This is a genomic window from Cellvibrio sp. UBA7671 (assembly GCA_002483145.1).
Lineage (GTDB): Bacteria > Pseudomonadota > Gammaproteobacteria > Pseudomonadales > Cellvibrionaceae > Cellvibrio > Cellvibrio fibrivorans.
The window spans coordinates 691,746-749,416 of sequence record DLHJ01000014.1; the positions used below are offsets into that span (position 1 = coordinate 691,746).

54 protein-coding genes and 2 tRNA genes (1 of these 56 only partly in view) are annotated in these 57,671 nt (G+C 46.8%); 19 read left to right on the top strand and 37 right to left on the bottom strand.

Annotation, left to right across the window (positions count from 1 at the left end; all coding sequences use genetic code 11):
• Window positions 1-164: 164 nt before the first annotated feature.
• The 10 genes from B4E62_RS14910 to B4E62_RS14955 form a co-directional block, all read right to left on the bottom strand.
• Complete coding sequence (locus B4E62_RS14910; RefSeq protein ID WP_331352595.1) at window positions 165-392, bottom strand: hypothetical protein; 228 nt, start codon at window positions 390-392, stop codon at window positions 165-167.
• A 13-nt stretch (window positions 393-405) separates the two neighbouring features.
• A complete protein-coding gene (locus B4E62_RS14915; protein WP_331352596.1) occupies window positions 406-606 on the bottom strand; it encodes a hypothetical protein in 201 nt (66 codons plus the stop codon).
• Entirely contained in the window at window positions 606-851 is a 246-nt protein-coding gene (locus B4E62_RS14920; RefSeq protein WP_331352597.1) for a hypothetical protein, read from the bottom strand. Before B4E62_RS14920 ends, B4E62_RS14915 begins: the two co-directional genes overlap by 1 nt.
• Entirely contained in the window at window positions 848-1,138 is a 291-nt protein-coding gene (locus B4E62_RS14925) for a hypothetical protein (protein WP_331352598.1), read from the bottom strand. The genes B4E62_RS14920 and B4E62_RS14925 overlap by 4 nt, the downstream gene beginning before the upstream one ends.
• Window positions 1,122-1,346 carry a hypothetical protein gene (locus B4E62_RS14930; protein ID WP_331352599.1) on the bottom strand — a complete coding sequence of 75 codons (225 nt, stop codon included), beginning with the start codon at window positions 1,344-1,346 and terminating at the stop codon, window positions 1,122-1,124. The genes B4E62_RS14925 and B4E62_RS14930 overlap by 17 nt, the downstream gene beginning before the upstream one ends.
• A 13-nt stretch (window positions 1,347-1,359) precedes the next feature.
• Window positions 1,360-2,334: a hypothetical protein gene (locus tag B4E62_RS14935; protein WP_331352600.1), complete on the bottom strand. Its 975-nt coding sequence runs from the start codon at window positions 2,332-2,334 to the stop codon at window positions 1,360-1,362.
• A gap of 10 nt (window positions 2,335-2,344) precedes the next feature.
• Complete coding sequence (locus B4E62_RS14940; RefSeq protein ID WP_331352601.1) at window positions 2,345-2,821, bottom strand: hypothetical protein; 477 nt, start codon at window positions 2,819-2,821, stop codon at window positions 2,345-2,347.
• Window positions 2,814-3,167 carry a hypothetical protein gene (locus B4E62_RS14945; RefSeq protein ID WP_331352602.1) on the bottom strand — a complete coding sequence of 118 codons (354 nt, stop codon included), beginning with the start codon at window positions 3,165-3,167 and terminating at the stop codon, window positions 2,814-2,816. Before B4E62_RS14945 ends, B4E62_RS14940 begins: the two co-directional genes overlap by 8 nt.
• A gap of 304 nt (window positions 3,168-3,471) precedes the next feature.
• Window positions 3,472-6,156 (bottom strand): toprim domain-containing protein, encoded by a 2,685-nt coding sequence (locus B4E62_RS14950; RefSeq protein ID WP_331352603.1) that lies wholly within the window; start codon window positions 6,154-6,156, stop codon window positions 3,472-3,474.
• 22 nt (window positions 6,157-6,178) lie between these two features.
• Window positions 6,179-6,385: a hypothetical protein gene (locus B4E62_RS14955; protein WP_331352604.1), complete on the bottom strand. Its 207-nt coding sequence runs from the start codon at window positions 6,383-6,385 to the stop codon at window positions 6,179-6,181.
• A 179-nt stretch (window positions 6,386-6,564) separates the two neighbouring features.
• Here B4E62_RS14955 and B4E62_RS14960 point away from each other — a divergent pair, with 179 nt between their 5' ends.
• Entirely contained in the window at window positions 6,565-6,864 is a 300-nt protein-coding gene (locus B4E62_RS14960; protein ID WP_331352605.1) for a hypothetical protein, read from the top strand.
• Window positions 6,864-7,934 (top strand): phage integrase, encoded by a 1,071-nt coding sequence (locus B4E62_RS14965; RefSeq protein WP_331352606.1) that lies wholly within the window; start codon window positions 6,864-6,866, stop codon window positions 7,932-7,934. The genes B4E62_RS14960 and B4E62_RS14965 overlap by 1 nt, the downstream gene beginning before the upstream one ends.
• Before the next feature lie 368 nt (window positions 7,935-8,302).
• Here B4E62_RS14965 and B4E62_RS14970 read toward each other — a convergent pair whose 3' ends face one another.
• Complete coding sequence (locus tag B4E62_RS14970; protein WP_310069749.1) at window positions 8,303-9,328, bottom strand: acetylating acetaldehyde dehydrogenase; 1,026 nt, start codon at window positions 9,326-9,328, stop codon at window positions 8,303-8,305.
• Window positions 9,329-9,925: 597 nt separating this feature from the next.
• Here B4E62_RS14970 and B4E62_RS14975 point away from each other — a divergent pair.
• Complete coding sequence (locus B4E62_RS14975; protein WP_310069747.1) at window positions 9,926-11,176, top strand: hypothetical protein; 1,251 nt, start codon at window positions 9,926-9,928, stop codon at window positions 11,174-11,176.
• Between the two features lie 30 nt (window positions 11,177-11,206).
• Window positions 11,207-12,235, top strand: coding sequence for a DUF6976 family protein (locus B4E62_RS14980; RefSeq protein ID WP_310069744.1), 1,029 nt, complete (start codon window positions 11,207-11,209; stop codon window positions 12,233-12,235).
• Between the two features lie 115 nt (window positions 12,236-12,350).
• On the opposite strand, the gene B4E62_RS14985 is transcribed toward B4E62_RS14980, so the two are convergent.
• Window positions 12,351-12,875, bottom strand: coding sequence for a hypothetical protein (locus tag B4E62_RS14985; protein ID WP_310069741.1), 525 nt, complete (start codon window positions 12,873-12,875; stop codon window positions 12,351-12,353).
• 16 nt (window positions 12,876-12,891) lie between these two features.
• The gene (locus B4E62_RS14990) at window positions 12,892-13,281 is read right to left on the bottom strand and encodes a hypothetical protein (RefSeq protein WP_310069738.1); all 390 of its coding nucleotides are present in this window, start codon (window positions 13,279-13,281) and stop codon (window positions 12,892-12,894) included.
• Window positions 13,282-13,459: 178 nt separating this feature from the next.
• On the opposite strand from B4E62_RS14990, the gene B4E62_RS14995 reads away from it, so the two are divergent.
• The gene (locus tag B4E62_RS14995) at window positions 13,460-15,289 is read left to right on the top strand and encodes an ABC transporter ATP-binding protein (RefSeq protein WP_331352607.1); all 1,830 of its coding nucleotides are present in this window, start codon (window positions 13,460-13,462) and stop codon (window positions 15,287-15,289) included.
• Window positions 15,290-15,345: 56 nt separating this feature from the next.
• Here the strand turns inward: B4E62_RS14995 and B4E62_RS15000 are convergent, their stop codons facing one another.
• The 5 genes from B4E62_RS15000 to B4E62_RS15020 all read right to left on the bottom strand — a co-directional run bounded on the left by B4E62_RS15000 (window position 15,346) and on the right by B4E62_RS15020 (window position 18,462).
• Window positions 15,346-15,813: a helix-turn-helix transcriptional regulator gene (locus B4E62_RS15000; RefSeq protein WP_310069732.1), complete on the bottom strand. Its 468-nt coding sequence runs from the start codon at window positions 15,811-15,813 to the stop codon at window positions 15,346-15,348.
• Between the two features lie 137 nt (window positions 15,814-15,950).
• Window positions 15,951-16,196, bottom strand: coding sequence for a hypothetical protein (locus B4E62_RS15005; RefSeq protein ID WP_310069729.1), 246 nt, complete (start codon window positions 16,194-16,196; stop codon window positions 15,951-15,953).
• 5 nt (window positions 16,197-16,201) lie between these two features.
• Window positions 16,202-16,747: a DUF2058 domain-containing protein gene (locus B4E62_RS15010; RefSeq protein ID WP_310069725.1), complete on the bottom strand. Its 546-nt coding sequence runs from the start codon at window positions 16,745-16,747 to the stop codon at window positions 16,202-16,204.
• A 12-nt stretch (window positions 16,748-16,759) separates the two neighbouring features.
• Window positions 16,760-18,310 (bottom strand): cryptochrome/photolyase family protein, encoded by a 1,551-nt coding sequence (locus B4E62_RS15015; RefSeq protein WP_331352608.1) that lies wholly within the window; start codon window positions 18,308-18,310, stop codon window positions 16,760-16,762.
• Window positions 18,307-18,462 (bottom strand): DUF2256 domain-containing protein, encoded by a 156-nt coding sequence (locus tag B4E62_RS15020; RefSeq protein WP_331352609.1) that lies wholly within the window; start codon window positions 18,460-18,462, stop codon window positions 18,307-18,309. Before B4E62_RS15020 ends, B4E62_RS15015 begins: the two co-directional genes overlap by 4 nt.
• A gap of 105 nt (window positions 18,463-18,567) precedes the next feature.
• Here B4E62_RS15020 and earP point away from each other — a divergent pair, with 105 nt between their 5' ends.
• From earP to B4E62_RS15045, 5 genes are all read left to right on the top strand, one after another.
• Window positions 18,568-19,710 (top strand): elongation factor P maturation arginine rhamnosyltransferase EarP, encoded by a 1,143-nt coding sequence (gene earP, locus B4E62_RS15025; protein WP_331352610.1) that lies wholly within the window; start codon window positions 18,568-18,570, stop codon window positions 19,708-19,710.
• Window positions 19,711-19,855: 145 nt separating this feature from the next.
• Window positions 19,856-20,416 carry an elongation factor P gene (efp, locus tag B4E62_RS15030; protein ID WP_310069714.1) on the top strand — a complete coding sequence of 187 codons (561 nt, stop codon included), beginning with the start codon at window positions 19,856-19,858 and terminating at the stop codon, window positions 20,414-20,416.
• 179 nt (window positions 20,417-20,595) lie between these two features.
• Window positions 20,596-22,461 carry a serine hydrolase domain-containing protein gene (locus B4E62_RS15035; protein WP_310069711.1) on the top strand — a complete coding sequence of 622 codons (1,866 nt, stop codon included), beginning with the start codon at window positions 20,596-20,598 and terminating at the stop codon, window positions 22,459-22,461.
• A 69-nt stretch (window positions 22,462-22,530) separates the two neighbouring features.
• Window positions 22,531-23,550 (top strand): sensor histidine kinase, encoded by a 1,020-nt coding sequence (locus tag B4E62_RS15040; RefSeq protein ID WP_331352685.1) that lies wholly within the window; start codon window positions 22,531-22,533, stop codon window positions 23,548-23,550.
• Window positions 23,550-24,263, top strand: coding sequence for a LytR/AlgR family response regulator transcription factor (locus B4E62_RS15045; protein WP_331352611.1), 714 nt, complete (start codon window positions 23,550-23,552; stop codon window positions 24,261-24,263). Before B4E62_RS15040 ends, B4E62_RS15045 begins: the two co-directional genes overlap by 1 nt.
• Window positions 24,264-24,278: 15 nt before the next feature.
• On the opposite strand, the gene B4E62_RS15050 is transcribed toward B4E62_RS15045, so the two are convergent.
• The 4 genes from B4E62_RS15050 to rlmKL are packed head-to-tail and all read right to left on the bottom strand — an operon-like array spanning window position 24,279 to window position 29,047.
• On the bottom strand, window positions 24,279-24,869 hold the full coding sequence (locus tag B4E62_RS15050; protein WP_331352612.1) for a protein-methionine-sulfoxide reductase heme-binding subunit MsrQ: 591 nt from the start codon (window positions 24,867-24,869) through the stop codon (window positions 24,279-24,281).
• Between the two features lie 11 nt (window positions 24,870-24,880).
• Window positions 24,881-25,885: a protein-methionine-sulfoxide reductase catalytic subunit MsrP gene (gene msrP, locus B4E62_RS15055; RefSeq protein ID WP_331352613.1), complete on the bottom strand. Its 1,005-nt coding sequence runs from the start codon at window positions 25,883-25,885 to the stop codon at window positions 24,881-24,883.
• Window positions 25,886-25,938: 53 nt separating this feature from the next.
• Window positions 25,939-26,772 (bottom strand): hypothetical protein, encoded by an 834-nt coding sequence (locus tag B4E62_RS15060; RefSeq protein WP_331352614.1) that lies wholly within the window; start codon window positions 26,770-26,772, stop codon window positions 25,939-25,941.
• A 19-nt stretch (window positions 26,773-26,791) separates the two neighbouring features.
• Complete coding sequence (rlmKL, locus tag B4E62_RS15065; protein ID WP_331352615.1) at window positions 26,792-29,047, bottom strand: bifunctional 23S rRNA (guanine(2069)-N(7))-methyltransferase RlmK/23S rRNA (guanine(2445)-N(2))-methyltransferase RlmL; 2,256 nt, start codon at window positions 29,045-29,047, stop codon at window positions 26,792-26,794.
• A gap of 311 nt (window positions 29,048-29,358) precedes the next feature.
• Between rlmKL and rmf the strand changes: the two genes are divergently transcribed.
• Complete coding sequence (gene rmf / locus B4E62_RS15070; RefSeq protein WP_007641871.1) at window positions 29,359-29,583, top strand: ribosome modulation factor; 225 nt, start codon at window positions 29,359-29,361, stop codon at window positions 29,581-29,583.
• Window positions 29,584-29,685: 102 nt separating this feature from the next.
• On the opposite strand, the gene B4E62_RS15075 is transcribed toward rmf, so the two are convergent.
• The 3 genes from B4E62_RS15075 to B4E62_RS15085 all read right to left on the bottom strand — a co-directional run bounded on the left by B4E62_RS15075 (window position 29,686) and on the right by B4E62_RS15085 (window position 36,027).
• Window positions 29,686-30,714 carry a quinone-dependent dihydroorotate dehydrogenase gene (locus tag B4E62_RS15075; protein ID WP_331352616.1) on the bottom strand — a complete coding sequence of 343 codons (1,029 nt, stop codon included), beginning with the start codon at window positions 30,712-30,714 and terminating at the stop codon, window positions 29,686-29,688.
• A 120-nt stretch (window positions 30,715-30,834) separates the two neighbouring features.
• Window positions 30,835-31,056 carry a DUF2835 domain-containing protein gene (locus tag B4E62_RS15080; RefSeq protein ID WP_310069690.1) on the bottom strand — a complete coding sequence of 74 codons (222 nt, stop codon included), beginning with the start codon at window positions 31,054-31,056 and terminating at the stop codon, window positions 30,835-30,837.
• Between the two features lie 33 nt (window positions 31,057-31,089).
• Entirely contained in the window at window positions 31,090-36,027 is a 4,938-nt protein-coding gene (locus B4E62_RS15085; protein ID WP_331352617.1) for an NAD-glutamate dehydrogenase, read from the bottom strand.
• Between the two features lie 203 nt (window positions 36,028-36,230).
• Between B4E62_RS15085 and B4E62_RS15090 the strand changes: the two genes are divergently transcribed.
• The 6 genes from B4E62_RS15090 to B4E62_RS15115 all read left to right on the top strand — a co-directional run bounded on the left by B4E62_RS15090 (window position 36,231) and on the right by B4E62_RS15115 (window position 43,605).
• Complete coding sequence (locus tag B4E62_RS15090) at window positions 36,231-37,190, top strand: MoxR family ATPase (protein ID WP_310069684.1); 960 nt, start codon at window positions 36,231-36,233, stop codon at window positions 37,188-37,190.
• A 15-nt stretch (window positions 37,191-37,205) separates the two neighbouring features.
• Window positions 37,206-38,174, top strand: coding sequence for a DUF58 domain-containing protein (locus B4E62_RS15095; RefSeq protein WP_331352618.1), 969 nt, complete (start codon window positions 37,206-37,208; stop codon window positions 38,172-38,174).
• Window positions 38,175-38,223: 49 nt separating this feature from the next.
• Complete coding sequence (locus B4E62_RS15100; protein ID WP_331352619.1) at window positions 38,224-38,766, top strand: DUF4381 domain-containing protein; 543 nt, start codon at window positions 38,224-38,226, stop codon at window positions 38,764-38,766.
• Window positions 38,759-39,778: a VWA domain-containing protein gene (locus B4E62_RS15105; protein WP_331352620.1), complete on the top strand. Its 1,020-nt coding sequence runs from the start codon at window positions 38,759-38,761 to the stop codon at window positions 39,776-39,778. The genes B4E62_RS15100 and B4E62_RS15105 overlap by 8 nt, the downstream gene beginning before the upstream one ends.
• Complete coding sequence (locus B4E62_RS15110) at window positions 39,778-41,751, top strand: vWA domain-containing protein (protein WP_331352621.1); 1,974 nt, start codon at window positions 39,778-39,780, stop codon at window positions 41,749-41,751. The genes B4E62_RS15105 and B4E62_RS15110 overlap by 1 nt, the downstream gene beginning before the upstream one ends.
• Before the next feature lie 117 nt (window positions 41,752-41,868).
• Window positions 41,869-43,605, top strand: coding sequence for a BatD family protein (locus tag B4E62_RS15115; protein ID WP_331352622.1), 1,737 nt, complete (start codon window positions 41,869-41,871; stop codon window positions 43,603-43,605).
• Window positions 43,606-43,672: 67 nt separating this feature from the next.
• On the opposite strand, the gene B4E62_RS15120 is transcribed toward B4E62_RS15115, so the two are convergent.
• The 7 genes from B4E62_RS15120 to B4E62_RS15150 form a co-directional block, all read right to left on the bottom strand.
• Entirely contained in the window at window positions 43,673-44,476 is an 804-nt protein-coding gene (locus B4E62_RS15120; protein ID WP_310069670.1) for a nitrate- and nitrite sensing domain-containing protein, read from the bottom strand.
• A gap of 4 nt (window positions 44,477-44,480) precedes the next feature.
• Window positions 44,481-45,614, bottom strand: a complete 1,134-nt coding sequence (locus B4E62_RS15125) for a methyl-accepting chemotaxis protein (RefSeq protein WP_331352686.1) — start codon at window positions 45,612-45,614, stop codon at window positions 44,481-44,483.
• Window positions 45,615-45,849: 235 nt separating this feature from the next.
• A complete protein-coding gene (pepN, locus tag B4E62_RS15130) occupies window positions 45,850-48,549 on the bottom strand; it encodes an aminopeptidase N (protein WP_310069664.1) in 2,700 nt (899 codons plus the stop codon).
• A 17-nt stretch (window positions 48,550-48,566) separates the two neighbouring features.
• Entirely contained in the window at window positions 48,567-48,839 is a 273-nt protein-coding gene (locus tag B4E62_RS15135; RefSeq protein WP_310069661.1) for a YeaC family protein, read from the bottom strand.
• A 34-nt stretch (window positions 48,840-48,873) separates the two neighbouring features.
• Entirely contained in the window at window positions 48,874-49,728 is an 855-nt protein-coding gene (locus B4E62_RS15140) for a rhomboid family intramembrane serine protease (RefSeq protein ID WP_331352623.1), read from the bottom strand.
• An 83-nt stretch (window positions 49,729-49,811) separates the two neighbouring features.
• Window positions 49,812-50,822 (bottom strand): metallophosphoesterase, encoded by a 1,011-nt coding sequence (locus tag B4E62_RS15145; RefSeq protein ID WP_310069656.1) that lies wholly within the window; start codon window positions 50,820-50,822, stop codon window positions 49,812-49,814.
• Between the two features lies 1 nt (window position 50,823).
• Window positions 50,824-51,723: an NAD(+) kinase gene (locus tag B4E62_RS15150; RefSeq protein WP_310069652.1), complete on the bottom strand. Its 900-nt coding sequence runs from the start codon at window positions 51,721-51,723 to the stop codon at window positions 50,824-50,826.
• Between the two features lie 93 nt (window positions 51,724-51,816).
• Between B4E62_RS15150 and B4E62_RS15155 the strand changes: the two genes are divergently transcribed.
• Complete coding sequence (locus B4E62_RS15155) at window positions 51,817-52,779, top strand: DUF1853 family protein (RefSeq protein ID WP_331352624.1); 963 nt, start codon at window positions 51,817-51,819, stop codon at window positions 52,777-52,779.
• Window positions 52,780-52,781: 2 nt separating this feature from the next.
• Here the strand turns inward: B4E62_RS15155 and B4E62_RS15160 are convergent, their stop codons facing one another.
• From B4E62_RS15160 to B4E62_RS15180, 5 genes are all read right to left on the bottom strand, one after another.
• The gene (locus tag B4E62_RS15160) at window positions 52,782-53,936 is read right to left on the bottom strand and encodes a cyclic nucleotide-binding domain-containing protein (protein ID WP_331352625.1); all 1,155 of its coding nucleotides are present in this window, start codon (window positions 53,934-53,936) and stop codon (window positions 52,782-52,784) included.
• A gap of 108 nt (window positions 53,937-54,044) precedes the next feature.
• Window positions 54,045-54,986: a 1-aminocyclopropane-1-carboxylate deaminase/D-cysteine desulfhydrase gene (locus B4E62_RS15165; protein ID WP_331352626.1), complete on the bottom strand. Its 942-nt coding sequence runs from the start codon at window positions 54,984-54,986 to the stop codon at window positions 54,045-54,047.
• Between the two features lie 12 nt (window positions 54,987-54,998).
• Complete coding sequence (locus tag B4E62_RS15170) at window positions 54,999-56,369, bottom strand: hypothetical protein (protein WP_331352627.1); 1,371 nt, start codon at window positions 56,367-56,369, stop codon at window positions 54,999-55,001.
• A 634-nt stretch (window positions 56,370-57,003) separates the two neighbouring features.
• Window positions 57,004-57,080, bottom strand: a tRNA-Asp gene (locus B4E62_RS15175).
• 61 nt (window positions 57,081-57,141) lie between these two features.
• Window positions 57,142-57,217 (bottom strand) — tRNA-Val (locus B4E62_RS15180).
• 230 nt (window positions 57,218-57,447) lie between these two features.
• On the opposite strand from B4E62_RS15180, the gene B4E62_RS15185 reads away from it, so the two are divergent.
• Window positions 57,448-57,671 carry the 5' portion of a two-component system sensor histidine kinase NtrB gene (locus B4E62_RS15185; RefSeq protein WP_331352628.1) on the top strand. 1,183 nt of this gene lie beyond the right edge of the window, so 224 of the gene's 1,407 nt are visible here — the first part of the coding sequence; the start codon lies at window positions 57,448-57,450; the stop codon falls past the right edge of the window.

Consider the following 57,671-nt stretch of genomic DNA (forward strand, 5'->3'; position numbering starts at 1 on the left):
CTTTCTTGCCTTCAATTTCACACGTAACCTTTGAATCTTTTGTAGCAATTTGTGTTACGCATTTAGTTTCGTTGGCAAGATTGATGATTGGCATAGTGTTGCAGCCGGATAAAAAAACGCATACCAATGCAAAATAGATTTTCGGTTTCATTGAAAGAACCTCATTAATTGAATATTTTGTATTTACTAATTCCGTTAAGATTTTCTTCCAATGTGTGAAGATTTACTTGATCGGGAGGAACACATAGAACACTTGCGGCCAACCGACGAGCAGCAATAATTGGAGCAGCTGTACTACTCATCCGCTCGCCATCGATACGAGCCGCATAGGTAGAACCGTTCCAGCGAACCGTGATTACATTACTATCTTGCTTTGCTTTGTGATGTGCCATTGTTAATTACCTTTTAGTTCTGACTTAGCCGGTAACGCGCGCCGGATTCCGGCAGGTAGCGAACGCGATCATTTACTATTTTTCGCTCTACCAATTTTGCACGCACTAACTTGTTCATTGTTTGGCGGGAGGTTTGCAACTGGTGTTGCGAAATCCACCCTACCCCTGTTAATTTTTCCAATACAATTTTGTCATGCTGGCTTAGCTGCATCATTACTCCTTGGGTAGTGGCACTACTGGAATAACCCAATAGTTTTTAAAACCAATCAACCAAACGCCTGTGTAAATAATTGAAAGAAAAACTATTCCCCACTGGTTTGATTCAATCGCAGAATAGAACCAAAATGGCTGGCTGATTAATCCAAAAATACAAGCGTACTTTTTACGGTTTTCATTTGCTTGTTGAGTTAACCACGCGGCCAGCACACCAAAAAATACAATTCCTATTTGTGAAATCACTTCGCCACCGCCTTTGATTTACGCTCACGCTTTGGCGCCGCTTGTTTTTTGGTTACCGAAGGTTGCACCCCTTCAACACGTTTTTTTAATTCACCGATAAATATTTTGCCTTTGGTGACGGCTTCCGCTTCAGTACCTACACACGCACTTCCAAGGTAATGACCGCGGCACACAGGCCGCCACCCTTCCCCCTTTTCACTTTTGCCGCGTATGGCACGCACCTCACCGGTTTTAATTTTTTCGTAAAAGGCCTTCTCACCAGCGCTTACATTAGGTATTGGGTTCATCGCGTCTGTCCTCTAATTGAAAATTATGTTTCTTGCAAAAATCGGCAAGGTGTTCAGGTGATGGGAATCGCAAGCCAACGCAGTTGCCGTCATCGAACGTAAAACACAGCAGTGGTGTGGATAGCCCTTGGCGCTGTTGCTCGGCGCATTGCTCTATTACCGCGCTCACAAGAAAATCGTTAAATCTGAATTGAGAAAAAGCACTCATCCCCCTTACCCCCTTATGCAATTACTGCTTGAACTAGTTGATATTGTTTGCCTTCACGCCGAACCTTGTTTTGCTCTACCAAATATTCCAGAACCTTTTTGGCGGTTTGGTGCCGCACATTTCCTTCGTTAATTATTCGCCTCACTGCGGGTGGTTGACCGAACTCACCACCTAATATTTTTTGCGCTAATTCGTTTTCATTTGGCGTTAACTCTGCGCACACTAACGGCGGCTCTTTTGGTTTTTGATTTACAACGGGCACACGTGAAGGCTCTTTTTTTGTTTCTGTGTTTATGGTTAGCTCGCCCCAAATTCGATTTGATTCCGGCTTGGATTTTTTACCCATGCCGCCCAGGGCGAGAAGGCCAGCGATTGCGCAAATATCGACAATTACCGCTAGGCCTATAAATGTGCTTTGGCGAATGGCTTCTGGCGATACACCCAAAGGTATTGCCAGTACAGAGAAAAGCGATTGTGCGTTGCCCTGTGCGGTTTCGCGGTAGCCTTTAATTTCTGCTAGTGCCGCATCGCGTTGTTGTTCGAGGATTTTTACATCCTTCGCGGTTTGTATTGCGCGGGTGCGGTAGCTGCCTTGTGCGTCTGCTGCAACCAAATTGTTTAACGAATCAATCTGCTGTTGCAGGCTGTTTAGTTGTTGTTTTTTGGTTTGATACTCAAGGCTGTTTTGTTGCGCTGATTGTGTTTGCTGGTTGTAGGCGTTTTCTAAAAAACCTGTGGTAGCAGCAACGGATATTGCAACTAACACCACTCCGATAATTAACAACAATGCGCCCCCGGCGTTACGCTTTTTGAGGTAGTAAACACCTGCTGGAAAAAATGAATACTTGCAGGCTTCTAATGCAGTGGCGGTAACAGCGGCCAGCAGTTTTCCGGTTTGGTCAGTCGGCATTGAAGACCAGAACAAAACGGTGCTGGCCAGTGTGACCATGCAAAGTAAAAGTGTTGATAATGCGATTGTGAATTTCATCCCTAACACCTCACACACGCGGTTCATAAAAGGATTGAAGAATTTTTTGTGCTTCAGCCAAATCTGATAGCGCCTCACTGCGCAACAAGTCGTTTACGTGTCCAGAACGTAAACAATTGCGACCGAGAATTACAGCATTGCGGATTTTTTCGATTTGCTTTTCATGCAAAGTGATAGTGCTGCGGCGAGTAATTTTTTTTGATTCCGGTGCAGTCGAGATCACGGTTGCGTCCCGATTAGTTGCCGCATCTAAGCCAATAAATGCTGGTGGTGTATCTCCATTATCGATGGCGAGAAATATGCCGTTGTTGGTTGGCATTTTTTGCATGGTTTGATCCTCTTCGTGTGCAATGATTTGGTTGATTAACAGGGTTTTAAAAACATGGTTGGCCTGCACTTCTGCCCAGGGCACGTATTGGTTTACGGCTGGGGTTTCGTCGTAGGCTTTTTTCAATTCCGCTTCGGTCACATCACTTGATTTACGCATGGGCTTTACTCCCCTTCACGGTTTTAAATTTGCGTTGGCGGACTGCTTTCATTTCCAAGCGCATTGCTTCGATGTGCTGGCGCACTTCGCGCATCTCTTCGGGCTGCATTTGCGCAATGGTTTCTTCAATCTGAAAGTGCGTGCAGTAGGTCAATAACCACCACGCCTCACAGCGGCGCAGGCGGCTGTGAAAATCTTCTGTTTGCAGTTCTGGCTGACCGGCAATGAACGCCTCGCGCTCGGCCTTGGGCTTTTTGGTGAATAGCTCCCATGCCATGCAATCAGCGCGGAACCACTGCCCTCTCGGGTCAACTGGATCGGTTAAAAAGTGGGGCAAATTGCTCATGAGATTTCCTCTTTTTAAAACCCTGTTAGGGGGGGTAACCCTAAAACCGTTAATTTCGTTAATTTCGTTAATCGCCAGTAACCACGCGGGTTTCAGGAGAACCACTTTCAAAAGCAGCGTTAATTTGGTGTTAATTTCAGTACATCGATTTGTTAACAGTGATTAACAGACGATTAACACTTGAAAAACTTGTAAACCATTGATACAGAAGACAAATAAAACAAATTAACGTAATTAACGGTTTACACTGGATACCACCTATGTTTTTAATGCCCTTTATACAAAGACAAAAAAAACAGTAAAATCAAAGGCTTGGAAGATTTGCGGGTTTTTCAAATACCCAGCACCGCTTTTGGCTCTTGGTGATGCGTGATGAAACGTGTTTGTCGGCCACGAACTTATAAAAACTGCTCGTTTTGAGAACTTCCTTAAGGTCAGCGATTGAGGCAGTTTCTTGCCCACGCTTGCGACAGTGTTCGTAGTACTCATTCAGGTTGATGGCGATCAGCTGTTTGTTGAGAGAGTGATTTAGCTTCTCGTTGGGGACTTCAGTTTCGTTTTTGGCTTCATCGATCAGCGTCATTACCTGATCATTCAGGTGGTGATAGTTTTCCCAGAATTGGAGAACTAGCGGATGATCTTCGGTCAGTCGGCGTTGACGCTCTTTGGCGCGGCCTACAACGTGTGCTAATGCCTGGTCCAACACTGACTTATGTAAGTTGTCGAACAGTACCGTCAACGCTTCAACAGCGGCCATCAGTTGAGCGTGGCAATCAATTACACGTTGGTTTTTAATGCCAGTGGTTTTAGTGAGGATCTGCCGGTGGTAATCAAACGCTGAAAAAAACTTGGCCAAGAATTCTTTTTCATGGGTTAGCGCTAAGTGCAGGTAACCAGCCAGCTCACGCACAGGCATTGTTTTTAACCGATCTGCTATTTCACGGTTTTCAATTTTTTTATGGGCGGTGGTGCAATGCAGGTGGGTTATGCGAGTCATGATTGGCTCGCTGCCTTGAACGCTGGCATTCTGGGTAATGACTAACGCACCACGAAAAATACTGTCATTGGTTTGGTTGTCATTGGTTTTAACGCCACGGCTCATTAATATGCCGTCGAGGTCAAAGATGTTTTTAAAATCATCCCAATCAACTGACTTTGATGGGCGCCCACCTTTACCCGGCATTGACTCCCTGTCGCTCTCTACCAGCACTACAGGTAAGTTGCTTAACTGCGACAAGGCGCGACCGCGTGATGACTCAGACGTTTTTAATATGTCGATACCTTCGTAATTTTCACGGCCTAACAATCTCCAGATAAAGCGAATCAGCGTTGATTTACCGGATTGCGCTTGCCCTGTTAATTCAAGGAATGGGAATTGCTGGTGCACTTCCTTAATTTGACGAACAAACAATGCAGCTGTTACATAGCCAAGCGCACACAAACCATTAAGATCAAAAATTTTAATGAAGTCGGGCAATATGTTTTTGTCGAATTTTTCGCTATGAATAAAGTTGACGCCGACGAGCGATGTTTTTAATTGGCAATCTTTAAAATCCACATAGCCGTGCTTGTTTACTTTTACGCATTTGCCATCTTTATATCCTGCCTCGGGGAATACATAAGCGCGGCTGGTTTCGTCATAGCCAATAAATTGAACTGTTTCTACCGTTACAGAATTTTTACTGCGCCACATTTTTCTGAGCATGGTGAGATCCCCTTTATTGCCCGTAAATTCGAGCCAAGTCATTTGGTTTAACAGAGTTAGGGTGAATCGTTCCGGGTTGCTCAGCCCATTGGCTGAAAATTCCAGATGGTTTCCTTTTGGAAATTCTTTTGTATAGGCAGTGAAAATATACTTGCGCTCTTTTGTATATTTATCTGCTTCGGCGTGGTTGTATTGCAGTTCGCCGTTAAGAATTTGATCGATTGACACATTGTTGATAAACGTGTCTTTATCGTCGTAGAAGTTTATTTTTCCATCCCCTATCAGCTCATCAATTTTTGATTTGTGAACTTCACAGGCATAGGTATTTTTATTGAAGTAAATAATTTTGTACTGAAATTCCTTCCAGCAATATGCCGCAAACGCTTTCTCTTTTGCGCTTGTAGCTGCCAACATTCTTCCGCGCCACTTACAGTCTGCGAGATATTTATCATCGAGCATTCCAGCGCGGTATAAATCATCCCAATCCATATCGGGCGAATGAGGGGCACAAATACGCGCCGCTTCGCCAAGCTCGTTGATTAACTTTAAATATTTTAAGGATGCACTTTCACCCGCAAGGCCAGCGTCATACGACACGCACCAGGTGATGCGCTTGTTTAGATTGGCCTTGATTAAATCACTTGGGTAACTGCTGGTGGAGAATGCTGCTACTGCTTTGTAGCCAGCCAAATAAAATGCGATAGCGTGGAAAATACCTTCAACAATATGAATGTAATCGCCTTCGTTAATTTCCATTCCCGGAGGCGCCCAATGCTTTCCGGTGTAAGTAATTCCATATTTAAAGTCGGCCTTTATTGGCTTACCTTTTTTCTTGGTGTGTTTTACAAAATCTCTTTCGTTTATTAATCGATCCCACCAAAAACCATCCCACAACATGAATCGCACAGTTACACCAAGGCTTCCGTCATCCAACAACACGGAACCTTGTTCAAACCACTGTTCAGTTTTTATTAAGTCAAAGCCCCGCATGCTCATGTAAGCCTTAGCAGTTGCATTCGGGTCTTCTGGTGATGCTGGGAATTTGTCTTCGAGGTTTTCCCACAACTCGCTGTAGCGGCTGCGTGTGGTTTCGTAATAACCACAACTGCTACCGGTATGGCTGCAGGAAAGGCGGTAAGGCTTTTGAATTCCGATAAAAACAGTTGGGCGTTTGCAATCAGGGCACATCAGGCCGCTGATAAATTTATTATTTTCTTTGTTGCTTCTGTATTGCAGTTGGCTGTCCTTTCGGATTGCATCTAATACGTGGTCGTCAAAGTTCATGCGTGTAGCTCCAGCTGCTTTTTTATTCGCCAGTGTGGTTCGTCATGTTTTCAAGGCACTCAGCTGTAAGTGCCGCGATGTTGATTAAGCGATGCCGACCACGCTTAACAGTTGGAAGTGCCTTTGAATAAATCATTCCTCTGATGGTTTCTTCGGTAAGCCCAACCTTTTTTGCAAACATTTCTTTAGTCATAACGGGAGATTCAATTGCCACGTTTGTATTGATCATTTTTTGCCCCTATTAGGTAATTTGTATGGGTAATATCTACCTATACAAATAGCTTGTCAATAGTATGTGTGACAGATAGTGAAGTATTGTGATGCAATGTGAGCATGTAATATTTACTTGCACATAGTGCATAACATGCGTTCAAAGCCCCTTAACTTACCCCTGTAGAGGTGATTGGAATGGTTGATTCACCAGGTAAAAGACTTAAAGCAGCACGGATATTGATGGGGCTTACACGGGGGAAATTTGCCACCCTTACTGGGCTTGAATATTTGAGACTGACCAACGTGGAAAGGGGAAATGCTCGGATGTATGTTGATGATGTCATCACCATTGCAAACACTTTTCCCGAACTGACTGATTGGATTATTTTTTCTAAGCCTCTCGACTCAGAAGCGATAAAGAAAAGTGAAAACCAATACATGAAAATTCTGTTTGCAAACTATGAGGTTAGTGGTTTGCCTGAGGCTGACGAGTAATGGCAGTAACGGCAAAGGACAAGGTTAGGCAGGTTGAACCTGGTATTTGGAAGCTGACTGATGATCGGTTTTATGTGGAGATTCGCCCCGGTGGCAGGGATGGGAAAAAAGTAAAAAAGACCCTGGATAAACTTGATGATGCTCGCAAGTTCAAAACTAACGAATTTGCAAAAGCACACGCGGGGGATTCGCCATTAACACCCAGCGCCAACACCCTGCGGATGAGTGATTTAGTCGAGGAATGGTACAAGTTGCACGGTTATTCCTTGAAGGACGGCCTTGGGCGCAAGGGGGTTTTGTTATTTGACTGCGAGCTGATGGGTAATCCCATTGCAAGTAAATTTACAGCTGAAGATTTTGTTATTTTTCGCAAGAGCCGCCTTGAAACACCGACCGGACAAAACACTGGGAAAATGATTACAGCGAATACTGTTAATCACTCGCAAGCCTATTTTTGCGCGGTATTTAATACGTTGATCAAGTTGGGTAAGTGGAACCTCCCTAACCCGTTACACAAGCTGCAAAAACTGAAAATTGATGAGCCTGATTTGTGTTTTTTGGATAAGGCACAAATTAAATCTTTATTGAGTGAACTGAAGCTATCAAACACACCCGATATGTACATCATCGCTAAAATTTGCCTTTCCACTGGCGCACGCTGGGGTGAAGCCGCAAGTCTGAAAGCAACTCATGTGAAGGGCAATAAAATCCACTACAGCAAAACAAAGAGTGGTAAAGCGAGGTCAATACCCATCACCACGGAGCTGCAAGAAGAAATTCTGACAGGACGGCCTAAAAGCGGTCTACTTTTTAATCAAAAGAACCATCGGCACGGTTTTGAAGATGCAGTTGCCAGAGCTGGGATAAAGCTGCCTGATGGGCAAATGACGCATGTTTTAAGGCATACATTTGCCAGTCATTTCATGATTAACGATGGAAACATTTTGAAGCTGAAGGAGATACTGGGGCATAGCACTTTGGATATGACAATCCGGTACGCAAAATTGGCGCCTAGCCACCTTTCCCAAGCAGTTACTCACAACCCTATCGCCACGTTGTTGACCAGTTGAGGGGGCACACGGGGGGCGCACTTTCATGAAATACAGTGATTTACTGTGATTAAATCGCTCGCAAAGGCCGCCGAATATCACTGTATTGCACACCATTGCAGCCTGCACCGGATTCAAAATCCGGCGCCCTTAAAGCGTGTCGGTTCGAGTCCGACCACTGGCACCAAATCCGAAAGGGGCTTACAGCAATGTAAGCCCCTTTTTTTGCTTTATATCTACAACCTGTGGCAGTGGAAGTCGCCCGGCCCGCCGGGGAAAAATCTCGCAACGTCAGACTAGCGCTCAACCATGCACTAAAAAGTCCATTCACGGAGAGATGTAGAAAAACTCAGGTGCGATCGAGACAGCAATGATCGACAGCGTAAAATTTAATATTCCAATTGCAGATTGCGGTGATAGCGAACCAATGACTTCTTCGTTTGTCGGGATGCTAACGCCGCTTGTGCATAATGCTCAGCAACGGCAATCGCCGCACAGTTAATAATGTCTAGATTACCCGCATACTTAGGCAAATAATCACCCAGCCCCTCGACACTTAAATCAACCCGAATACCTCCTTCAATCACAACAGGCTCTCCCTCCAACTTGTAGCCAGGTACATACGCCTGAATCTTTTCCAACATTGCCAATAGTGGGGAGCGCAATGCATCTGTATCAACTGCATCACAATAGGCCGTCACACTGGTCAGCATACGCGTTTCAGGATTCACTTCATCTACAAACAACTCAACATCAAAATCTTTGACACCGGTATATTTTTTCAAACCCGCTTTAGTGTTGTGATAATACTCATCAAGGTTGGCCAGAGTTCCGGGGCCAATAGAGTTGGGAGAGACAATCGATCTAACCGCGATTTTTTGTACCCCGGGAATTGCGCTGGCCAATACTTGCGCAACAGGAATAGATGACTGGCCGCCGCAAGAAATCATACTGATATTTTTATTTTCGAGTACTTCCCTCATTCCGAATGCTGGCACACAGCACTCGCCTATTTGTGAAGGGGTCATATCTATCGCAAGAATACCCAAGCGATCAAATACTTGCGCATGCTCAATGTGATTGGCTGCGGATGTCGCATCAAACACAATATCACAGCGATAACGTGGCTCAAAAAACGCATTGATCCCTTGATCTGATACCGGAACACCCAATTCCGAGGCGAAAGACATTCCTGCCGATTGCAAATTTCTACCAGAAAAAATGACGCACTCCATCCAGGGGGAACGCCGTACTTTCACCAGTAGATCCACACCAATTTTTCCTGTCCCGATGATTCCCACCCGCAAACGGCCAGATGTAGATTCACTCGTACCCTTATTATTCTGTAAAAAGTTGTTCGTTAAAAAGCTACCCTGTAAAAAATCACCACTCAATAACGCTTTAATGAACTGCATAATTTGATCCTTGAAAATTATCTCATTAACCGATTTACATCTCGGGGGTCAGAACACAGCTCAAAGATTTCATAATCATTTTGTCAATGAAATACCAAATATTGATTTTCGCGAACCACATCTCAGATAAAAATATTAATTTGTAAAGAAAAAAATATAGGCTAGAAACAAAAATTTATTGACCAATTACCACGCTTCAATAGATTCGTTTAATACGATAAATATGCAACACAAATAAATCCAGATTAATTTTTAATCAAGGTTATGACTCAAAAAACTGTCTCACGAAACTTTAGGCGACACATTTTTTTTAAACGACTGAAAAAGCCTATTAAATAAATGATGAGGTCGTCATAATCGTCCGCCCGTTAACAATTATTAACCAAACATTTCACAAAAGAATTAATGCAGCAATGTGCATGGGCTGCCTTGTCGTTATGTTGCTGCTGTTAATACAACAAAAATCCTGACAGCTAACATAAATGTTTGTTAGCTAATCATTAGTAGCAACCAATAACAGTGAAGCGATACTTTGATCTGAGGTTTTGTCGAAGTAAAAGGTAAATTTTTGACAGTTGACAACCAAAGGAGCATCAAGTGGTTAAACAACCCAAGTATTATTTTGAGGCCATTTTGGGAATTAATGCGCCGTGGTCAGCACATGATGTGAATATCGACGAAAAGAATAAAATAATCCAAATTACACTTTCCCATCATGTGGAAAAATCGCGGTTTTCCTTTTTTTCAAAGGGAAACGATACTGATAATAATAAAATAGTGGATACCGGCTTAAACAAACGCTGGCTTCACAGCAGCATTGGCTATTACAGCTGTCATATAGTCTCATCGTTTTACGACCCCAGTATTTCGGGAGCAGGCATTAGTAGAGAAGCACTTTTGCAACCCAATTTTTTGGGTGACCCCAACCGCAACTATACTCATCAATTACGCCAGGAAGTCGCACTCGCGCACATTCGCGGCATTGCACCTGACGCTATCGCCAATATGTTGCGACTTGACCAGTCCCTGGTTGATGAAATTTTAAATGACATTGAAAAAACCCCGGAATCCTATCGTCTAGCAACCTGTCTGCCGTGCGAATCCGATCCCATCTGGGAAAGTATGATTTACGATAAATTTCATTTGAAAACCCAGCTGTTCCCATTAAAACTCATGCTGTCCAAACTAAAGCTCAGCATGATTGATCCTAAGGTTGAAGTGAAGCTATCGGACTCGGTCAACGAGTTGCGTAAATTTTTTATTTCGCATATCAATGCGCTGGATGCTGAAATTAGCCAAATATCGGCACTTTCAATGAAGAAACAATCTGTTGAAGAGCGTCGTAGCGTCACCACCAAATTGGTTTTACCTGCATTGAAGAATAGTATTTGGTTAAAGCTGGTTACCGGTAAAATTGACCTTGGCTCAACCAACATGCCGCTGAATCTGTTTTTGGTTCGCCTGCGTCATGCGTTCCAGAATACCGACGATAATAATGCGCGGGTCTTTGCACTTAACTCCTTGCGCGAGTTTTTCCGCAAAAACGCACGCAACCTCAAAAAAGAATTGGTGCAGATTAATCAATTAATGAATGCGCCAGAAGAAGCCCAATACTCACTGCCCGACGAGCGCAGCGAAATATGGAAGCGCATCTTAAAAGATGACAGTTTCATCCCGAGTTCACATATTGCCTATAAGCTCTTACTCTCCAATTTGCGGTCACAGATTCTCATGAACCCGGATCCGGTAGTCGAGCTTAATGCCGTAAGACGCGTAAGGGATTTTATCAAACACAACCAGCGATTTATGCAACAAGAGCTTCGCATGGTTTTAAGCAATAGCCGCTAAACATTCATTAGATCGTTCAGGAGATCTTGCATGGCACAAGACGCCGACATCAGCATTCGCAGTGCGCTCATCAACCGCGATCAGCTTATTGAAAAAATTAACAAAGGTGAATATCTGGTCATCGCTGCTGATGAATCAGTGTTGACTGATCTTCCTTCAGGCAATTGGATTGCAGGAACCATCCCCTACTTTATGACTGCTGAGGGCGGCAAAGTAGATCGCGAAAAGATTTTCGTAAATACCATTGAGGGCGTGCAACCGAATAATGCACCACGTATTACGTTATACGATGGCAACTCTATCGCACGTATTGCACAAGAAGCACCTGAGCACGGTTTCACCATCATCATTTTACCGGCTATGTCAGAAGTACATTTGTCCTATGCGCAAAATGCACCTGACTATCCCAATATGTATTTTTCACCCATTATTGGTTGGATTTCCGGCGTACACCTGGATGATATTGGTAGCCGCAGTGCCAAAGTGGGTTTTGGCCCCGCACGCGGTATGCTCTTCGACCAACAAGCGGTCGCGATGCATATTCCGCTCCCCACAAACCAACTGGCGAATATCAATATCGTCAACCTGTTTAGCCAGGGTGATGGGCCTGAAATCAAATTCAAAAGCACCGGCTTCAGCGTAAGCGATTGCACCATCAACGGTGAAGCAGCGAATCTGGCGGACTACATTAAATACGCAAAAGTCGATACCCGCCTGCCATTAGTGGCAAATTACTCGGGTGTGATGATTAACGTGAGCATCCAACAAGTAAATGAATCCAATAACAAGGTGGATCTCTACGCACCAGTATTTGCCGATATCAGCTATCGCTTCGCAAAACCGGTGGAGAATTATATTGAGAGTTTTAATAAAGAGCTTTCAGCATCAGCAAGTGAGGGAATTTCATTCTCGTGCAACTGCATACTGAATTATCTTTATTCAGAGCTGGAAGGTAAAAAGACCCGCGATTTAACCGGCCCCATTACCTTTGGGGAGGTGGCCTATCAGCTGCTCAACCAGACACTGGTTTATCTCAGTATTAGTGGCGGATCACGCTAACGACATGACGTAAGAAAGCTTGGTGTAATAAAGAAAGGCGGATGCTTATCACATCCGCCTTTTTTATCGCATCAACTTTTTTATTGAATAATTAATTGGAAGGAGCGGCAACATTCTATCGCCCTGCCCCATAGGCTTGAATATATTTCTGTAACGCCTTTTCATTGTTCTTAATAAAATCGATATCGCTTTTTGGCACAGCCAGGACAGCAGGGTCCGCTTTTTCTTTGAGTTGCTTTTCCTGTTCTTCGGTCACCTTACCCAAATCGCCAAACAAAAAATAAGCGGCTATCGCATTGCCCAGCTTGGTGCTCAAGCGCATATATTCGCCCACGGATTTCCAACCATGTTTTTGCGTAATCTGGTTAGCACTTTCCAGAAGATTGTTGGATTTCAGCAGCGCATTAATTTTCTGGTCTTGCTCTGCAGGCGGCAAGGCCTCAAAAGCCTTAAGCGCAGCATCTGTCGCATGCATTGCATCCACAACCTGCACAATCGGCGCTATATCGCGGTTGCTTTGCATCCAGCGCGCTACAGACTGTGCATTCAGATTTTTATTATCAGGCAATAATTGTGCACTTGCAGATGCACAACAGACACATAACACCCAGGTGATGTAGTTTAAAAATACTCTGCCCATTAGCATGTCCACACACTCAAGATAAACGCAGCGTAATCGCTGTCGTCAACGACCAGACCCAAAAGAAAAAGAATACCAAGAAGGGCGTTAATATGCCGAGCGATAAGCCCGCAACACCTTTGCCCTCATAAAATGGATAAAATACAAATAGCTGAATCAATGTAGGAATTAACGCGATCACAAAACTGCGCGCGAAAATGCTGCTGGCAAAAATGGGTAATAAAAATAAAAAGCCCCATAAGCCACCCCACACAATTCGCGGATACATCCAGTGCGGCGATACAGATCCGGCCAATTGAACATTAAGGGATTGGGTAATCCCATAGCGGGAAAACAGCCACATCACTACACACATCACCAAGCCACCGAGGCAACCAGCAGCAAACACAACCAAGCCATTTTTCATAGATTTATCCCGACTAAAAAATACTACTGCCAAGTGTTGGCAGCCGACTTCATTAATACTGACCGCCAGTTTATCACCGCGGCTTAACACTTGGTTACACGAATATTCATGATTGAGCTGCTACAATAACGGCCTAAAATTTAGCAAGCCCCTCTTATTTCTCACCGGCGATTGCACTATGTTTCGTTTTTTTGAAAGCCTGATTAAACCTTTCCCTCCGCGAGACCCAACAGAACCACCCAAAACCCTGTATGCGTTTTGCCGTCATTACAGCCGGGGGGCAGAAGTATATTTATTAGGCATGGCCCTGTTTACCGGTCTGATCGCGATAATGGAGGTATCGTTATTTGGCTTTCTTGGGGATCTAGTTGATACACTCAACAAACATACACCAGACACTTTTTGGAGTGAATCCCATACGCAGTTAATCTGGATGGGCTTTATTTTGCTCATCGCTCTCCCCGTTTGCGTGTTGCTGCATTCACTGTTAATGCACCAGACGCTGCTGGGAAACTTCCCTATGCGTATTCGTTGGCAGGCACACCGTTATCTACTCGGCCAAAGCTACCAGTTTTACCAAAATGAATTCGCCGGGCGCGTCGCTACCAAAGTGATGCAAACCGCGCTGGCAGTACGCGAAACCATTATGAAGCTACTCGACGTGCTCTTGTATGTAATTGTGTATTTCACCGGCATTCTGGTGCTTTCGGCTTCGCTCGATTGGCGTTTGGCAATACCGCTGGTTGCGTGGTTTATCGCTTATTCTGCGTTGCTTTATTATTTTTTGCCGCGTCTCGCCAAAATATCTGCCGCGCAAGCGCACGCGCGCTCCGATATGACCGGCCGCTTGGTAGATACCTACACTAATATTTCTACCGTGAAATTGTTTTCCCACTCCAATCGCGAAGCCGATTACGCCAAAAAAGGCATGGAATATTTTTTAACGACTGTGCATCCGCAGATGCGCTTGGCAACGCTACTGGGTAGTGCTGTCTGGGCGATTAATGCACTGCTCATTTTTGCAATTGCCGCCGTATCACTGTGGCTCTGGTCAAGCGCTGCAATAACCACCGGCGCCATTGCAGCCGCAGTCGGTTTGGTATTGCGCTTGAATGGAATGGCACAGTGGATTATGTGGGAAGTCTCGGGACTGTTTGAAAACATGGGCACAGCACGCGATGGTTTAAATACACTGTCGATTCCACGTGAAGTACAAGATAAGCCCAATGCGCCCCCTTTATTTATCCAGCAAAGTCAGATCGATTTTAAATCCGTGCGTTTTAATTACGGTAAAAAAGATGGATTACTGCAGCAGTTTGATTTGCATATTAACGCCGGTGAAAAAATTGGTTTGGTCGGCCGCTCCGGCGCGGGAAAATCCACTTTGGTAAATTTATTATTGCGTTTTTATGATGTCGATGACGGGACAATTTTAATTGATGGCCAAAACATCGCGGACATCAAACAAGAGAGCCTGCGTGCGCAAATCGGCATGGTTACGCAAGATACATCGCTACTCCACCGCTCCATTCGCGACAACCTGCTCTATGGCAAACCCGATGCAACCGAAGAAGAGATGATCTGCGCCGCCAAGCAGGCAGAAGCGCACGATTTTATTATGAGCCTCAGTGACAATGAAGGCCGCAAAGGCTATGACGCCCATGTAGGTGAGCGCGGTGTGAAATTGTCCGGCGGCCAGCGCCAGCGCATCGCCATCGCCCGCGTACTGATAAAAAACGCACCGATTTTAATTATGGATGAAGCGACCTCCGCGCTAGACTCGGAAGTGGAAGCCGCCATCCAAACCAATTTAAATACGTTGATGCAAGGCAAAACGGTGATTGCTATTGCGCACCGTTTATCCACTATTGCTGCGCTGGATCGTTTAATCGTATTGGATAAAGGCCAGATTATCGAGCAGGGAACACACAACGAATTGATCGCTTTGGGCGGTGTTTATGCGCACTTGTGGGCGCATCAGTCAGGCGGATTTTTGGGGGAGTTTTAACAAGCATTAAAAAAGCAGCAAGTCTATGAGTTTTCTTGCTGCTTCGGGCAAAGTGACTAAGCAGGTGTGTCATCCGGCTTGTCGTACCAAACACCGTATTTATCGCCCTGCCATACCAATAGGTGGAAAAAATACGCGGTTAGTAAAAATGCCAAACCACCGGGTAATGCTTTAGGGTCAAACCACGCCAACGCACAGAGTGCGAATCCGCAAGCATGGCAAAAAAACATACCCCTCACACTGGATTTACGCAAAGGTTTAAAACTTAGGTAATTAATAAAAAACCACCATTTCAACCACAACGGCTGGTTACGCCACACATCAGAATTTTTATCTATCATCATTCGCTCCTGGTTCAGGGTTGCTACATCCACTTCAAGCACAGAGGCGAGGCATTTAAGTGATTCCACACTGGCGTTATTGCCGCTTTCAATCCGCTGAATGGTTCTGACATTCAAGCCAGACATTTGCGCTAATTGCTCTTGGGAGAGATGGCGACTAATACGCAGTTCTTTAAGAATCATTTATTTACTCCAACCTGTGTGAACCCGGATTATTACTAATAGCACACCTTGTCGGGTACGGCAGCTACCCGACTTTCACCCGACACAGATGCTGATTAGATTGCGAGGATTCTTTTTTGGCGAGAATTCGTGCGGCGTTATTTTTTTGCGAAATACACATCCCAAATTACCAGCAGGATTCCCACAAAAAATCCTACATGGGCAAGCATTGCACCTATGGCAAACAACCAGCTCAGCAATACGGGATTGCCATCAGCAGGGCCGAAGGCGCTATAAAGCATAATCGGTGCGGCGCAGACGAGAACCAACATTAAACTCAGTGCAATAATTTTTATACCGCGCAATGATTTACTGCGCAACACGGCGCGGATTGGATTCCACATAAGGGTTACCACATAAGGTCGTCGGGAATAACGTAATCCTTGTAGGGATCATCTTCGTCAACCTTGCTTTCGGTTTTGGTATTGGCGACCACGACAAATTTTTCGTCGCGCTGCGCAATTTTGTCAGCAACTATGCGCGGTACAACTTCATACCCCTCGCCCAATTTCACTACTGCCAATAACCCACGCACAATTTGCTCAAGTACCAAGGGCGATACACGCATTTTTTTGATGAGTTTGCCATCGGTAAAGTTATATTCCACATCGCCATTGCCTGCACCTTTGGGTTGGCGATGGTTTTCGATGAGCTGTTTGATTTGGGCGGCTATGGCTTTTTGTTGCAGTTCCAAATCGCGCTGGCGATTTAATTCGCGGTCGCGTTCAACTTTTTCCAAGCGGGCTTGTTCAGCGGATTGTTTTACTTCATCGACCACTTCTTCATTGGAGCGACGCGCAACATTGGTTTCTTTGCGTTTTTCTTTATTGGCCTGTTTGGCTTTTTTGGTGTCTATCAAACCGGCTTTGAGCAGTTGATCTTGTAGAGAGGCCATAAAAAATTCCGATCAAATATAGTGATTAGCAGGGTAATGCGCCCTCACCCATTGCGCGCGCCTAGCGATGGCAGCGCGTTTGTCTTCGCTCTGGTTATCCAGATGCTTGACTTGTAAGGCCAGGCGAGGATGCTGTTGAAAACGCGCTCGGTGCTTCTGCAAAAATTCCCAGTACAGGGTGGTAAATGGGCAGGCGTTTTCTGTTTCAGCCTCGTCCGGCTTGTACCGGCAGTGATCGCAATAATTGCTCATTTTGGCAATGTAGCGACCCGTGGCGATATAGGGCTTGGAAGCCATTATGCCACCATCAGCGTATTGGCTCATCCCTAATACGTTGGGCAATTCAACCCATTCGACGGCATCGACATACATGGCCAAATACCATGCATGGATTTGTTCGGGACGGGTTTGCCAGAGCTGTGCAAACAGGCCAGTCACCATCAGCCGCTGGATATGATGACCGTAGCCTGTGTCCAAAACCTGGCGAATACTATGGCTCAGGCAGGCCATATCCACATCGCCATGCCAATAAAAATCCGGCAAGTTATGCTGGGCATCCAATGCATTCATCTCCTTCCATTCCGGCATTAGGCTCCAGTAGAGGCCGCGCACGTATTCGCGCCATCCCAGAATCTGGCGAATAAAACCCTCCACGGCATTGAGTGGCGCATGGCCGCGGCTGTACGCATGCTCTGCCACCTGCACAACTTCCATTGGCGATAACAATTTAAGATTCAGTGCTGCCGATATCCGCGAATGATAGAGCCAGGGCTCGCCAGTCCACATGGCATCCTGATATTCACCGAACAGCGGCAAATTTTTTTCGACAAAGAAATCCAGCAGCGCAAGCGCTTGCTGGCGATTCACTGGCCAACCAAAACTCAATAAATTACCGGGATTGTCTGGGAAAAACGCTGCGACAGAATCGATCGCACCCTGGGTAATCTTATCGACCGGAAAAACCAAAGCGCTGTCCAATAACCCCGGCCCTGCTTTGCCAAAGGTGCCACGATTGTCTTTATCGTAATTCCAATCGCCGCCGACGGGCACATCGCCGTTCATTAATATCCCCGTGCGTTTACGCAACTGGCGATACCAATATTCCATACGCAATTGCTTTTTACCTTTTTTCCACGCGCTAAATTCACCCGGTTTGGCGATAAAATGATTATCGGCCAGCACATCAAGGGTCAGGTTGTTATCGGTACAACAACGCTTTATTTCCTGCAGTACACGATAATCACCGGGTAACACAACGCGCAGTTGAGTCACCGCATAATGTCGCAGAGTTGCGTTAATCGCCGCGGTGAAATCCGGCTGCTCATGCTCTTCAAGCGAGTAGTAAACCAGCGGTAATTTTTCATCGCGCAGTTCTTGGGCGAAATGGCGCATGGCGGCAAGAAACAAGGTGCTCCGCTGTTTGCTTGAGTGAACATAGGTACTTTCGCCGAGGGTTTCTGCCATCCACAGGAGATCCTGCGCCGGATCGAAATCGGAAAAAACAAGGCTGTCGCGATTGAGTTGGTCGCCGAGTATCAGGCACAAGTGACGTATTTTTTTCATTGAGGGGATTGCTTCCTGTTACTACGAGCGGCTGTGCTGCAGGCGGTGGAACAGTACTTGACCTCCAACCAAACTTTTTCCCATTTTTTTCGCCAGGTGTATGAACGCTGGCAATGCTGGCAAATTTTTTGAGGCAAGTGCTGTTTTTTCATACTGCGCGCTTTTTCGGAAATAGGCTTTTTGATTCTATCTGTCCATTACGAAAAATATCGGCGCTGGTATCATTCGCTGCCCACTTAATTCGACTGAACAGACCAATGCCATCACCACACATCAAAACCTGGGATATCTTCTGCCGTGTCATCGACAACTTTGGCGATATAGGCGTCTGCTGGCGACTGGCGCGGCAGTTGGCCGAGGAACACCAACAAGCGGTAAGGTTATGGGTCGATGACCTGGATTCGCTGATACGCATATGGCCTGAAACCCTCCAGTTGGAGCAACAACAGGTCGCGGGCATTGAGGTATGCCGCTGGAACACGGAATTTGACGCGGATGTGCAGGTTGCAGACGTGGTTATCGAAGCCTTTGCCTGCGATATTCCGACTCTTTATTTGGACAAGATGGCGCAACTCAAACGCATCGGCCAAACGCCTGTATGGATTAATCTCGATTATTTGAGTGCAGAGAGTTGGGTCGAAGAATTTCATGGCATGCCTTCCGCCCACCCAACAACTGGCCTGCGCAAAACCTTTTTCTTCCCCGGTTTTACCGCGCGCACCGGCGGGTTGTTGCGCGAAGGGTCATTAATCAGCGCACGCGATTCGTTTGACGCGGCACATTGGCTGATCAACATGGGCATTGAGCCGCAACCAGAGGCGCTGCTTGTATCCCTTTTTGCCTACGAAAATCCAGCCGTTGCCAGCCTGCTGGCGGCTTGGGCAAACTCAAACAAGCCGGTTCACTGTCTGGTGCCCAGCGGTAAAATCCTGACCAGCATCAACGAGACGATCAAGCAGGAATTAGTCGTTGACGATATCTACCTGCAGGGGAACCTGCGCTTACAAGTCATCCCTTTTGTCACCCAGACCGAGTACGACAAGCTGCTTTGGGCGTGCGATATCAATTTCGTACGCGGCGAGGACTCATTCGTACGGGGGCAATGGGCGGCCAAGCCAATGCTCTGGCATATCTACCCCCAGGACGAAGAGGTGCACATCACCAAACTCAATGCGTTTCTTGATCACTACACGGCGCACTGCAGCAGACCGCTGGCGAATACTATTCGTGCGACATGGCTGGCGTGGAATCAGGGCGAGAATATAGAGAGCTACTGGCATCAGCTTATACCCCAGCTAATCGAGTGGCGCGGACACAGCCAAAACTGGTGCGATTCACTGCGGAACCAGCCTGATTTGGCGACTCAATTAGTCACTTTTTCCACGAATCGCCAAGGCTAAAAAAGCACTACAGAAAAGTGATAAAGGACTGTATAGTAGCGCGCCGATTTCAAACTCGGGACGCCTGAGGGCTTTTATGCCCGCGCGCCATGCGCATCAAGGCCTCCCTCTTATTCGTTAACCTCTGCAAATACTGGGATTTACCATGAAAAATGCTCAAGAAACCCGCGCTGGCAACGTTCTGATGATCGACGGCTCACCTTGGGTTGTTCAAAAAGCGGAATACAACAAGTCTGGCCGTAACTCTGCTGTTGTAAAAATGAAGCTGAAAAACCTGCTGAACGGCATGAACACCGAAACCGTTTACCGCGCCGACGACAAATTCGAAGACATCCAATTGGATCGTAAAGAAGTAACCTACTCTTACTACGCTGATCCGATGTACGTATTTATGGATCCAGAGTTCAACCAATACGAAGTAACTGCTGAAGAGCTGGGTGACTTGCTCCCATGGATCGAAGACGGCATGGAAGATGTGTGTGATGCCGTATTCTACGAAGGCAAAGTTATCTCTGTAACTCCACCAAACGCTATCGTCCGTGAGGTTGCCTACACCGAACCAGCAGTCCGTGGCGACACCTCTGGCAAAGTGATGAAAACTGCAAAACTGGTCAATGGCACCGAATTGCAAGTTGCTGCGTTTGTTGAGATTGGCCAAAAGATCATCATCGACACCCGCACTGGCGAATATAAGTCTCGCGCTTAATTCTCCTACTTATTCAGCGGCCGTCTTGGCCGCTGAATTCAATTCCCGCGAATCACACCCTTTCTTTACTCGATTTGTTTTAGCGCCGCCTATCACTTTTAAAAACCATTCAGCACCATTCCCACTCAAGATTCAGATAAATTGCAACAATACCTCCACATTAAAAAGGAGCTATTGTTATGTACAGATTTATAAAAGCCATAATTACCTTTGTTTGCCTGATCGGATTTTCAGTACAGGCCGATGAACCAGTACCGCAATCACTTGAAGAATTAAAAACAGCCATCGAAAAAATTCGTCAGGATACCAACACTCCTGCCCTTGGCATTGCTCTGGTCAATAAAGATGGCCCTTACTGGATTGCTGGTTTAGGTGAGGCCAATATCGAAACGCACACCAAAGCCGATGAAAACACGCTGTTTCGCATAGGTTCAGTTTCTAAAATGTTTGCCGCACTTGCCGTGCTGAAATTACAAGAGGAAGGAAAACTCAATCTGAACGACAAGGTACGCGATCTAGTACCAGAAATTCAGTTTGAAAACCCTTGGGAAGAAACCCATCCCATTAAAGTTGTTCACCTACTTGAGCACACCACTGGCTGGGATGATATCCACCTTGCTGAATACGCCTTTTCAGCACCGGATACCATGAGTACAAAAGAGGGTCTTGATTACCATCCTGATTCACGCAAATCTCGCTGGATTCCGGGTACACGTCATGCTTATTGCAACGCAGGCGCGGCAGTAGTCGCTTATATTGTAGAAAAGATAACAGGCAAAAAATACGAAGACTATATTGAAGATACTTTTTTCAAACCACTGGATATGCAATCCACCAGCTATTTCCAAACCGATTTGTATCAGCAAAAAGGCGCAACACTTTATACCAACAATAAACCGGAAAATTATTGGCATATCATTCACAGAGCCGCAGGCTCCATTAATTCATCTCCCAAAGATATGGCGAATTTTGTGCAATTTTTATTATTGCGCGGAGCAACGCCCAGTCAGCAAATAGTTTCAAGTACCGCTATTGATCGCATGGAAACACCGGAAACAACACTTGGAAATCTTTCCGGTATTAAATCAGGTTATGGATTGGCAAATTACACAAGTGGCCACAAAGATTTTCATATTGCATTTCGCGGCCATAACGGCGGGGTGTTCGGTGGACTTACTGAATTAAGTTACAACAATGAACTAGGCACTGGTTATGTCTTTATGATCAATGCAGGAAACTGGCTTGCATTCGATAAAATTTCAAAAACTATTCGCGCTTATTTACTGAAAAATCATAAGGTTAATAAACCGCAACCTATAGCACTCCCAGAAAAATTTAAATCTCTCGGCGGCTACTATGTACCTATTAATCATCGCAATCAGCTGATGCGATTAATGAATGTGACTTTTGGTGTTATGAAATTTCAGACTGATGATACTTACTTGCACCGTCATCCTCTACTGGGAGGATGGGAGCACCCGAGTCAAGACTATGCAACAAATGAAGATTACTTGATTGATAGCTGGACTGGATTACCATCAATCGCATTGGTAGATGATCCCATTGAAGGAAATGCAATTCAGGTTAACACAGATTTATTCAAGCCGGCCTCAGCCCTCCAAGTATTTGGCATGATCGGTCTCTACGCCGCACTGCTTATTACTACTTTATGCAGTTTACTTGCAATTGTTATCTGGGGCTTTCGCAGGCTAGCCAAAAAAACACCAGCTGACCCTAGCGTCTGGATTCGCATTTGGCCATTAGCTGCAAGCCTGATATTTATTGGATTCGCAGTCAGTCTTTCTCTCGGTGGATTATTCATACAATCTTTTGCAAACATCTCGCCCTTATCAATTACTATTTTCTTGCTAAGTATTACGTACCCAATCGTGTCAATTGCTAGTGCAGTCATATTATTTAAGTATCGCCAACATTCAATATCAAGCTGGATATTCTGGTACGCATTTATATACACTGGGTTAAATCTATTGATGGCCACTCACCTGGCTTATTATGGATTGTTCGCACTCAAAACCTGGTCCTAACTGATGAACTTTAATTTTTTCCCGCGCAACAAGACATTTTGGATGTACCACGGATCTATCTTGTTGATTATGACGTTGGCACAAACCGTTATTATCTTGCTGTGGCGGGAAGAAATTCTTTTTAACTTTGTGGGTGGGCTACTATGGCTCCCCCTGTTTACACTGGCAACACTCTATTATCGATACCTATATAAAAATCATCAGTGGCAAGAACTAAATACGGCAAAAAATATTTTAGTTGTAACGAGTTATAGTTTAATTGGCGGCCTCATTGTCACCGTCATTATGCTTGGCTCGATTATTCCGTTTTTTTGGGAAGATATGAATAAAGCGGCTGCTGAACATAAAACAACTGCCTCAACAATAATCACGCAAATGCTTATCGGCAATTGGCTTCAAACCCAACTATTTATTGGTGGATGGATTTTTGTCTACATCAGCATCACAACCAAGCAGCGAATTAAAGAAGCCGATGTAACCAACTTAAAACTTCAAAATAGCCTCAAAGAAGCTCAACTCGCCAACCTGACCAATCAACTCAACCCGCATTTTTTATTTAACACACTCAACAACATTAAATTCACCGTGCGTAAAGACCCCTTAAAATCCGAAAAAATGATCACAGACTTATCAGATATTTTGAGATATTCATTGGAATCCAGCAAAAATGAAAAAGTTCAGCTTTCTGATGAGCTGGAAATAGTTAACCGTTACATTGCCATCATCAAAGTACACATGGAAAACAGATTACACTTTGAAAGTGACATACCAGAAAACCTGTATTCTAATTTTATTCCTCCTATGATTTTGCAAATGCTTATAGAGAATTCGATTAAGCATGGTATAGAAAAATTGCGCTATGGTGGAAAAGTTCAGTTGATGGCCGAAGCCACTGCACATTCCATCACCTTCAAAATCACCAATGATATTCCGCATACAGAAATACCAACAACGCAAAGCACAGGTATAGGCTTACGCAATATTGAGCAACGGCTTAAACTGCTGTACGGCAACGCCGCAACCATAAGCACCCATGGACACGACCAACAATTTATAGTCACACTGACCCTTCCGCGAGAAATACGCTAATGAAAGCTATAGTGGTTGAAGATTCCCGCATCGCCCGCGAAGGATTGATAGAAATGCTGGGTGAATTTGCAGAAGTAGACATTGTCGGTGAAGCTGAGCACCCTACCCCGGCACTTGAACTTATTCAGGAAAAACGTCCTGACGTTATTTTTTTAGATATCCATATGCCCGGAGAGACTGGTTTTGAGTTGCTGGAAAAGCTGGATTATATACCGCGCATTATTTTTACAACGGCTTACTCTGAGTACGCAATCAAATCCTTCGACTACCATACTATCGATTACCTATTAAAACCTATCAGCCAGGAGCGACTGGCCTTAGCTATTGCAAAACTGAACATCAGCACTGATGAAACAGCGCAAGGAATCAAACCTGCGCTGGAAATGAATAACAAGATATTTGTGAAAGATGACGACAAGTGCCACTTGGTAACACTGGAATCTATACGTTATTTTGAAAGCTGCAAAAATCATGTGCGGATATTTTTCAACCAGGAATCAGCCTTTGTCAAAAAATCGCTAAGTCAAATTGAGGAGCGCTTACCCAGGAAATTTTTCTTTCGCGCCAATCGCCAATTTATTGTTAACTTGCAAGCGATTAGCACCATCGAAGAAGGCATCCGCGATGGCTATGTGATCACCATGAATAACGGTACAACTATTGATATTTCACGCCGGCAAGCAACAGACTTAAAGGATATATTGAGTTTTTAATTGACCATATTGTTATTATTTTCGAACCGCCCAATACAATCTCGGCAACAGCAACGCCAACAAAATCACACCAAATAACACCGCCTCAAAATAACTTGACCGCACCTGCATCAACACATGCATCCAGGCGAGGATGGCAATCAGGTAAATACTTTTGTGTAAACGTAGCCAGTTTTTCCCCAGCCTCCGCATCATCGCCTTGGTTGAGGTGACACCCAAAGCAATCAGTAAAATTACAGCGGGAATTGTGACCAGAATATAAGGCCGCTCAACCAATTCTTTACCGAAACGCGAAAAGTCCAACCCTAAAATAAAAACCAGAAACGCAAGCACATGCGAAACGGCATAAAGGAGCGTAAACAAACCCAACATACGCCTATGGACTTGCAGCCAGCGGAAGTGGAAATTTGTAAAGTTAACTAAACGCCGCAACGGCGTTACAGCGAGAGTGATGAACAAAAAGTAAATTGTCCATTCTCCCGTAAATAGCACAATTGCTTTAGCTGGGTCAGCGCCCAATTGATTGGCAAGTGTTTTATAGACAATAAATACCAGCGGTATCAATGCAAGGAAAAAAATCAGAACCCGTCGCCACAACACAGGCATAGCAATTACTCTCAATAAAATTTACGCAAATCCATATCTTTATACAGATGTGCTACCTGCTCCGCATAACCATTAAATAATTGTGTGGGAATAATATTCGGGCGTAACAAACCGCTCGGCAGACGACGCTCTTCCGCTTGGCTCCAACGCGGATGGCTCACTTGTGGGTTTACGTTGGCATAAAAGCCATATTCATCTGGTGCGATCATGCTCCAGGTGGTTTTGGGTTGCTTTTCAGTAAATTCAATTTTCACAATCGATTTGATGTATTTAAAACCATATTTCCAAGGCACCACCAAACGCAAAGGGGCGCCGTTTTGATTAGGCAGAACTTTGCCGTACAAACCAACGGCAAGAGTCGTTAAGGGATGCATAGCTTCATCCATCCGCAAACCTTCACGATAAGGCCAATCAATCGTGCTAAACCGGCTTTTCTGTTCAGGCATCTCCGACGGACGTTCGAGTGTCGTGAATGCAACGTATTTTGCTTTGCTGGTCGGTTCGACGCGTTTGATTAAATCAGCGAGTGAGAATCCAACCCAAGGCACCACCATCGACCAGGCCTCAACACAACGCAGGCGATAAATTCGCTCTTCCAGTGTCACGCCTTTTAATAAATCTTCCAAGCCAAAAGTGCGGGGTTTATTAACCTCACCAACGATCTCAACTGTCCATGGATGCGGCTTTAATATATGAGACTTAGCGGCCGGATCAGTTTTATCGTAACCATATTCGTAAAAATTGTTATAGGCAGCAACATGTTCATAAGGTGTCAGAGGTTCGCTGATTTTTTCCTGATTGGCTATGGCTCCGGCAATCTGCATTTTTAACCAATCCGGGCCGGGTAAATCCTTATCAGCTACCTGCGTAGGGGCAGCAAATACATCGATTGCACTTGCGCTGACACCCATAGCTGCAACGCTCATTGCGCCACGCATAAAATCGCGCCGGGCATTGTAGATAGACTCGGGGGTAATTTCAGAAGATGGGATATCGGTGGGCTTTTTGATCAGCATACTGACCTCGTTGAGTGAAATACTGTGCTGTAGACTTACAGCAATCGGATTTGTTACGGCGATTCAAAAATATAATTTCGACCCTGATGATCACAAACGTAACGCGTATCAGTCATCGCGACACACTCATCCATTGATAAGTTTTTGGGAACGTTAGTTGCTTCGCTAACCCCCATAGTCGCCTTATCTTTTTTTAAAAACCCATACATGATTTCAAAGCGCTGCGGAAAATCCAAACCTTTGCTGTGTAAATCCTGATAAAGATACGCAAATTTTCCATAGGTCATAGTGACGCCGCAAAGACCTATCTCACACATCTTGTCGATATACATCCCATAAGCTTGAGCGAGATACTGGCTCAACCCACCACCTTGATACTTGGGTAAGTCCATTTTGTTATCGATCGACAATGCACCTTTCGCTAATCGATGATTAGCCTTATTACCCAGCGATTTGAAGTCGCGGCTTCGACAGCGGATCTGGTTCCCCAACAACTCGCAACCTGAGATCTTGTTTGACTCAGCCTTAACATTACGCATTGGCACTGTCTCTGGCTCATTGACGATAGCGGTTTGGGTACTGACATGCGGATTGGTGATAATTTTTTGCGGAGCGATTGCTGCTGCGGTAGCTTGAGTTTTGCGAGCGGGCGAAGGCAATTTGATTCCATTGCGCTCTGCGGGTCGTTTTAACAATGAAGCCTGCACTGCTTCATTATTTTTCTTGAATTGATTAAACGGCGGTAAGCCTTTGGTTTGCGCCTTGGCTTGCAACTGGCAGTAAACTTGTTCGTAATAAGTTTCAGCGAGGGCAAAGCAGAATTGGTCGGCCTTTGCGCTAGCGGTCAGTAGATACAGAATGGAAATACTGAACCAAGCGTAGCGCATAAAATTGACCTTTATTGAACTAGTGGGTAATCAACCAACACTGATGGATTTTAGGATTGCGCTTAAAATCTTCATCAATTGTTTGCGCACTAATATCCTTGATGGTGTATGCACTCAATGCATCAGCATCCAATTTAAAACTGCGCAGGTTATTGGAGAAAATCAGTGTGCCACCTTCCGCTAACGAGCGCATCGCATTGTTAATCATGCCGACATGATCGCGCTGCACATCCAATACATCTTCCATACGTTTGGAATTAGAGAAGCTTGGAGGATCAAGCAAAATCAGATCAAATTGTTGGTCGTTATCTTCCAGCCATTTTAAACAATCGGCTTGCTCCAAACGGTTGCGCGACTCACTCAAACCATTTAACGCATAATTTTTACGCGCCCAGTTTAGATAAGTATTGGACATATCCACGCTCACCGTATAACGCGCACCGGCCATAGCCGCGTGCACACTCGCGGTTGCGGTGTAACAGAACAAATTTAAAAAGCGTTTATCTTTGGCCAGATCCGCAATCATCAAACGCACCGGGCGATGATCGAGAAACAAACCCGTATCCAAATACTGCCACATATTAATATGCAGCTTCGCTGGCCCTTCCTGCACACTGAATACATCACCGGTTGGACGCTCGCTGATTTTTTCGTACTGGCTGGTACCCTTATTGCGACGGCGCTGTTTGTAGCTGATATTGGAAGCGAGTAAATCCAGCGCAAACGGCACCGCCATTTCGATTTCCGCAAAACGCTGCGCAGCGCGATCTTCATCGACTGATTTGGGTGCTGCGTATTCCTGCACATGGGCGTAAAGTTGCGGAGCACGATTGGGCTGGGTTTGGCCGCGATAAATATCAATTGCCGCGGAATATTCCGGCATATCAGCGTCGTATAAACGATAGCAACTTATGTCGTTTTTCTTTGCCCACTTCTCTAACTGCTTGAGATTTTTTTGCAGGCGATTCACTAACATCTGTGCACCATTGGAAAGTGCATCAGCCTGTTCTTTTTTGTTTTCAACTTTAACCCGCGCTTCAGCTTCTTTGCGCTCTTCATCGTCTTTACTAAAGCGCGCATCTTGCTCGACACGGCTTTGTACAAATGCTTCGCTGCTGATGCTGAACATCAACAATTCGCTCGCGATAGTGCCGTTAAAAAATTTGTATTTTTTATCCGCACGCAAACCCATTTGTTTACCGAGTTCAGGGTTGCCGGTAAACACACCCGCGCGCCAACCCTGGAATTCATTGCGCAAACGCTCTCCCAAATGGGCATACAATAATTTCAGCGATTCAATTTCGCCCAAACGTTCGCCGTAAGGTGGGTTGCTGATGACGATGCCAAAATCCATCGCCTTGTGCGTCGGTTTTACGAAATCTTTTAATTCTTTACGACTCACACGCAACCAGTGATCCAACTCGGCGCTGACAATATTGTCTTCCGCTGCGCGAATAACGTTGACATCAGCATCGTAACCGCGAATTTCTGGCAGATTTTCGCGCGCAAGACCTGCTTTTTTGCGCGCAAACGCTTCTTCGCGTAACTCCAGCCAGATATCGTTGCGATGGTTGAGCCAGCGTTCGAAACCAAAACTGCCGCGCAACAAACCCGGAGCAATATCCGCAGCGATCAAGGCGGCTTCAATCAGGATAGTTCCCGAGCCACACATAGGGTCTAGCAGTGCACCACCTTGCGCAGCTATCTCCGGCCAGCCAGCACGAATCAAAATGCCCGCGGCGAGATTTTCTTTCATCGGCGCATTGCCCTGCTTCACGCGGTAGCCGCGGCGATGCAGGCTGTCTCCCGAGAGATCGATACTGACAATCACTTTGCTTTTGGATAAGCGCACATTCACCCGCAAATCCGGGTCGCGCTTGGCGACCGAGGGGCGTTCGCCGCTGAAATCGCGCAGGCAATCCACAATCGCATCTTTGACTTTTACGGCGCCAAACTGGGTGTTGCGGATAGTGTCGTTGGTGCCGATAAAATCCACCAACAGCGTGCCATTGGGGCTTAAATGCTCCTCCCAACGCAACTCGCGTACACCGTCATAAAGTTCTTCCTGGCTATCGGCTTCAAAGCTTGCCAGCGGCAGCAGTATTTTATTAGCCAGACGCGACCAGAGGCAGGCGCGATAGGCCATCCCTATATCGCCCGAGAAATAGATACCGGCAACCGTCTCGCGCAGATCTTCTGCACCAAGGGTTTGCAGTTCGCTATAGAGCAAGCCTTCCAAGCCTTTGGGGCAAGTGGCGAAATATTGATGTGTCATTACGCTTTCCAACAAGGGATTTTCCAAAAAAAGGTTTCCTGATGAACTTTTCTGAACAGAACCTGACTAACGAAAGGTGTTTGTCATCAAGTTGTCAAATACATTTGCTAGGCCGATATGCCATATAGAACGGCCTATGTATAAAAATTTAATCGTTCACGAGGCCAGTTAAATCTGGTGTACTCACCCAACCTGTCAACGCTAAGGAGAATGTAAAAACCAGTCAGACATGCTAGTGAAAGACCGCAAGACCGCTTCCGTCGATAAGTAACACCCTATCGATAAACCACAATATAGAGGTGCAATAACTGATGAAACGTCAAAAACGTGACCAAACAGAACGCGCATTTGTTAAAGGGTATCAAGCAGGTATTGATGGGCGTTCCAAAAGCCTTTGTCCCCATGAGACCGGCCAAGCGCGCCAGCAATGGCTCAACGGCTGGCGCGAATCGCGCATCGATCAGTGGGACGGCTATAGTCGTTTGGCACAGGTTCAAAAAGTGAACAACATCCAACCCATGGCCATGAGTGGCTAGCTTTCAACGCAAGACCAACAGAATTTTCCCAGCTAAATCATTTTTGATTCTATAAGCCCGCTCTTGCGGGCTTCGCTGTTTTAGCGCCTTAAAAAAACGGAATCACAGCCCTTTGTGATAACTGGCTATTCCAGCTGCAGCCCGGCCAATCAGGCTTGGCCCCTCATAAATAAAACCGCTATAGATTTGTACCAAGCTGGCACCAGCGCGGATTTTATCGGCAGCACTCGCGCCATCAAAAATCCCGCCCACACCTATAATCGGCAATTTTCCACCCAGACAGGAACTGAGCGTTTTGATCACATAGGTGCTCTTGTCGCGCACGGGTAAACCGCTCAAGCCGCCGGTTTCACTGCCATTCTCATATTCTTCTACACCTACACGGGTGATGGTGGTGTTCGTGGCAATCACGCCGTCCATACCTTCCTGCAGGAGAACGCCGGCGACTTGGTGGATTTCACTCTCATCCATATCCGGTGCAATTTTTACCGCGATAGGTACGTAGCGGCCTGTTACCTGTTGCAGCACAGCCTGCTCCTTTTTCAGCGGTGCCAGCAGCTGCGAAAGCGAATCGCCAAACTGCAAGTTACGCAAGCCTGGGGTATTGGGCGATGAAATATTCACGGTGATGTAGTCCGCGTGTTCATACACCTTACGGAAACACATCAGGTAATCATCCACCGCATTTTCCACAGGGGTAGTGGCGTTCTTGCCAATATTGATCCCCAACACGCCCTTATAGCGGCGGTGTTTAACCTGCTCGACCAAATGATCCACACCCTTGTTATTAAAACCCATCCGATTGATGATCGCCTGGGCTTCCGGGATACGGAACAGGCGCGGTTGCGGGTTGCCCGGCTGAGGGCGCGGGGTAATGGTGCCTATCTCCACAAAACCAAAACCCATAGCTCCCAGCGCATTGAAGTAATCGCCGTTTTTATCCAAACCTGCGGCCATACCTACCGGGTTATCAAAGGTCAGACCCATCACGTTTACCGGTGCGCTGGGCACACTGGAGGTAAATAATCCCAGCAAATGTAAACGCTCGGCAGCGCCCAGAAGATCGAGACTAAGTTCGTGGGAAGTTTCGGCATCAAGGCGGAATAAAAGATCGCGGATAAAGTGGTACATGGCAGGCTCTTTAGCAGTCTGGATGGGTGACGATAAATAAGGCGGCAAGGATACTGGATTAACGGGTACAACGCACCCCGAACCTTGCCCTTTTTCTTGCGCTAATGACTACACCAAAGGCTAAGCCAATCGATGAACAGATTGGAAGCGATTGTCCTCATCAAAATCGATCTGAAAGGTACCGTGGATACCGTTGTGCAATACATATGGCCGCAGGATTCCCGCAGGGAAACGGATACTACGGCCATCAATACTGTGCGCGAAAACGGTTTTAACGCTGCCCTCATACAAACGTTGAAACTCTTCCGTGGAAATAGACAAATTAACGATAATACTTTTCAAAAAAATAAATCTCTTGTTAAAAAAGCGATAGGGTTATTCCGGCAAAGGGCAGTTATCCAACGCCTCACAATGCTGACTCGCCTGCGCAAGGTCTAGCAAATCGCGCAGGGCAACCGACACCATCGCAAAGTCAGTGCCATTTACCGCCTGCAATTCATTCACCATGGTTTTCCAACGTGCGATGAGTAATTGATGCTGATTACTCCAGCGTTGGATCAACTCATCCAGCGACAAACGCTCATCCACAAAACGGATGAGCGATACACTCAAGCTGCGCAATTGCGATTCCAAGTCTCCCAGATAAGTCTCCCGCGCCATGGCTTGCCAGATGTTATCAACCGGTAAATTGGAAATTTGGTTTGAAAACCAGGGCAAACTCAAATAATTGCCCAACGCAAAATAAATTTTGGCAAGTTGGTTAATATCCTGGTTGGCGATACGCGCTGCCTCCACCACACTTAAGCCTGAATATAAATCTGCGGGTCGCGCCACGCAACTGACCAGATTATCGGACAGCCCAAAAGCGCGAAGTTTCTGTACAGACTCCTGCCATTCGGCCAACGCATCACCCACCAATAGTTGCGGCAAATGTGCATTGATGGTTTGCATACCTGTAGCAAACAACTCCACTTCACTTGCAGGATGCAAATAGCTGCGGCGATTGCGTAAAAACCAGCGCGCGGCACGGCGGATTTTACGCATCATCATATTGATCAACTGTAATTGCCGCTCCGCAGGTACCGCAGTGCCGGCGGCATCGAGTGCAGCTAAAAATTCCGGCATCGCATAAATATCGCGCGCAATCACGTAAGCTTTCGCCACATCACCAGCGCTTGCACCTGTCGACTCCATCAACCGCTGTGCAAAACTGATCCCCATGGTATTGACCATATCGTTGGCAATTTGGGTGGCGACAATTTCGCGGCGCAGGCGATGGTTGCGCAGCGCTAAAGGAAATAGCTGCGCAATTTTATGTGGAAATGCAGTTTCAATAAATTTTGCCAGATAGTCATCATCGACAATGTTTGCGGTGGTTAAATCGTCTTTTAACACGGCTTTGGCATAGGAAATTAATATGGCCAACTCCGGACGTGTGAGCGATTTTCCGTGTGTTTGACGCTCTAACAACTGCTCATCTGAGGGCAAAAATTCCAATTTGCGATCCAGCCGCCCTTCGCTTTGCAAGGCATTCATAAAGCGGCGATATTCAGCACTGCGCTGCAAGGCATCTGATTGCGCCACACTAATTGCCTGGGTTTGCCGCGTATTATTGTGCAGCACTAACTGTGCAACATTGTCGGTCATATCCACCAACAATTGGTTGCGCTGCTTTTGGGTGAGGTCGCCATTAGCGACAATTTCGTTTAATAAAATTTTGATGTTCACTTCGTGGTCAGAACAATCAACACCACCGGCATTGTCGATAAAATCGGTATTGCACGCGCCGCCATTCAAACAATACTCAATGCGTCCGCGCTGGGTCATACCCAGATTACCACCCTCGCCAAATACTTTGCAGCGCAACTCTTCGCCATTGACCCGCAGGCTGTCGTTGGCTTTATCACCCACATCTGCATGGGTTTCAGTGCTGGCTTTTACATAGGTACCAATACCACCGTTCCAAATTAAATCCACCGGCGCCTTAAGCAGTGCATTGATCAGCTCCGTTGGCGTTAAGCTGGCTGCATCCAACGCAAAGCGTGTGCGCATTTGCGCCGAAATCGCAATGGATTTTGCGTTGCGATTAAATACGCCGCCGCCCTCGCTGATCAGCGTTTTATCGTAATCATCCCAGGTCGTTTTGGGTGTAGTAAACAATCGCTGCCGCTCGACAAAACTGCGTGCCGGATCGGGATTGGGGTCAATAAAAATATGTTGGTGATTAAATGCAGCGACCATCATCGTCGCTTGCGATAACAACATGCCATTACCAAATACATCACCTGCCATATCGCCAATACCCAACACGGTTACAGGTTCGGTTTGCACATCAATATTTTTTTCGCGGAAGTGGCGCTGCACTGAAATCCACGCGCCACGCGCGGTAATGCCCATACCTTTATGGTCATAGCCCTGGCTGCCGCCCGAGGCAAATGCATCGCCGAGCCAGTGATTGTATTCAGCCGAAATGGTATTGGCGATATCGGAAAAACTCGCAGTGCCTTTGTCGGCAGCCACTACCAGATACGCATCATCTTCATCGTAGCGCACGACGCTTTTTGGCGCACAAATACTGCCATCAACCAAATTATCAGTTAAATCCAGCAGACCACGAATAAGCCACTGGTAGCAGGCAATGCCCTCTTGTAATTGCTGATCACGATTAGCATTGGGTGGCATTTTTTTACAGACAAAGCCACCCTTGGCACCACTGGGAACAATCACTGCATTTTTTACCTGCTGGGCTTTTACCAAGCCAAGCACTTCCGTGCGGTAATCTTGTAAACGGTCAGACCAGCGCAGGCCGCCGCGCGCAACTTTACTGGTGCGCAAATGCAGACCTTCCATCCGCGGTGAATAAACAAAAATTTCAAATAGCGGGCGCGGCGCGGGAATATCCTGCAAATTACGTGGAGAAAATTTGAGGGAAAGATAAGGCTTGCGATTGCCCTGCGCATCCACTTGATAAAAATTCGTGCGCAAGGTGTTATCAATCAAGGCGAGGAAGCGGCGAATAATACGGTCATCATTGAGGTTTTGCACTGCATCCAGGCGCGCAAGAATATCGGTGCGCAGCGTAGCAATTCGCTCCGGCGTTTTCTCGTCTACCAAATCCGGATCAAACTTCAGGGTAAACAACTCGACCAGCTTATGTGTGATAGCCGCCTGATTTACCAACGCTACCGCCATATAGTTTGCGCTAAACGGGAACAAGGTCTGGTGCATGTAGCCGGAATAGGCGCGCAACATGACTACTTCGCGCCAAGCTAAGCCGGCCGTAGTAATCAGTGCGTTAAACGCATCGCTATCGGCTTGGCCGTGCCATATAGCGGCGAAGGCACTCATAAAATTTTCTTTGAGTGCAGGCAAATCAATGCTGCTGGAAAATTGATGGGAAAGCTTAAAATCGTGCAGCCAAAACAATGTACCCGAGGAGGTATTGATACCGTAAGTGCTTTCGCTTACAACACGAAAACCGAGATTTTCCAATACCGGAATCACATCGGACAAGGCCAGCGTAGTATCGCGATGGAAAATTTTGAATTGCACGAATGCACCCTGCTCACCCACAAGCGAATGGTACATACTGAGGGCAATTTTCTGTGCATCAACCTGCCCATTATCCGCAGGATTTCCAGCAGACAATTCGGCAATGGAGTGGATATCCTGCACTGCCGTAGGTGCATCGTATTGCTCTTGATAGGCAGCCGAAAATGCATCGCGATACTCGCGCAGTAGCTGGGCACTCACCTCCTCCCCATGCGCCTCCATCAACGCCGTGTGTAAATAATCCTCCCATGACCGGGTGATATTCACTATCCCGGCCTGCAGAGTCGCCACGTCCACCTGCACTGGCATAGCGGAATCCAATTTAAATACTAGATAGACGCGCGCGAGGATGGACTCAGAAAAATAGGTAGTAAATTGGCTCTCATGCGAACCTATAGCGTTGCCGATCAATTCCTGTATCGCCAGACGCACTTTGGTAGAAAAATAATCGCGTGGGACATAAATAATAAAATTAATAAATTTTCCAAACGGATCGCGCCGCATAAACAATCGCACCATAGAGCGCTCGTTGATTTGCGCTACCCCCACAAGTGTTTCGTAGAGTTCAGTGCTGCTGCTTAAAAATAATTCATTGCGCGGAAAGGTTTCCAATAACTGGCGGAAATTTTTCCCATCGTGGCTCGCCTCGTCCAATCCGGTAAGTTCAAATACTTTCGCAACTTTAGTGGCGATCAGCGGGATCTCGGTCGGACTCATCAAATAAACGGCCGAGGTGTAAAGCCCAAGAAAACGCACCTCCCCTATTACCTCGCCCTGTGCATTAAAACGTTTAACCACTACATAATCGGAATAGGCATTGCGATGCACGCGCGCACGCGCGGAGGATTTGGAAAAAGTAATGACCTGAGGCACCAAATGAAAACGTGCCATGCCTTCGTTAAATAAATCTACTGCGAGGGAGGCCTTGTCAGTGCTTTTACGCAAAGTGAATATACCCAAGCGTGAGGCAGGAATTTCACAGAGAGTCTTCTGGCCAGCAACATCTTTAAATTCATACTCGGCATAACCGAGAAAAGTAAATTTATCCTCCGTCAGCCAATGCACGAAGGCTTTAGTTTGCTGGATATTGGCCGCAGCCGGGGCATCTTTAGCAAAATTGAGGTTTTGCTCTGTCGCAAGTGCAGCAGCACGCATAGGCTGGTAATCATCAACAACGCACTCAACTTCCGCCAGAATATCGTGCAAACTCTGGCAAATTTCTGCCAGCTCGTGCTGATCAGTATGGACGCTGACTTCCATTACAATCATGGCTTCTTTAATTTTATTACCGCTGAGCTCTTGTATTACCTCACCGTTATCGCCGTCAATTAATTCCACTAGCTTATGATTAGCGTCCCGCACCAAACTAAGCACCGTGCTTTTGATGGTGTAGATCGCTATGTTGCGTCGGTTTAATTCGATGCGGATTGAATCCACCAGAAACGGCATGTCTTTTTGCAATACCACCAGCGCCGTGTGTGGGCACACCCAGCCATCCTCAGCGAGACCGGGATTAAACAGGCGCACCTTGGGTTGCTGCCCGTCGTACTGCTGGATAAATTGCCACCACTGGTAGAGGCTGCCGAATACATCGCTCAAGCGGCGTCCAACCAGCTCCTCCAATGGGTAATGGTTAAAAAATTTTTTCGCCAGCTGCTGCAACGGTTCCAGCTCAGAGCCCGTCAATTTGGACGCGCTGTAATTATTAAATTCATCTAAAAATTCAGTGAGCCTGTGCTGGCTGACTAATGGGCTGTTCACAGTTTGAACTCCTGCCAAAAATGGAACTGATGTTCCTTAAGCCTAGTCGAAAAATTCCTGCAAACAGTTGAAATTACAGGGAACCGTCACCACCTTGCGCAGTCTATCGAGCACTTTTGTCGCGCTGCCAATGTCTTTTGCAGTTCGTCAGCCTTGAATCAACCCATAATTGCTACCCCATCAGCGAAAAGGTATTCATTTCCATGCAGGCTTTTCAACAAATCCAATCATTGAACACATGGCTGAACGACCAAATTATCGGCCAGGAACATTTGACCCAGCGCTTATTGATCGCCCTGCTCGCGGATGGCCATTTACTGGTAGAAGGCGCCCCCGGTCTCGCCAAAACCAAGGCGATTAAAACCTTATCCCAGGCAATAGAAGGCAACTTTCATCGTATTCAGTTCACTCCGGACTTGCTGCCCTCCGACGTAACCGGCACCGATATCTATCGCCCGGAACAAAATCGCTTTGAATTCCAACCAGGGCCGATTTTCCACAATCTGGTATTGGCCGACGAAATCAATCGCGCGCCCGCCAAAGTACAATCAGCGCTGCTTGAAGCCATGGCCGAGCGCCAGGTGAGTGTGGGCAGCAAAACCTATCCCCTGCCCGGCCTGTTTATGGTGATGGCTACCCAAAACCCGATTGAGCAAGAAGGTACCTACCCGCTGCCCGAAGCCCAGCTCGATCGCTTTTTGCTGCATGTGGTGGTGGATTACCCGAGCATCGAAGCCGAGCGCCGCATTTTGCAACTCGCGCGCAATGAAGCTGCCTCAGTCGCCGCTGTACAACCGGAAATGATTACCCAGGCCACTATCGATGCTGCACGCAATCAAATCCTGGCGATTTACATGGCCGAAAGTGTGGAGGACTACATAGTCCACCTGATCAATGCCACCCGCCGCCCCGCGCAATATTCTGAAGAGCTAGCTGGATTGATCGAGTACGGCGCAAGCCCGCGCGCGACTATCGCATTGGATCGCTGCGCCCGCGCCCACGCCTGGTTAAATGGCCGCGATTTTGTCAGCCCCGATGATGTGCAAGCAGTCGCTCACGATGTATTGCGTCATCGCCTGATTTTAAGTTTTGAAGCAGAAGCTACTGGCACTACACCCAATCACGCGATTGATAAATTGCTGGCCGCCGTGCCACTGAGCTAAGTGGAACGCAATGCTATGAGCAATTTGCAGCAAGACTTGAATCCTCGCGGTGCTTATACCGAACTCGCCGCGCTATTGCGCTGCCGTTTTTCCGCGCAGGATTTAAAACTCTTTGCCCACCAACCAGCGCGCAGTTTGTTGTCTGGCGGTGAACGCACACGCTTTCGCGGACGCGGAATGGATTTTGAGGAGGTGCGGCTCTACCAACCGGGCGATGACATCCGTTCTATCGATTGGCGAGTGACCGCACGCACCCAAGTCGCGCACACCAAAATTTTTCGCGAAGAGCGCGAGCGTCCGGTATTTATGTTGGTTGACCAGCGCTCGCCGTTATTTTTTGGTAGCACGCGCTGTTTTAAATCTGTACTCGCCGCCCACATAGCAGCTCTGCTCGGCTGGGCTGCGCTCGCCAATGGCGATCGTTTGGGAGCACTGGTGTTTGGTGATTACAACCAGCGCGATGTGCGTCCACGCCGTAGCAAACATGCCGTGTTGGAATTATTGTATCAACTGCAAGATTACAATCACCGTTTAACATCGCCGATTACTCCCGCTCCAACACAATTGCCGTCAGGCGACATGCAAAAGCCCAACTCGTTGAATGAAATGCTGGCGGATGCACGCCGCATTGCCAAACCCGGCTGCGCGCTATTTATCATCAGCGACTTCCATGACTTGGATAACAATGCCGAACAACAATTATTTGAATTGGCGCGGCACACCGATGTAACCCTGATTCATGTTTATGATCAACTCGAACGCCAACTGATTAGCAATTCGCCATTGACCATTAGCAATGGCCGCGAGCGTTTGCAGTTAGCCGCTAACGAAAAGGCATTTCAGCAAGCCTATCAACATCAGTTTGATCAGCAGTTAAGCCTGCTCACGAATATTTGCAAACGCTTGCGCATCCCACTGCTGAGTTACGCTACGCAAGACGATATTCAGGACGGCTTGCGCAAAGCGTTTGGGCGAAAGAAATAGTCATCACTTTTAACATTAACTACAACTTATTGAAGAATAAAAGCAGACTATGCAACCAACCTCTTCTCCCCTGGATCAATTAGCCGATATCCATTTACCCGATGGTGTGAGCTGGTGGCCACTAGCGCCTGGCTGGTGGATATTGTTCGCTTTAGTGGTCATGGCCATTATCGGATTTTTTCTCTGGCGTCAGCGTAAACAGCAAAATCATTATCGTATTGTTGCCCAGCATCAACTCGCCGGTATTTATGCAGATTATCAACAAACACAAAATGCAGGAGCTTATCTGCAAGCACTGAGCCTGCTACTGCGTCGCACAGCAATTACCGCTTATCCGCACAGTTTTAATGCCAGCATTAAAGGCAGCGACTGGTTGCAATGGTTGGATGAAGTTTGCCCGACACTGAACGAAAAATTTTCCAGCGATCTCGGGCAAAGTTTATTAAGCAGCGCCTACCAAAAAAATCCGCAATTAGATGTGAGTGGATTACACCAAATCAGTTCGCAGTGGATCAATATGCACCGCAACTATCGCCAAAGAATTCCAGCCTCGAAAAGGGTAAAAACAACAGCGGAGGCCAGCAATGTTTGAAATGCAATGGCCATGGTTATTGTGGCTCGCACCGCTGCCGTTATTAATGGGTTTTATTACACCCAAAAAACGTATTGAAGCTGCGCTGCGTGTACCGTTTTACCAACACGCTAGTCAACTAGAACATCAAAATCGTTTGGGAGTGGGCAAACGTCCGGCAAAATTATTATCGCTCTGGCTGATGTGGCTCTGCTGCTTATTGGCCGCCACTAACCCGCAATGGGTGGGCGAGCCTACCAGCATGCCATCGAGTGGCCGAGATTTATTAATGGCGGTCGATATTTCCGGCAGTATGGAGCAGACCGATATGGTCGCCAATGGCCGCAAGATCACGCGGTTGATGGCGGTTAAAAAAGTGATTGGCGATTTTGTTACGCGCCGCACTACTGATCGATTAGGTTTAATTTTGTTTGGTGCGCAAGCCTATCTGCAAGCACCACTCACTTATGATCGCAATACCGTCAATCAATTATTGCAAGAAGCACAAATTGGTTTTGCCGGGCGCGAAACCGCAATTGGCGATGCTATCGGCCTCGCCGTGAAACGCTTGCGCGATAGGCCCGATGCAAGCCGCGTGTTAGTGGTACTTACCGATGGTGCCAATACCGCCGGTGTACTCGCACCCGATAAAGCAACAGAACTCGCACAGAAAGCCGGCATTAAAATTTACACCATCGCCTTTGGTGCAGAATCGATGGAAGTACCGGGCATTTTTGGCTCGCGCACCGTCAATCCTTCAGCCGATCTGGATGAAGGAACCATGATGGCTATTGCTGAAAAAACCGGTGGAAAATATTTCCGCGCACGCGACCTGGAGGAACTGGATAGCATCCATCGCGAATTGGATCGACTGGAGCCGATTGAAATGGAAACAGAAACCTTTCGCCCGGTGCAGACATTATTTTATTGGCCATTGGCGTTTGCATTTTTTCTCAGTTTGATTTTTGCCTTGAGCCATATCTGGCAAGGCCGTGCAACACCTTTAGCAAAAAATACAGTGGAGGCGAAATAATGTCTGCTGTGGATTTACTCATCAGCCAATTTCATTTTCTGCGCCCCTGGTGGCTGGTGGCACTCGCCCCTGTGCTCGTTGTCGCACTCTTGCTGTGGTATCAAAAACACAACGCTCGCTCATGGCAGCAAATGGTTGCACCGGAATTATTGCAGTATTTACTCGACGGCCAGACTACCCGTATCAGACCCTGGCAACTTATCGCACTATTACTGGCATGGATTATTAGCTGCATTGCGCTCGCTGGCCCCAGCTGGGAAAAACGTCCGGTTGCCGTTGAACAAAATCAGCAAGCATTAGTGCTGTTACTCGATCTGTCACCGTCCATGATGAGTGAAGATGTAAAACCATCACGTTTGGTGCGCGCTCGGTTAAAAATCGCCGATTTATTGCGCTTGCGAAAAGATGGTCAGACAGCATTATTGGTTTACGCGGGTGATGTTCATGTGGTTACACCGCTGACCGACGACACCGAAACCATTAACAATATTATTCCTGCGCTGCATCCTAACATTATGCCCGCACAAGGTAGCAATACCGAAGAAGCTGTCTCTCACGCAATTCAATTATTAAAAAACGCAGCCATCACCCAAGGTGATTTATTACTGATTACCGATGGCATCGATAAAGATGCGCAATACAACATCAGTGAGATTATGACTCGCGAAAGCCAATACCGCTTGTCTATTCTCGGCGTCGGTGGAAATGCACCTACCCCCATACCCAGTAGCAAAGGCGGGTTTGTGCGCGACAACAAACGCAACATAGTCACCACCCAACTCAATGCGGGTGAATTGCAAAATCTCGCCAACCAAAGCCGTGGCCGCTATCGCACTTTGGCCAGCACCAGCAGTGACATAGATTATTTAATGGATTTACCCACACCGAAAAAAGAAGAAACCCAACGGGTCGAGCGCGATTTTGATAGCTGGTACGACCGCGGCCACTGGTTAGTATTGTTACTTTTGCCCATTATTCTCTACTGCTTCCGCCGTGGGGTTTTACTCTGCTTATTCATCGTTCCGCTCACCGCTTTAACATCCAATAAAAGTTATGCGTTTGGTTGGGATGATTTGTGGAAAAACAAAAACCAGCAAGCCTACGAAAAATTGCAGCAAGAACAAGCCGCTGAAGCAGCGCAACAATTTGACCACCCGGACTGGAAAGCAAGCGCCCAGTATCGTGCGGGGGATTATGAAGAAGCCGCAAAAAACTTTGCCCAGTCCGACAATGCTGATGCTCATTACAACCGTGGCAATGCGCTAGCTAAAGCCAACAAATTACCCGACGCAATCAAGGCCTATGATCAGGCCCTCAAGCTCAACCCTGAACTTGAGGACGCAAAGAAAAATCGCAAGCTGGTAGAAGAATTGCTCAAACAGCAGCAACAAAACCAGGATCAGCAAGACAAAGACAAAGACAAAGACGAGCAGGATCAAAAAGACCAAGATCAACAGAAACAAGACCAAGGTAATAGTGATCAGCAGAAGGACGAGCAACAACAAGATCAGCAACAGCAAGACAAAAACGATCAACAAAAACAACAGGACCAGAACAACCAGCAAGATCAGAATCAACAACAGAATCAATCAGACCAGCAGTCACAACAGGATCAGCAATCCTCTGCTGGCCAGAACGAGCAGCAAAAACAATCTGAACAGGAAAAGTCAGACCAGGAACAATCCCAACAAGAAAAAACGGAAGAAGAACAAGCCGCTGATGCTGCGCAACGAGAACGGGAAGAACAGCAAGCCGCTGAAGAAAAAATGCAGCAGATGCAAGCTGGTGAACCAAAAGATGATGGTTTGACAGACGAAGAACGCCAGGCAATGGAACAGTGGTTGCGCCGTATACCGGATGATCCGGGCGGCTTATTGCGTAACAAATTTAATTACGAACACTATAAACGCAATCAGGAAATACTGAATGGCGATTGGGAACCGGCCGAGAACGGAGCCGAGGATCGCTGGTAGCGCGCATAACTTGCTTGCGGCCACAGTAAACAACGCAACACTTTATGGTACTTTTTACACAACATTTAACAGTACTTTTTACGAAACACTTAACGGTACTATTAACGGAACAACACAATGAAACAAGCTTCATTTAATTTCCAAAAATACCTCAGCCGCTGTGCAGGTTTTTTGTTAATGATTACCGGACTCAACGTCTATGCCGGCAACTTGACCGCTAGCGTTGACCGGGATGTGCTGGGACTGGAGGAAACATTTACCCTAGTCCTGCGCTATGATGAGCAAATTAATGCCACGCCGGATTACGAACTGCTGCGCAAAGACTTTGATATTTTAAATACCCAAAGCGGCACCCAGATGAGCATTATCAATGGCAATATGGAAGCCTCTACCGAGTGGAAAATTGCACTGGCCCCCAAACGAATTGGTAAATTACTGATTCCGTCGTTTACCATTGATGGTGCAATTAGTGATGCAATTGAAATAACGATTGAGGGCAAAAGTAAATCGCCCAAAAACACCGACAACAATGTCACTGTAGAAGTTGAAACCAGCAAAGATACCAGCTACGTACAAGAGCAAATTATTGTCACACTGCGCCTCTATACCACCGTGGGTCTGAGTGGTGTAGACCTGCAACCACTGCAAGTTAAAGATGCATTAGTGGTCAATATCGATGAAAAACAATACCAAACCAAAATTAATGGCCGCCCGGGTGCCGTTGTAGAAACACGCTATGCGGTATTTCCACAACAAAGTGGCGAATTAATTATTCCCAGCATGCTCTACCAGGTTTCAGTTAATTCAGGCCAGCGCGATCTGTGGGACCGTTTTTATGGCAACAGCCAAAACAATATTTTGCGTTTACGCACCGATGAACAGCGCATCAATGTGCTGCCTGCCCCCGCATCAGTCAACGCAGGCGATTGGCTGCCCGCACTCAATGTCAGCATGAGCGAACATTGGAGCACCAGCCTCGACTCCTTAAAAATAGGTGAACCCATTACCCGCAGCATCACCATTAAAGCGGATGGGCTAACCGCAGGGCAAATTAACCCCCTGCAATTAGCTCCCATTGATGGACTCACTTTTTATAATGACCAGGCGCAAACCGACGACCAAAAATCGGCCAATGGTGTTGAAGGTTCACGTATTGAAACCATTGCGATAGTGCCCACCAAAGCGGGGCATTTCACCTTGCCGGAAATAAAACTCAATTGGTGGGACACACAAACGAACAGCATCCGCACCGCCACCCTGCCCGCTGTTTCCCTTACTGTTGGACTTGGTGATATGACCCAACTGGCAGCACCGACGAATGAAGTTGAAGAACCCACTAGCGTGGATATCAATACCGACTTAAGCACGATTGAACCGCAGCAAACAGTTATTCAGGAAAAAGTGCCACTCTGGCTATACATCACTAATGCACTTGCATTATTAGTTGCCGCAGTTTTTGCACTGCGTTTTTGGCAAACCAAGCGTGAACTCTCAGCCATTTACGCAACAGAGCGCGATGAACTTAACGAATTAAATCAAAAAGAAACTGAAGCCTGGAATAATTTCAAGCGTACCCTGGCCGATAAAAAATTAACGGGCCTGCGCAAAGCCTTGATTAACTGGGCGCAGGTGTATTGGAAAAATGCATCCATTACCAGTCTGCAAGCAATCGCCGCACAGACACAAGATTCAGTGCTCGCAGATGAACTGCGCAAATTGGACGAAGCGATATTTAGTGCTCACAACAGCGCACCTGACACTGAAGTACTATTGCAACTCCTGGCCAATCTACGCAAAACCAAACATAAAAAAACGGCCGACAACAATAAGTTGCAGCCGCTCTACAGAGTTTAATAAAGACCAGATGACCGCAACTGAACTAAACAGCAGTTGCGGATTTCAGTTTCTGCCCGCTTCGGTTTTAATTGCGATAATACTGTAAACGATCAATCTGGCGATCAAACTGATCGAGCACATGCTCAATGCAGCGGGTCGCCAATTTAAAATAATCGCCTGCCTGGATACTCGGATGATCAACAATTAATTGGGTTTCAATGCAGCGCAAGAGCTGCTGGATTTCCACACGAGATTTATCCGGCCAGGAAGAGTCCACGCTCGATGCAATTTTATTGCGCAAGTGATTGAGTTGGATACGCAATACGCTTGAACACTCACCTTTCGCTGCTACCCCCGTACCTAATGCGCGCACCTGCCCGATATATTCGGCAATCGATAACAGATAGCGCCAATCAGTATCCATGGCATCGCCCGTTATTTTTGAAAGATGGTGGACATCAGCCACATCGTCAATCAGGTACAACAGGTTGGCGATCAGAATATTGTGCTGCTTGAAATTTTTATCGGCATCTCCCTGCAAATAGGTTATTCCCAAGCGGGTCCAGTGGTCTACCAGGCTCGACCACTTAACATTACTGCGTATCCAATCACCAGCTTCATCAAGCTCGCCCATGATCCGCTTAATTTTTATAGCAATTTTTTCTATATCTGGTTTTGCACCAAGATTGCCATTAATAAAACCAGTCGTTAAACCGCGATGCTGTTGCACATAGGTTAATAAAGTACGCAACAGTTTTATATATTCAATACCTTGGGTAAACAACAGGTTCGCTTGACGTTTTTTACGGCTCAATGAAACCATTAGAAACATCAAAAAACCCACTGGAAAAGCCAATAAAATAATCATTAGCGAAACAGGAGTTTCCATAGTGCTACTCCGATTGATGAGTCAATCTATGCAAGTGGTCGGCAATTTCAGCAGCTTGACCGGCGCGATAACTATTTTGATTCGCCAAATCCGCCACTGTTTCTATATGTTTTGAAATTTCACGCGCTGCGACACTCTGTTGACCTGCAGCAACGGCAATTTCATCGATCAATCCAAAAACATCATCGGTTGTTGTTAATATTGACTTTAAAGATTCATCTGCACTGAATACACCTTGCAATGACTTATCTGTTTTTTCTACTACGTTTTTCATACTTACTAACACCTGCTGCATGCTCTCCTGCACACGCGCAATATTGGTTGCAATCTCACTGGCCGAACCTTGGCTGCGTACTGCCAGCGCACGCACCTCATCTGCCACCACCGCAAATCCACGCCCATGCTCACCTGCACGAGCAGCCTCAATCGCGGCGTTGAGTGCAAGCAAATTGGTTTGTCCTGCAATATCGCTGATAATTTGTGACATGGCCGTAACATTGTGCATCGACGTTCCCAACTGGCTAACACGCACTTCCGTTTCACGCGCAAGATTAGCTACTGCACTGACCTCACTACTAGCCCCCGCCAAAGCACCTCCACCGCTTTTACTATAGTCACAGGCTTTGGTTGCTGCATCGCGTGCTGCCACAATACGACTACTGATGTCATCAATGCTGTGACTTATTTCCGTGATTGCCGCAGCGCTGGATGCCGTTGCACTGGATTGATAAGCCGCACTTTTTGAAACCTCTTTTGCATTCGCCGCCAGTTCAAATGATGAGTGGCCCATTTCCTTTACCGCATCTTTATATTCTGCATTGCGCCTCTGCCGCGATTTGAATACCTCGATAAAAGTATCGTGCAAACTATTGAGCGGCCCAGCGACTAAACGATTCCAATCGACCAGCTCATCCTTATCGACAGCCGATAAATACTGTTTAATTCCCTCTATATCCTTAGTCACACCACCGACTACACCTAGAATCAAAATCACCACTAACAGCAGAGGCACCAGTAACCAAAAGCTGCTGCTATCCAGAAAAATAGCGCAAGCCACGAGGAGCAAATTACAAAAAATAGCTACCAATAATACCCAGGACTTTACCGAGGCAACCGCCTGCCCCAAAAAACGCACCATCACGCAACCTCCAGCCTCACCTTACAAAACGGCATCAGACAAAAACGAGCACTCAATCAGTGCAAGGAAATTTCCCAGCCTTATCAATGCAACAAAAAGATGCACATCCCATTGCGGTTTTTTACTTATGGGTAATATCCGACGTATATCTATCAACATTCATGCCAGACACAGGCAAAAAAAACGGGCATCACTTGCGCGATGCCCGTTCTTTGTTTTAATTATAAGATTTCACTTACACCAAACTTTTGCTCACCACTTCAAACACATCTTTGGAAAGACCTGGTGTAGCCATAATTCTTTCCAATTCGGTTTTCATCAAGCGCTGCCGATCAGGACTGTATTTTTTCCATTTAGTGAGAGGTGTTAACAAGCGTGAAGCAATTTGCGGGTTTTGTGTATTCAGCACAATGATTTGGTCGGCCAGAAACTGATACCCGGCACCTGCATCGGCATGAAAATTAATCGCATTGCCATTGCAAAAACTGGCAACCAGTGCGCGAATTTTATTGGGATTTTTTCCATCATAAGCGGCATGGGTTTGCAGTGTTTTTACTTTAGCCAGGGTATTGGGCAATACGCAGGTTGCTTGTACGCTGATCCACTGATTGACCACCAGCGATTCGTGCTGCCAGCGCTGATAAAAATCAGCGAGCGCCACTTCTGCCAGCTGCTGTGCTAAAGGAGCCTCTGCGTTCACCAACTGGGTCAAGGCGGCTATCACGTCGGTCATATTATTGGCAGCGCGGTATTGCTGCTCGCAGGCGCGAACCACTGTCTCGTCAACCAACACCATTAAATAGCCCAATGCGACATTTTTCAAACTTCGTGCGGCAATAGCATCGGCAGTTGCTGCATAGGGCTGTGCGTGATCATACGCCCGGTAAATACGGGCAAAATCATCGCGCAATTCGCGCGCAATCATTTTACGGATTGCAGTGCGGCTGTAATGAATTGCCTCTACATCGACAAGATCGGCCAATTCACTGAGATAGGCTTCAGATGGCAGGCTGAGCATATAAGCTACCATCGCTTTATCGAGGCTATCGTCTTGCAGCACACTGCGGTAAGCGGCAACCAAATCTACATCGAGCTGCAATGCAGCAAAGTCCTCACCGCGCTGATACGCCTCCATCGCACGATGAATAGCTTGCAAGCCCAATTGCTGGCTCGCTTCCCAACGATTAAAACCATCGCTATCGCGGCTCATGAGCACAATCAAATCATCTCGACTGTAGTCGTAATGCAACTTCACCGGCGCAGAAAAACCACGCAATAAACTGGGCACCGGTTTTTCTTGTACGCGTTGGAATACGAAAGTTTGCTCTGCCGCTGTTAACTCCAACACTTTATGAGTGTTATCGCCAGTTTCAAAATCAGGTTCTGCATCCTTTAAATACAGCGGTAAATCCCCTGCACTACCTAACAAACCTATTGCAACAGGAATATGGAAAGGGAGTTTTTGCTGGCACTCAGGTGTTGGTGGGCAGGATTGTTTAATAGTGAGTGAATACTCCTGTGCATCTTCATCGTAATGATCACTAACCTGTAAACGCGGTGTGCCTGCTTGAGAATACCAACGTTTAAATTGGGTGAGGTCCCGTCCCGATGCATCGGAAAGTGCTGCGACAAAATCTTCAGTCGTCACCGCTTGTCCATCGTGACGTTCAAAATATAAATCAGTGCCTTTGCGGAAATTTTCTTTGCCGAGCAAAGTCGCCAACATACGAATTATTTCTGCACCTTTTTCGTAGATCGTCATGGTGTAGAAATTGGAAATTTCAATATAGGATTCCGGACGAATCGGATGCGCCATAGGGCCGGCATCTTCCGCAAACTGCAAGGTGCGTAACAGGGTTACATCTTCAACGCGCTTTACGGTGCGCGAGCCCATATCGGCCGAAAATTCCGAATCGCGATAAACCGTAAAACCTTCTTTTAAACTCAACTGGAACCAATCGCGACAGGTGACACGATTGCCGCTCCAATTGTGGAAATACTCGTGTGCCACTACGCCTTCAACACGTTGAAAACCACCGTCGGTAGTCGTTTCCGGTTTTGCCAGCACACAGGAGGTATTAAAAATATTGAGGCCTTTATTTTCCATGGCTCCCATATTGAAATCATCGACCGCCACAATCATAAAAATATTGAGATCGTATTCGCGACCATAGACTTCTTCATCCCAACGCAGGGAATTTTTGAGCGAGGTCATAGCGTGGTCGCATTTATCCAAATCCTTTGGCTCAACAAAAATTTTCAACGTGACTTCGCGCTTGGAACAGGTCGTAAATTTATCTTCAATGTGCGCAAGATCGCCTGCAACCAACGCGAACAAATAAGCCGGTTTTTTAAACGGATCATGCCAGGTTGCATAGTGGCGATTATTCTCTGCATCACCCTGGTCAATTAAATTACCGTTGGACAAAAGTACTGGGTATTTTTTATCGGCCACAACGGTGGTTGTGAATTCGCTCATCACATCCGGGCGATCCAGATAATAGGTAATCTTGCGGAAACCTTCAGCTTCACACTGGGTGCAATACATAGTGCGCGAGCGATACAAACCCTCCAGCGATGTATTCGATTCAGGCTTGATTTTGGTAATACTAAGCAGCTTGAATTCAGCCGGCGTATTGAAAATGGTTAGACTTTCTTCGCCAAATTCGTAATCACTGCCTGTAAGAACTTTTCCATCCAGAGCGATAGAAATCAATTCCAGATCAGCGCCATGCAAGGTCAATTGTGTTGCAGGTGTAGATGCGGCAGGGTTGCGATACAAATGCAGCATCGCACTCACAATAGTTTCACCCTCATAGATTTCAAACCGCAAATCAGTCGTTTTGATGAGGTAGCCGGGAACCTGGTAATCTTTTAGGTAAATGGTTTTTGGTTGCTGTTCTTTGGCAGGCAGTGATTGTTCAACGGCAGTCATGGCGAAATCCTTAAAATTTATTCAACCCACTTGATCGGTTTATCTTGTGGCTCATGGTCGTGCTCATGATCGTCATCACCACAATAGGTGTGTGGTTCAGGCGGGATATAACCAGTGTGTTGTTCGGGGGGCAGATTTTTGTGTTCATAAGCAATAACCGCTTGCATGCACAACTGGCGCTGCTCGGCTGACAACCGGTTACCATCAGGCCATTTACCCAATTCAACAGCGCGTTTTAAATTCTGGTAAATTTCCGGCGTAAGGCTGGAAAGCAATTGTTGTAAATCCATAAATCTCTCACTCAATTACGATGACATTAAACTGTTAACGTCGATAACGATTTCGTGTCGCAAATGCATAAATAGCACCGGCAACCAAGCCGCCCACATGTGCTGCATTGGCGACGGATCCTGAAATAAAATAATCCACAGCTCCGGTCATACATAACACCAGCCAGAAGAGCATGAAACCAATGAGTGCGGGAGGCACTGTGACAAGCGGGTGAGGAGCCAAACGTTGGCGCACGGCGATAAAACCTAACAGCGCATAAACCACACCGGACATTCCGCCAAAATTAGCGCTGCCACTCCAAACATATTGCACAACATTGGAAGCGACAGCAGTGATCACGAAAAATAACAAGAAGTTCCATCTACCCAGGAAAAATTCCAGGCGCCGGCCTAAATCCCACATCCATAAACTATTAAACAACACATGAAAAATACCAAAGTGTAAAAAAGCAGGGGTGAGCAACCGCCAGATTTCACCGCGCGCCAACGAATCGCTTAATGGTATATACGTATTTCCGGCAAAATCCTGAAACGTAAAATAGTGAACCCAGGATTTAGCCAGATTACTTTCAATCAGCAATGCGCCCAAACCACTGAGAATAATCAGGCAAACAACAACCGGCACTTGTGCCGCCTGCGTCAACAACGTTGGTCCATTACCTACAGGTTGCGTATCGGCAGTTGCTGCCGGGTGCAATTCCACCTGCCCCTGCAAATATTGATCAAGGAATTCCTGTAAAGCTGGAATCACCTCAGCATCCATGACAGACAAACATTGCTGGCCATTCTCTTCAGCTATGCGGTGCTGCAATCCGCGCTCGCGCAAATAGCCACTGAGCTCACTTAAATCCTGATCAAGCGGAAAATATTTAACAGCAATCCAGTTCAATGATGGGTTCCGGTGTAGAGGTGAGTAGTAACAGATACGAGCGTAAATGATTGGGGATCAATACCATCGGTTTGGTTCGACACTTACGGATCAACATAGACCCACACAAATTTGTCAGGCTGCAATTGTGCCTCACCATCCATGCGGTACGCCACCAATCGCCCGAATTTAACCGCACTGTAGTCGAGGCAAGCAAGGTTCGGTGCAAGTGGGCGCGGCTGGCCTTTGAGCCAGTAGTGGCCAATAAATAGCGGCGGTTGGGATTTATCGTAGTACACCATTTGTGAACGGTGATCAGGGGAAATTTCTGCCTTGGCGATATGTTCCGGGATTGGATCTGGTTGGAACAACAACTGCCCATAGGTGCGCGCCGTGTGCCCCCAAAATTTGGTACGAAACGCGCGGCGCACATAACCATCTGACGATACCATGGTTTCGCCCTCGGGTAAGGGCAAATCCACACCCCCCGTCAGACGCTGCTTGGTTCTGGCTTCCAAACTGCCCTTTTGGGCAGAACGATTGATGAACAACCAATCGATATGGCCATCGCCATAGGTGGCCCGATGTAAGTCGATCAGCTGTTGATCCCAACAGGCGTGTACCGCACGAAATACTTGTCGGGTCTGCGGATGCTGGATTTCCAGAAACAGCGGCAGCTCGACAAACCAGCGCAAAAACGCCTGCCACTCCTGCGGGTGATGAGCAAATTGTTCAAGTGTCTCGCTGATTTGGCGGGCATTCGCAGGCGTGTGAGGGCGCAAATATTCGCCGGCGATACCAGCAGGCGTGGAATAGGTAATCGCATTAAATTCGTGATTACCCAAAATCATCTGGGCACTGCCCTGCTCCACCATGTCGCGCACCAGATGCAGGGCTTCGCGGATACGCGGGCCGCGATCGACAATATCACCGAGGAAAATCACCTGCCGCTGCTGTGGGTGACGATAGGTACCGGAAATTTTTTGATAGCCCAGCAACTGCAACAAGCGCTCAAGCGACTGGGCGCAACCGTGCACATCGCCAATCAAATCATAACCATTCGCCGTTCCCATCACCGGCGGATAGTAAGATTGGTTCGGCGCGGTTTCAGTCATATTATTCCTTCAGTAAATGACCGCCCCAGCCCAGCTTGGAACGGCAGCGTTCATAGAAGTTGTAATCAAGTGGATGCAGCAATTCGAGCAGCTGCGGCTTTTTGCGGATACAAATTTCATCGCCCGTTTGCACATCCACATGGGAATGGCCGTCGCAGGTAACCATAGGTTCAGCGCGATTGTGCTCACCAACCATAATGCTGATCGCACTATCCCCTGCCACCACAATCGGGCGGCTGCTGAGTGTGTGCGGGTTCATTGGCACGACCACTATGGCGTCGAGCGCCGGGTGCAGGATCGGGCCACCGCCGCTGAGCGAGTAGGCCGTAGAGCCAGTCGGTGTGGACACTATCACCCCGTCGGAGCGCTGACTGGTAACGAATACGCCATCGACAGATATTTCAAATTGCAGCATATGGATAAATTGACCTGGGTGTAGCACCACATCATTCAAGGCATCCGCTGTGGCGATCACTTGTCCCTGCCGCTTGACCTCCATATCCAGCAGGAAACGCTGTTCGGATTTAAATTTGCCCGATAAGACTTCATCAACTTTGTCTTCAATATCTTCTGGCGTGATATCGGTCAGAAAGCCCAACCGCCCGCGATTCACGCCCAACAGCGGTACACCGTATTTGGCAAGCGCGCGGGCACCGCGCAGCAAACTGCCATCGCCCCCCACCACAATCACCAGATCACAGACTTGGCCGAGCGCCTCCATATCCATGATTTGTTGTGCAGAAGACACCATACTTGCATCAGTGATTAGCGCAGCCGTCTCGGCTTCAAGCACAAACGCCTTTTTGCGCTGCTGCAAAAAACGAATCAATCGCTTGATGGAATAGACCGCGCGCTCGTTGTTGAGATGGCCAATCAAGCCAATGGTTGAAAAATGAGTCATAGAAATTCACTGAGTGAGCGGTTATGAAAATGTGCGAATAGTAATCAGGTTTGTAAGCTATTATAGCCTGCAGATCAACCAAGACTTCATTTTATGCCAGAAACGAAAAACGAATCGTTTAATCAGCGTGTACACAAACTGCAGCACCAAGCCGTACGCGACCTTGCATGGTGCTGTTTTAGTGCGCCCATGATGCAGGAATTGCCAGAATCAGGTGCTACTATGCTGCCAATCGGTAATGATCGACTGTGGCCGTGGTTGATCGCACTGGATCAACAGCCGAATGAACTTATCGAGCAAATTGCAAAAGTCAAAAGTACAAGACTGGGTATTTATTACGAAACACTTTGGCGCTTTTATTTTTCGCAACAGTCCGATTGGGAATTACTGAATCACAATTTGCAGATAGAGCGCAAGGGAATCACGCTCGGTGCTTTTGATTTTTTGTGTCGTCGCGGCAACGAATATTGGCACATAGAAACAGCTGTAAAATTTTATTTATGCAACACCAGCAATCCCGATGAAGCGCGCGAATGGCATCATTGGATTGGCCCCGCCAGCCATGACCGACTGGATTTAAAACTGTCGCATTTGCACAAGCACCAATTGCCGTTGCACCGAACTGCAGAGGCAAGAACACAATTGCAAACCTTGTATCCGGAAGCAACCGAATGGAAAACCGGCCTGTGTTTGCAGGGTTATTTATTTTCACCTGTACCGACGAAATACAGCCCCGCTTTTAGCAACGAAAATCACGGCCACGGATACTGGTGGCATCTGCAGGATTTTTTGCAATACCTGCCGGAACATGCCGATATGCAATGGATTATTTTCGAACGCAAGCGCTGGTTATCGCCCGCACATGTCAATGACAAAAATGAATTGGTACAAGGGGTCGATTTAATAAAGCAACTACAAAAGCAGATTGGTGAAATGAAAAGGCCGCTATTGTTAGCGGCCTTGAAAAAAGCGGATTGTACGGATAACTTTTGGAGCGAAGCCTGGCGCGGTTTTGTCGTACCAGACAACTGGCCACAACCCCAATCAATCGCGTAAGGTTACCTCTGCCCGAGCACTGCCACCCCATCGCGCAATACATAATTGTTGGTGTCCTTCAAAAACTGTTGCACCCCCGCAGGGGTAAACAATTGCGGACAATTTTCCAACGCCAATGTGTTATAACCGTGCTGCGCCAATAAATGTGCAGCAGCGCGGCTGCGGCGACCGGAATCGCAATAAAAAATATAGAGATTATCTTTAGCAAGCAAACGCGACTTTATCGCTAGAATATTCAAGGGAATATTTACCGCTTGCGGCAAATGCATTTCGCTATATTCTTCTTCACTGCGCACATCTACCGCCACAATGCCTTTGGCGATATGAGCTTCCAACTCACTCAATGCCAGAGTGGCAACACTCGGCTCTTTCAGCAGACGATAAAAATCCTGTTTGTCCAAGCGCATCAGTACACCATCGGTACGCATCATCACAGTGGCGTTGCGCACGGTTTCATTTACAAGGGCATCTTCGCCAAAACAGCGGCCGACACTGATCGTTGCAAGGTGCTGCCGCTTATTATCACTGTGGCGAGTTACGTCAGCCTCACCCTCTTTAATGAAATAACATTGGTCACCCATTTCACCCTGACGAATAATCACATCACCGGCATAGACGACTTGCGGGGTGAGACGCGAAAAAATTTGCTCGACATTGAGTGGCGGAACTTTGAAAAACAAATTGGATTTTAAAACAATCATCATCCAATCAACGTCTTCATCCAGATCGCGCTCACGCGAAATAATTAACTGTAGATAATCCGCCACCTGGCTCCAGGTCAGCATTTTATCCAGACGTTCGCTGTCGATGCGCAACACACTACAATCTGTTTCGGCTACCGCCGTAAACTGACGGGGTTGCTGATGTGCAATGGGAAAAAGCGAAGACCGACCTTTAATTCGGGAGCAGGTGCCATCTTCAGCGGCCAAAGAAACATCACCATGCAGTAGATATACATGCTGTGCGTCGTAGTTGCCGGCGGTAAACAAAGTTTGTCCTGCGCAGACCGTCTCAACCACAGCATCATCCAACAATGCGAGCAAATGGCTTTCGCTCATATCTTTTAACGGCACCAGTGTGCGCGTTAAATTCAGATCGAATTCAACCGGCGGCACCTGGGTCGTCGTTGGAGATGAGGTAGTTTTCTGAGCTTGCATAACAACATCCTTCAAGATGACAGCGACAACTTAAGACAACGTATTCACACAACTTTTCAATCACACAACACTATCCAGTGCAGAATTCATTACGGCTATTACAAACCATTACGGGCAAATAAAACCCCGTCGCCCCTGGAGCCCGCCAGAATGTATTGCAACAATTCGCGAGCCACGAGGCCAATACCCCTGTTGCGCGAGGGAATTCATTCCCCAAAACAGTTTTAGGGTATAGACAGGATCAAGTGGTATACCGCTACTGCGCTCAAAATCTTGCCAAAATTGTGTCAGGTATTCAGGGTGTTTTTTTCCATAACCACCCGCATGAAAGCCGGTAATCAAACGCCAGTTAGCATCGACACCAGATTTACAAATCTGGCGATAAGTAGTGGATATTGCATCACCCAAACCACCCTCACCTTTTAAAACTGAAAAGCCCAGCGCCAGTTTGGTCCTATCAACTCCTGCCGCCAAACCTGCCACACTGGTCCCGGTTCCGCAGGCCATGCATACCGCAGTATAGTCACCTTTCAACTGCTGCTCTAGCGCCTGCCCCAGCAACTGCATACCACGCGCGCCCGCCAGATTGGCGCCCCCTTCCGGGATAAGATAAAACTCGCCATAGCGGGACTGCAATTCAGCAAGCAATTCCGGCTCACTTTTATGCTGGTAATCCGTACGGCTGATAAAAACCAGCTGCATCCCCCAAGCTTCAGCATCACTGAGCATCGGACTTAGTTGTGCAGGTCGCTCGCCACGCACCACACCAAATGTGTTGAAACCATAGCGATTTCCGGCTGCCGCCAGCGCGTGCAAATGATTGGAATAAGCGCCACCAAAACTTAACAGGCGGGAAAATCCTTGCTCACGCGCAGCACGCAGATTAAAAAATAATTTGTAAAACTTGTTGCCTGATAAATTTGGATCAATCAAATCGTCCCTACGCACCAAAACTTCAATCCCTGCATCAGTAAATACCTTATGCTCGAGTCGTTGCACAGGAACTTTTCGGGCGATATCCAGTAATTCATCCGCCGAACCGATCAACACTATATCTAACCTTCAACGTCGTTCCGCCACCAATGAATAAGCCACCGCTTGATGCTGCGCACAGCGGTCGCTCTCGCCAGGGTGGAATTCTAACGGAGTTTCAAGCGCAGGGATGCTTCTACCGCACAGCTTGCCACGAGGATCAACTGCGTTGCAGCATGGCGATTTATGGTGCTCAAGCCACGCGAGGTAGATCACTTCACTCACACCAGCCTTGTCCGCGGCATAAGCTTGTGGATCTTCGAGATAGCGGCCAATATCATCCAAGGCAATCGCTATTTCCCCCAGCCCCGGCAAGAAGACAACCAAATTGACACCTGCCTTAGTCAAGCGCCCCAGCAATTGATCACCGCTGTTTTTCAACAGCTGCTGATTTTCTCGCTTGAGGTTCACAATCTCGTCTTTCAATGCGCTCTCATTTTGATGGCGATAAAACAGTTCCACCTCGCGCATATCCAACATTTCGCGCAGCTCAGCAGTAGCAGCGCGAATTTTGGCGTCCAACTCCAACGCAAAATTTTCTTGCAGTACCTGCACTTGGCTGGATTCATCCTGCTGCGCCGCTTTGAGCTTATGCGCAAAATATTCGCGCATCCCCTCAATTTTGGTCGCCTGTACGTCCAGGGTATCTTTGAGATTGCGGTTGCGCTCAGTCAGCTCTTTGTTTTGCTGTTCAAACTGCTGATGCTTTTGTTGATAGGCCAGCAACCGCTGTTGATGCTCATGCTGAACGGCATGAAACTTGGCTTGGTGCTGATTCATTATGGTAGCAATGCGCAGGCGCTGTTCTTTAATCAGCATTGCCATTTTGTCGCGCAGCTCTTGTGCATAGTGATCGTGGAGTTTCTGCTCCAATGCCACTTGCTCGCGCTCTGCCTCCTTCGCAGACCTCACCGCCTGTACAGCTACAGCAGGTTTTGGCTCCTCCACAGGAGTGGGCTTAACAATCAACCCCAGGCGATTCGCCTTTACCGCTTTGCGCATAGCAACAAAACTATTATTGCCTCGCTGCATTAGCGGGTCCCACAAGCTTTTTTGGTGCCATGCTATGGAGCACTGGCTGTAACACGCCAAACGGATAGCACCTGCGCCCATATCCGGTCCAGAACCGGCTGTTTCGATCAACTGGCGTAGTGGCACGTTCCAGCGACGGTCAACCATCCCCTTTGCATCAAAACCCAACAAAAAAAAGACCGCACCTGTAACACACAGAGAATGATCAATCTGCACATAGACGGCTTTAGCTGAAGCATTGGCAAAATCAGGAACCGGGATAAAACCATCCAGGATGGCTTCAAATTCGGGATAGAGTAACTCACGGGAAATCTGCTCTTCCTGAAACAGAAAGACCGCTTCGAGTTGCTCTGCGGGAGAATTGGGCATAGGCAATCGTCTCAAACCAAGCGGGTTATTACCGGGGAAGTTCTTGCAGTATAGAAAACCAACTACCACGAAAACGTGAACAACCACCCGCAATAGCGACTTTTAGCCAGATTTGCGGCCTACTCGACGTAAATTACCGTTAAGTTTGATGTCATCAAAAACCACTGGTTATAGGGATCTGAAGGAAGCAGGAAAAGAGTTATGAGGAAACGGGGTAAACAGAAAGCAGTCTTGTGAGAGGAAATTACCGCGAGCCTTGCAGCAAAATGCTGCAGCAGCCCGGGTTAGATATCTGAGTAATCCTCAGTCATTTCATCGTCAGAGTCGTCGTACTGAACATCCAACAGGTCTTCTATATAGTCTTGCATTGTTTATTACTCCTTTAAGGGAATGATTTTACGATGAGGCGTACAGCCTGATCAGAGACAGCCAAACAACCTAACTGTTCACGGACTTTACTCCTCAAAGCCCAAATTACCAATTGAAGATGACAATTTTATGTATACCCAATATTTATTAGCTAATAACCAAAAGTATGAGGGAATAGCATTTGAGCGGGAAACAGGCAGGACTAATGGCAGGCGGTTACATCAGGCAATAAAAAACCCGCAACAAGTGCGGGTTTCTTGAATAGTGGCGGACCGGACGGGACTCGAACCCGCGACCTCCGGCGTGACAGGCCGGCATTCTAACCGACTGAACTACCGGTCCGCATATTTCTCAACACCTGCATTTTTACTTTATTGCCCTTGTTCATGAGAGCGTAAAAATGTGGTGGGCGGTACAAGACTCGAACTTGTGACCCATGCCTTGTAAGGGCATTGCTCTACCAACTGAGCTAACCGCCCCTCGTTGAGAGGTGCGCATTCTATCGAATCTGGCTGGGCTGTCAAACATTTTTTAGCTAAACATTTAAACTTTTTCAGATTCGCTTAAAAGCTCATCAATGGCGGATAAAAATGCAGCAAAAAAGATTCAGGAACACACAAATTGAAGGTTCTGTACAGAATTCAAGTCGAATTAATCAAAAGCAAAGAGTAGATTATCGATACCCCAATCCAAAACCCACACATACCTTATGACCGCAGACCCGTTCATCACCAGTTTCTCCCACAGCGATTCCAGCCCCTGGATGGGCATAGTGGTGATATTGCTGCTCGTACTACAAACATTATTAATTATTGGCTTACAGCGCAGCCGCCTGAGCAATAAGCGAGCGCGCAAAGCATTAAAAGAATCGCAAAAAGCACTGGAAGAAAAAATTCGCGAACGCACGGAAAGCCTCTACACCACCAATAACCT

Excerpts from the sequence above, each read along its gene's own strand:
- B4E62_RS14910 (WP_331352595.1), bottom strand. The coding sequence starts at position 392 with ATGGCACATCACAAAGCAAAGCAAGATAGTAATGTAATCACGGTTCGC.
- B4E62_RS14915 (WP_331352596.1), bottom strand. The coding sequence starts at position 606 with ATGATGCAGCTAAGCCAGCATGACAAAATTGTATTGGAAAAATTAACA.
- B4E62_RS14925 (WP_331352598.1), bottom strand. The coding sequence starts at position 1,138 with ATGAACCCAATACCTAATGTAAGCGCTGGTGAGAAGGCCTTTTACGAA.
- B4E62_RS14930 (WP_331352599.1), bottom strand. The coding sequence starts at position 1,346 with ATGAGTGCTTTTTCTCAATTCAGATTTAACGATTTTCTTGTGAGCGCG.
- B4E62_RS14935 (WP_331352600.1), bottom strand. The coding sequence starts at position 2,334 with ATGAAATTCACAATCGCATTATCAACACTTTTACTTTGCATGGTCACA.
- B4E62_RS14940 (WP_331352601.1), bottom strand. The coding sequence starts at position 2,821 with ATGCGTAAATCAAGTGATGTGACCGAAGCGGAATTGAAAAAAGCCTAC.
- B4E62_RS14945 (WP_331352602.1), bottom strand. The coding sequence starts at position 3,167 with ATGAGCAATTTGCCCCACTTTTTAACCGATCCAGTTGACCCGAGAGGG.
- B4E62_RS14950 (WP_331352603.1), bottom strand. The coding sequence starts at position 6,156 with ATGAACTTTGACGACCACGTATTAGATGCAATCCGAAAGGACAGCCAA.
- B4E62_RS14955 (WP_331352604.1), bottom strand. The coding sequence starts at position 6,385 with ATGATCAATACAAACGTGGCAATTGAATCTCCCGTTATGACTAAAGAA.
- B4E62_RS14960 (WP_331352605.1), top strand. The coding sequence starts at position 6,565 with ATGGTTGATTCACCAGGTAAAAGACTTAAAGCAGCACGGATATTGATG.
- B4E62_RS14965 (WP_331352606.1), top strand. The coding sequence starts at position 6,864 with ATGGCAGTAACGGCAAAGGACAAGGTTAGGCAGGTTGAACCTGGTATT.
- B4E62_RS14970 (WP_310069749.1), bottom strand. The coding sequence starts at position 9,328 with ATGCAGTTCATTAAAGCGTTATTGAGTGGTGATTTTTTACAGGGTAGC.
- B4E62_RS14980 (WP_310069744.1), top strand. The coding sequence starts at position 11,207 with ATGGCACAAGACGCCGACATCAGCATTCGCAGTGCGCTCATCAACCGC.
- B4E62_RS14985 (WP_310069741.1), bottom strand. The coding sequence starts at position 12,875 with ATGGGCAGAGTATTTTTAAACTACATCACCTGGGTGTTATGTGTCTGT.
- B4E62_RS14990 (WP_310069738.1), bottom strand. The coding sequence starts at position 13,281 with ATGAAAAATGGCTTGGTTGTGTTTGCTGCTGGTTGCCTCGGTGGCTTG.
- B4E62_RS14995 (WP_331352607.1), top strand. The coding sequence starts at position 13,460 with ATGTTTCGTTTTTTTGAAAGCCTGATTAAACCTTTCCCTCCGCGAGAC.
- B4E62_RS15000 (WP_310069732.1), bottom strand. The coding sequence starts at position 15,813 with ATGATTCTTAAAGAACTGCGTATTAGTCGCCATCTCTCCCAAGAGCAA.
- B4E62_RS15005 (WP_310069729.1), bottom strand. The coding sequence starts at position 16,196 with ATGTGGAATCCAATCCGCGCCGTGTTGCGCAGTAAATCATTGCGCGGT.
- B4E62_RS15010 (WP_310069725.1), bottom strand. The coding sequence starts at position 16,747 with ATGGCCTCTCTACAAGATCAACTGCTCAAAGCCGGTTTGATAGACACC.
- B4E62_RS15015 (WP_331352608.1), bottom strand. The coding sequence starts at position 18,310 with ATGAAAAAAATACGTCACTTGTGCCTGATACTCGGCGACCAACTCAAT.
- B4E62_RS15020 (WP_331352609.1), bottom strand. The coding sequence starts at position 18,462 with ATGAAAAAACAGCACTTGCCTCAAAAAATTTGCCAGCATTGCCAGCGT.
- earP (WP_331352610.1), top strand. The coding sequence starts at position 18,568 with ATGCCATCACCACACATCAAAACCTGGGATATCTTCTGCCGTGTCATC.
- efp (WP_310069714.1), top strand. The coding sequence starts at position 19,856 with ATGAAAAATGCTCAAGAAACCCGCGCTGGCAACGTTCTGATGATCGAC.
- B4E62_RS15035 (WP_310069711.1), top strand. The coding sequence starts at position 20,596 with ATGTACAGATTTATAAAAGCCATAATTACCTTTGTTTGCCTGATCGGA.
- B4E62_RS15040 (WP_331352685.1), top strand. The coding sequence starts at position 22,531 with ATGACGTTGGCACAAACCGTTATTATCTTGCTGTGGCGGGAAGAAATT.
- B4E62_RS15045 (WP_331352611.1), top strand. The coding sequence starts at position 23,550 with ATGAAAGCTATAGTGGTTGAAGATTCCCGCATCGCCCGCGAAGGATTG.
- B4E62_RS15050 (WP_331352612.1), bottom strand. The coding sequence starts at position 24,869 with ATGCCTGTGTTGTGGCGACGGGTTCTGATTTTTTTCCTTGCATTGATA.
- msrP (WP_331352613.1), bottom strand. The coding sequence starts at position 25,885 with ATGCTGATCAAAAAGCCCACCGATATCCCATCTTCTGAAATTACCCCC.
- B4E62_RS15060 (WP_331352614.1), bottom strand. The coding sequence starts at position 26,772 with ATGCGCTACGCTTGGTTCAGTATTTCCATTCTGTATCTACTGACCGCT.
- rlmKL (WP_331352615.1), bottom strand. The coding sequence starts at position 29,047 with ATGACACATCAATATTTCGCCACTTGCCCCAAAGGCTTGGAAGGCTTG.
- rmf (WP_007641871.1), top strand. The coding sequence starts at position 29,359 with ATGAAACGTCAAAAACGTGACCAAACAGAACGCGCATTTGTTAAAGGG.
- B4E62_RS15075 (WP_331352616.1), bottom strand. The coding sequence starts at position 30,714 with ATGTACCACTTTATCCGCGATCTTTTATTCCGCCTTGATGCCGAAACT.
- B4E62_RS15090 (WP_310069684.1), top strand. The coding sequence starts at position 36,231 with ATGCAGGCTTTTCAACAAATCCAATCATTGAACACATGGCTGAACGAC.
- B4E62_RS15095 (WP_331352618.1), top strand. The coding sequence starts at position 37,206 with ATGAGCAATTTGCAGCAAGACTTGAATCCTCGCGGTGCTTATACCGAA.
- B4E62_RS15100 (WP_331352619.1), top strand. The coding sequence starts at position 38,224 with ATGCAACCAACCTCTTCTCCCCTGGATCAATTAGCCGATATCCATTTA.
- B4E62_RS15105 (WP_331352620.1), top strand. The coding sequence starts at position 38,759 with ATGTTTGAAATGCAATGGCCATGGTTATTGTGGCTCGCACCGCTGCCG.
- B4E62_RS15110 (WP_331352621.1), top strand. The coding sequence starts at position 39,778 with ATGTCTGCTGTGGATTTACTCATCAGCCAATTTCATTTTCTGCGCCCC.
- B4E62_RS15115 (WP_331352622.1), top strand. The coding sequence starts at position 41,869 with ATGAAACAAGCTTCATTTAATTTCCAAAAATACCTCAGCCGCTGTGCA.
- B4E62_RS15120 (WP_310069670.1), bottom strand. The coding sequence starts at position 44,476 with ATGGAAACTCCTGTTTCGCTAATGATTATTTTATTGGCTTTTCCAGTG.
- B4E62_RS15125 (WP_331352686.1), bottom strand. The coding sequence starts at position 45,614 with ATGGTGCGTTTTTTGGGGCAGGCGGTTGCCTCGGTAAAGTCCTGGGTA.
- pepN (WP_310069664.1), bottom strand. The coding sequence starts at position 48,549 with ATGACTGCCGTTGAACAATCACTGCCTGCCAAAGAACAGCAACCAAAA.
- B4E62_RS15135 (WP_310069661.1), bottom strand. The coding sequence starts at position 48,839 with ATGGATTTACAACAATTGCTTTCCAGCCTTACGCCGGAAATTTACCAG.
- B4E62_RS15145 (WP_310069656.1), bottom strand. The coding sequence starts at position 50,822 with ATGACTGAAACCGCGCCGAACCAATCTTACTATCCGCCGGTGATGGGA.
- B4E62_RS15150 (WP_310069652.1), bottom strand. The coding sequence starts at position 51,723 with ATGACTCATTTTTCAACCATTGGCTTGATTGGCCATCTCAACAACGAG.
- B4E62_RS15155 (WP_331352624.1), top strand. The coding sequence starts at position 51,817 with ATGCCAGAAACGAAAAACGAATCGTTTAATCAGCGTGTACACAAACTG.
- B4E62_RS15160 (WP_331352625.1), bottom strand. The coding sequence starts at position 53,936 with ATGCAAGCTCAGAAAACTACCTCATCTCCAACGACGACCCAGGTGCCG.
- B4E62_RS15170 (WP_331352627.1), bottom strand. The coding sequence starts at position 56,369 with ATGCCCAATTCTCCCGCAGAGCAACTCGAAGCGGTCTTTCTGTTTCAG.